51 protein-coding genes (1 of these 51 only partly in view) are annotated in these 57,159 nt (G+C 59.6%); 19 read left to right on the forward strand and 32 right to left on the reverse strand.

Features of this window, described 5'->3' with window-relative positions:
- The 3 genes from ABIT76_15340 to ABIT76_15350 all read right to left on the reverse strand — a co-directional run.
- Positions 1–338: ricin B lectin (locus tag ABIT76_15340; protein MEO7934522.1), on the reverse strand; the 338-nt coding region annotated here is incomplete at its 3' end.
- Positions 339–554: 216 nt separating this feature from the next.
- Positions 555–1,064 (reverse strand): YkgJ family cysteine cluster protein, encoded by a 510-nt coding sequence (locus tag ABIT76_15345; protein MEO7934523.1) that lies wholly within the window; start codon positions 1,062–1,064, stop codon positions 555–557.
- A 1-nt stretch (position 1,065) separates the two neighbouring features.
- Entirely contained in the window at positions 1,066–2,073 is a 1,008-nt protein-coding gene (locus ABIT76_15350) for a hypothetical protein (protein MEO7934524.1), read from the reverse strand.
- Positions 2,074–2,183: 110 nt separating this feature from the next.
- On the opposite strand from ABIT76_15350, the gene ABIT76_15355 reads away from it, so the two are divergent.
- Both ABIT76_15355 and ABIT76_15360 read left to right on the forward strand, forming a co-directional pair.
- Positions 2,184–4,757 (forward strand): DUF3857 domain-containing protein, encoded by a 2,574-nt coding sequence (locus ABIT76_15355; GenBank protein ID MEO7934525.1) that lies wholly within the window; start codon positions 2,184–2,186, stop codon positions 4,755–4,757.
- A 73-nt stretch (positions 4,758–4,830) separates the two neighbouring features.
- Complete coding sequence (locus ABIT76_15360; GenBank protein ID MEO7934526.1) at positions 4,831–5,334, forward strand: hypothetical protein; 504 nt, start codon at positions 4,831–4,833, stop codon at positions 5,332–5,334.
- 77 nt (positions 5,335–5,411) lie between these two features.
- On the opposite strand, the gene ABIT76_15365 is transcribed toward ABIT76_15360, so the two are convergent.
- From ABIT76_15365 to ABIT76_15410, 10 genes are all read right to left on the reverse strand, one after another.
- Positions 5,412–6,395, reverse strand: a complete 984-nt coding sequence (locus tag ABIT76_15365) for a sulfate ABC transporter substrate-binding protein (GenBank protein MEO7934527.1) — start codon at positions 6,393–6,395, stop codon at positions 5,412–5,414.
- Positions 6,396–6,427: 32 nt separating this feature from the next.
- Positions 6,428–7,993 carry a putative porin gene (locus tag ABIT76_15370; protein MEO7934528.1) on the reverse strand — a complete coding sequence of 522 codons (1,566 nt, stop codon included), beginning with the start codon at positions 7,991–7,993 and terminating at the stop codon, positions 6,428–6,430.
- Positions 7,994–8,125: 132 nt separating this feature from the next.
- Positions 8,126–8,821 (reverse strand): DUF4159 domain-containing protein, encoded by a 696-nt coding sequence (locus ABIT76_15375; GenBank protein MEO7934529.1) that lies wholly within the window; start codon positions 8,819–8,821, stop codon positions 8,126–8,128.
- Positions 8,818–9,516, reverse strand: a complete 699-nt coding sequence (locus tag ABIT76_15380; GenBank protein ID MEO7934530.1) for a hypothetical protein — start codon at positions 9,514–9,516, stop codon at positions 8,818–8,820. Before ABIT76_15380 ends, ABIT76_15375 begins: the two co-directional genes overlap by 4 nt.
- A 23-nt stretch (positions 9,517–9,539) precedes the next feature.
- On the reverse strand, positions 9,540–11,159 hold the full coding sequence (locus ABIT76_15385; protein MEO7934531.1) for a hypothetical protein: 1,620 nt from the start codon (positions 11,157–11,159) through the stop codon (positions 9,540–9,542).
- Positions 11,093–13,732, reverse strand: a complete 2,640-nt coding sequence (locus ABIT76_15390; GenBank protein MEO7934532.1) for a hypothetical protein — start codon at positions 13,730–13,732, stop codon at positions 11,093–11,095. Before ABIT76_15390 ends, ABIT76_15385 begins: the two co-directional genes overlap by 67 nt.
- A 3-nt stretch (positions 13,733–13,735) precedes the next feature.
- Positions 13,736–15,760, reverse strand: coding sequence for a VWA domain-containing protein (locus tag ABIT76_15395; protein MEO7934533.1), 2,025 nt, complete (start codon positions 15,758–15,760; stop codon positions 13,736–13,738).
- Positions 15,666–16,649: a DUF58 domain-containing protein gene (locus ABIT76_15400; protein MEO7934534.1), complete on the reverse strand. Its 984-nt coding sequence runs from the start codon at positions 16,647–16,649 to the stop codon at positions 15,666–15,668. The genes ABIT76_15395 and ABIT76_15400 overlap by 95 nt, the downstream gene beginning before the upstream one ends.
- 16 nt (positions 16,650–16,665) lie before the next feature.
- A complete protein-coding gene (locus tag ABIT76_15405) occupies positions 16,666–17,658 on the reverse strand; it encodes a MoxR family ATPase (GenBank protein MEO7934535.1) in 993 nt (330 codons plus the stop codon).
- 19 nt (positions 17,659–17,677) lie between these two features.
- Positions 17,678–20,263: a DUF3857 domain-containing protein gene (locus ABIT76_15410; GenBank protein ID MEO7934536.1), complete on the reverse strand. Its 2,586-nt coding sequence runs from the start codon at positions 20,261–20,263 to the stop codon at positions 17,678–17,680.
- A gap of 111 nt (positions 20,264–20,374) precedes the next feature.
- Here ABIT76_15410 and ABIT76_15415 point away from each other — a divergent pair, with 111 nt between their 5' ends.
- The 7 genes from ABIT76_15415 to ABIT76_15445 all read left to right on the forward strand — a co-directional run bounded on the left by ABIT76_15415 (position 20,375) and on the right by ABIT76_15445 (position 27,435).
- Positions 20,375–20,686, forward strand: a complete 312-nt coding sequence (locus ABIT76_15415) for a metalloregulator ArsR/SmtB family transcription factor (GenBank protein MEO7934537.1) — start codon at positions 20,375–20,377, stop codon at positions 20,684–20,686.
- A gap of 17 nt (positions 20,687–20,703) precedes the next feature.
- Positions 20,704–21,036 carry an arsenite efflux transporter metallochaperone ArsD gene (arsD, locus tag ABIT76_15420; GenBank protein MEO7934538.1) on the forward strand — a complete coding sequence of 111 codons (333 nt, stop codon included), beginning with the start codon at positions 20,704–20,706 and terminating at the stop codon, positions 21,034–21,036.
- A complete protein-coding gene (gene arsA, locus ABIT76_15425) occupies positions 21,033–22,832 on the forward strand; it encodes an arsenical pump-driving ATPase (protein ID MEO7934539.1) in 1,800 nt (599 codons plus the stop codon). The genes arsD and arsA overlap by 4 nt, the downstream gene beginning before the upstream one ends.
- Positions 22,829–23,380 carry a rhodanese-like domain-containing protein gene (locus ABIT76_15430; protein ID MEO7934540.1) on the forward strand — a complete coding sequence of 184 codons (552 nt, stop codon included), beginning with the start codon at positions 22,829–22,831 and terminating at the stop codon, positions 23,378–23,380. Before arsA ends, ABIT76_15430 begins: the two co-directional genes overlap by 4 nt.
- 84 nt (positions 23,381–23,464) lie before the next feature.
- On the forward strand, positions 23,465–25,138 hold the full coding sequence (locus ABIT76_15435) for an FAD-dependent oxidoreductase (GenBank protein MEO7934541.1): 1,674 nt from the start codon (positions 23,465–23,467) through the stop codon (positions 25,136–25,138).
- A gap of 162 nt (positions 25,139–25,300) precedes the next feature.
- Positions 25,301–26,083, forward strand: coding sequence for a DUF4405 domain-containing protein (locus ABIT76_15440; protein ID MEO7934542.1), 783 nt, complete (start codon positions 25,301–25,303; stop codon positions 26,081–26,083).
- Entirely contained in the window at positions 26,080–27,435 is a 1,356-nt protein-coding gene (locus tag ABIT76_15445; GenBank protein MEO7934543.1) for an Nramp family divalent metal transporter, read from the forward strand. Before ABIT76_15440 ends, ABIT76_15445 begins: the two co-directional genes overlap by 4 nt.
- Positions 27,436–27,635: 200 nt before the next feature.
- Here ABIT76_15445 and pstB read toward each other — a convergent pair whose 3' ends face one another.
- The 7 genes from pstB to ABIT76_15480 all read right to left on the reverse strand — a co-directional run bounded on the left by pstB (position 27,636) and on the right by ABIT76_15480 (position 35,797).
- The gene (gene pstB, locus ABIT76_15450) at positions 27,636–28,406 is read right to left on the reverse strand and encodes a phosphate ABC transporter ATP-binding protein PstB (GenBank protein ID MEO7934544.1); all 771 of its coding nucleotides are present in this window, start codon (positions 28,404–28,406) and stop codon (positions 27,636–27,638) included.
- A gap of 81 nt (positions 28,407–28,487) precedes the next feature.
- Positions 28,488–29,522 carry a phosphate ABC transporter permease PstA gene (pstA, locus tag ABIT76_15455; GenBank protein MEO7934545.1) on the reverse strand — a complete coding sequence of 345 codons (1,035 nt, stop codon included), beginning with the start codon at positions 29,520–29,522 and terminating at the stop codon, positions 28,488–28,490.
- Positions 29,523–29,525: 3 nt separating this feature from the next.
- Entirely contained in the window at positions 29,526–31,130 is a 1,605-nt protein-coding gene (gene pstC / locus ABIT76_15460) for a phosphate ABC transporter permease subunit PstC (protein MEO7934546.1), read from the reverse strand.
- A gap of 151 nt (positions 31,131–31,281) precedes the next feature.
- Positions 31,282–32,097, reverse strand: a complete 816-nt coding sequence (locus ABIT76_15465) for a phosphate ABC transporter substrate-binding protein (protein MEO7934547.1) — start codon at positions 32,095–32,097, stop codon at positions 31,282–31,284.
- A 77-nt stretch (positions 32,098–32,174) separates the two neighbouring features.
- Complete coding sequence (locus ABIT76_15470) at positions 32,175–33,725, reverse strand: putative porin (protein MEO7934548.1); 1,551 nt, start codon at positions 33,723–33,725, stop codon at positions 32,175–32,177.
- Positions 33,726–33,849: 124 nt separating this feature from the next.
- Entirely contained in the window at positions 33,850–34,542 is a 693-nt protein-coding gene (locus ABIT76_15475; protein MEO7934549.1) for a response regulator, read from the reverse strand.
- Between the two features lie 220 nt (positions 34,543–34,762).
- On the reverse strand, positions 34,763–35,797 hold the full coding sequence (locus ABIT76_15480; protein MEO7934550.1) for a lipid A deacylase LpxR family protein: 1,035 nt from the start codon (positions 35,795–35,797) through the stop codon (positions 34,763–34,765).
- A gap of 173 nt (positions 35,798–35,970) precedes the next feature.
- Here ABIT76_15480 and ABIT76_15485 point away from each other — a divergent pair, with 173 nt between their 5' ends.
- From ABIT76_15485 to ABIT76_15505, 5 genes are all read left to right on the forward strand, one after another.
- Positions 35,971–37,035 (forward strand): sialidase family protein, encoded by a 1,065-nt coding sequence (locus ABIT76_15485; GenBank protein ID MEO7934551.1) that lies wholly within the window; start codon positions 35,971–35,973, stop codon positions 37,033–37,035.
- Positions 37,036–37,117: 82 nt separating this feature from the next.
- Positions 37,118–38,194, forward strand: coding sequence for an alanine--glyoxylate aminotransferase family protein (locus tag ABIT76_15490; protein ID MEO7934552.1), 1,077 nt, complete (start codon positions 37,118–37,120; stop codon positions 38,192–38,194).
- A 24-nt stretch (positions 38,195–38,218) separates the two neighbouring features.
- Positions 38,219–38,686: a signal peptidase II gene (gene lspA / locus ABIT76_15495; protein ID MEO7934553.1), complete on the forward strand. Its 468-nt coding sequence runs from the start codon at positions 38,219–38,221 to the stop codon at positions 38,684–38,686.
- A gap of 40 nt (positions 38,687–38,726) precedes the next feature.
- Positions 38,727–39,161 (forward strand): hypothetical protein, encoded by a 435-nt coding sequence (locus ABIT76_15500; GenBank protein MEO7934554.1) that lies wholly within the window; start codon positions 38,727–38,729, stop codon positions 39,159–39,161.
- Positions 39,162–39,237: 76 nt separating this feature from the next.
- The gene (locus tag ABIT76_15505) at positions 39,238–40,566 is read left to right on the forward strand and encodes a CCA tRNA nucleotidyltransferase (GenBank protein ID MEO7934555.1); all 1,329 of its coding nucleotides are present in this window, start codon (positions 39,238–39,240) and stop codon (positions 40,564–40,566) included.
- Here ABIT76_15505 and ABIT76_15510 read toward each other — a convergent pair.
- On the reverse strand, positions 40,555–40,926 hold the full coding sequence (locus ABIT76_15510; protein MEO7934556.1) for a hypothetical protein: 372 nt from the start codon (positions 40,924–40,926) through the stop codon (positions 40,555–40,557). The two genes, ABIT76_15505 and ABIT76_15510, sit on opposite strands and share 12 nt — an antisense overlap.
- 13 nt (positions 40,927–40,939) lie before the next feature.
- Positions 40,940–41,536, reverse strand: a complete 597-nt coding sequence (gene wrbA / locus ABIT76_15515) for an NAD(P)H:quinone oxidoreductase (GenBank protein MEO7934557.1) — start codon at positions 41,534–41,536, stop codon at positions 40,940–40,942.
- Between the two features lie 57 nt (positions 41,537–41,593).
- Here wrbA and ABIT76_15520 point away from each other — a divergent pair, with 57 nt between their 5' ends.
- Entirely contained in the window at positions 41,594–42,550 is a 957-nt protein-coding gene (locus ABIT76_15520) for a LysR family transcriptional regulator (GenBank protein ID MEO7934558.1), read from the forward strand.
- Here the strand turns inward: ABIT76_15520 and ABIT76_15525 are convergent.
- From ABIT76_15525 to ABIT76_15545, 5 genes are all read right to left on the reverse strand, one after another.
- Positions 42,525–43,001, reverse strand: coding sequence for a DUF4864 domain-containing protein (locus ABIT76_15525; GenBank protein MEO7934559.1), 477 nt, complete (start codon positions 42,999–43,001; stop codon positions 42,525–42,527). The two genes, ABIT76_15520 and ABIT76_15525, sit on opposite strands and share 26 nt — an antisense overlap.
- Positions 42,998–43,309 carry a DUF971 domain-containing protein gene (locus ABIT76_15530; protein MEO7934560.1) on the reverse strand — a complete coding sequence of 104 codons (312 nt, stop codon included), beginning with the start codon at positions 43,307–43,309 and terminating at the stop codon, positions 42,998–43,000. The genes ABIT76_15525 and ABIT76_15530 overlap by 4 nt, the downstream gene beginning before the upstream one ends.
- A gap of 6 nt (positions 43,310–43,315) precedes the next feature.
- Complete coding sequence (locus tag ABIT76_15535; protein ID MEO7934561.1) at positions 43,316–44,503, reverse strand: deoxyguanosinetriphosphate triphosphohydrolase; 1,188 nt, start codon at positions 44,501–44,503, stop codon at positions 43,316–43,318.
- A gap of 13 nt (positions 44,504–44,516) precedes the next feature.
- Entirely contained in the window at positions 44,517–44,813 is a 297-nt protein-coding gene (locus ABIT76_15540; protein MEO7934562.1) for a hypothetical protein, read from the reverse strand.
- A 255-nt stretch (positions 44,814–45,068) separates the two neighbouring features.
- A complete protein-coding gene (locus ABIT76_15545; GenBank protein ID MEO7934563.1) occupies positions 45,069–46,361 on the reverse strand; it encodes an argininosuccinate synthase in 1,293 nt (430 codons plus the stop codon).
- A 5-nt stretch (positions 46,362–46,366) separates the two neighbouring features.
- Between ABIT76_15545 and ABIT76_15550 the strand changes: the two genes are divergently transcribed.
- The 3 genes from ABIT76_15550 (at position 46,367) to metG (ending at position 49,442) form a co-directional block, all read left to right on the forward strand.
- Positions 46,367–47,173, forward strand: a complete 807-nt coding sequence (locus ABIT76_15550) for a sulfite exporter TauE/SafE family protein (protein MEO7934564.1) — start codon at positions 46,367–46,369, stop codon at positions 47,171–47,173.
- A 279-nt stretch (positions 47,174–47,452) separates the two neighbouring features.
- Positions 47,453–47,785: a tetratricopeptide repeat protein gene (locus tag ABIT76_15555; GenBank protein ID MEO7934565.1), complete on the forward strand. Its 333-nt coding sequence runs from the start codon at positions 47,453–47,455 to the stop codon at positions 47,783–47,785.
- 16 nt (positions 47,786–47,801) lie between these two features.
- Positions 47,802–49,442, forward strand: a complete 1,641-nt coding sequence (metG, locus tag ABIT76_15560) for a methionine--tRNA ligase (protein ID MEO7934566.1) — start codon at positions 47,802–47,804, stop codon at positions 49,440–49,442.
- A 9-nt stretch (positions 49,443–49,451) separates the two neighbouring features.
- Here the strand turns inward: metG and ABIT76_15565 are convergent, their stop codons facing one another.
- From ABIT76_15565 to tgt, 5 genes are all read right to left on the reverse strand, one after another.
- Positions 49,452–50,948, reverse strand: coding sequence for a hypothetical protein (locus tag ABIT76_15565; protein MEO7934567.1), 1,497 nt, complete (start codon positions 50,946–50,948; stop codon positions 49,452–49,454).
- Between the two features lie 4 nt (positions 50,949–50,952).
- Positions 50,953–52,347: an MBOAT family O-acyltransferase gene (locus ABIT76_15570; GenBank protein MEO7934568.1), complete on the reverse strand. Its 1,395-nt coding sequence runs from the start codon at positions 52,345–52,347 to the stop codon at positions 50,953–50,955.
- Between the two features lie 77 nt (positions 52,348–52,424).
- Complete coding sequence (locus tag ABIT76_15575) at positions 52,425–53,096, reverse strand: PEP-CTERM sorting domain-containing protein (GenBank protein ID MEO7934569.1); 672 nt, start codon at positions 53,094–53,096, stop codon at positions 52,425–52,427.
- A 48-nt stretch (positions 53,097–53,144) separates the two neighbouring features.
- Positions 53,145–54,614: a lysine--tRNA ligase gene (gene lysS / locus ABIT76_15580; protein MEO7934570.1), complete on the reverse strand. Its 1,470-nt coding sequence runs from the start codon at positions 54,612–54,614 to the stop codon at positions 53,145–53,147.
- A 68-nt stretch (positions 54,615–54,682) separates the two neighbouring features.
- Positions 54,683–56,689 carry a tRNA guanosine(34) transglycosylase Tgt gene (gene tgt, locus ABIT76_15585; protein MEO7934571.1) on the reverse strand — a complete coding sequence of 669 codons (2,007 nt, stop codon included), beginning with the start codon at positions 56,687–56,689 and terminating at the stop codon, positions 54,683–54,685.
- A gap of 93 nt (positions 56,690–56,782) precedes the next feature.
- On the opposite strand from tgt, the gene ABIT76_15590 reads away from it, so the two are divergent.
- On the forward strand, positions 56,783–57,159 hold the 5' portion of the coding sequence (locus ABIT76_15590; protein MEO7934572.1) for a spermine synthase. The gene runs 367 nt beyond the window's last position; only the first 377 of its 744 coding nucleotides appear in the window; it begins with the start codon at positions 56,783–56,785; its stop codon lies beyond the right edge, outside the window.

Consider the following 57,159-nt stretch of genomic DNA (forward strand, 5'->3'; position numbering starts at 1 on the left):
ATGTCGTGCGATTTCTGGGCGTAGGCGGTGTCGCCGGTGAGATACCACATGAGCGCCAGATTATACACGGCCTGCATGTCACTCTTCCATTGGTTGAGATTTACGTCAGGGGTGCGGGAGACCGTCGCAAACGGGCCTTGCATGGTATAGGTGAGTTTGGATTGAGAACTGCTCGAGAGCTTCGCGTAGCCGTCCTTCCAAGGGTTCTGATTCAGGCTGGCCTTGAGAGTAGTCAGATCATCAAGGGAGAGCGGAACGCACGGATGGGTGTAGGCGTGGGAGGCGGAGACCATGCTGAAAAGCATGGCTACCGCAAGGATTGCGGAGGTTATTTTCATGTTTGGGGGGATATGTTGAGCTTGCCACACAACCCTGAGACAGGTCTTGCAATGGCTGTTCGCTCAAGCAGGGGGAACTACTTGGCGCCAACGTATTTGTTAAAAAATGCGAGACAACATCCTCAATATGTTCACGGTTAAACTGAATCACACTCCTGATTCGACGCAGGTGGACTGTGGTGAAGCAGTGCGATGTGGATTGCCCGTGCAACAACCCTACGACTGCGGAAGGCGGAAGTCGGCGTCCAAGACGGCATCCAAGTCTGCCATTTCGCGGGTGAGTTTTTGGTGGAGTTCCATCGCGATGGGGTCGAAGGCGGGTGTGGCGAGGATCTTTTCGACGCGTTTGGAGAGGGGGCGTTTCTCGCTGGTGCTGCCGGCTTCGGCGAGCCAGGTGGTGATGCGGAGGACGCGCGCTTGCACGTCGCGGATTTTTTCCAAGGCAGCGGCTTCGGTGATTTCCCCGGCAGCGACGCGCTGGAGCTGGCGGCACTCGAACAACCGGCAGCGCTCGGGGCGCGAGAGATAGATGGCGCACTGCGAGCCACACCAGGCGGGGCACGGTTGCTGGAAGAGATGATGGCCTTTTTTCCGCTGGATGTGGAGTCCAAGTTGAATGAAATCCTGCGGCACTTCGGCGGGTTGCAGGCGGACGTTGTGAAAGAGGACGCCGTTGCAGCAGAGGCCGCAGGCATTGCAAAGCCGGGACGCGGTGTCGGCGTCCACTTTAGAAGCGGCCGTTGATCGAGAGCGAGAGGAAGGTCTCGTTTTTCGGACGATCGACGATGGGGTTTTCGTCCATTTTGTAGCGGACGCTAAGTCCGGCGCTGAGGGCTTGGGCGAGGGCGACCGTCGATCCAGCGGAAACGGCGAAACCCTGGCCCGGCATGTTGCGGTCGGCGTTGAGCATCGCAGCGCGGAGTTCCAGTGCGGTGCCGGGAAGGACGACGTGTTGCACGAGGAAGTAGCCGGACTCGGAGAGCGGGTTGTTTCTGCCCCCGGCAAATCCGCTGCCGACGGTAAGCGTGGTATTGGAGTCCACTTTGTAAATGACGGCGTTCTCGACAAAAGCGCGGATGGCTTGGGTGCTGTCCACGGCGGTGGCGGTCTCGTAGCCAGGGTTGAGTTGCAGGGTTATCGGACTGTCGGACATGGCGTATTCCGAGGTGAGTCGAGTGGAACTCAACCCGGTTTCGTCGCCGTTGGCGGCGGTGTTTTTTTGCTGGCTGTAAGCAAACCCGACGGTGGTCTTTGGGTTGACTTTCATTTTGCCCTGCAAGGTGGCGGTCTCGTTGTGATCGGCGGCGAGCTGGTCGCTGAGGTTTTCCTGGGTCTGATAGGCGGCCTCGACTTCGATGCCTTCGCGCGGCTTCCAGTCGAGTGCGGGCCGGTTCAGCATATTCAGGTAGGCGGAGGCTTGGTCGGTCTGCCGCAAGAGCTGGATTTCCTGGGTGCGAAATCCGGCGCCCGCGCCATAGGCCAGCGAGAGCCAGGGGGTGATGGCCTGCACGACGACGAGGTGCATTTGCTGTTGCAAGGAATTGGTGACGCCCCCATCCATGGGCTGCGAGGCGGCGGTGGCGGGATCGACGGTGACGGAGACGTTGCCCTGGCGATAGGCCAGGGTCTGCGGTTTCTGCTCCTGCTCAATGGGAATAGCCTTTTCGACGCTTTGCCCGAAGCCGGTGGAGATGGCGAGGCAGGCCGCGCTAACAGAAAAGAAGGTCGCTTTCACAAATGCTGCGCCACCAAACCACATCCACCGGGCAGGCGCAATCTTCGGTTGATATTTCGTTGGCTGGACAAGGTTTGGATGTTAGTCATATCCCCTTTTTTCCGATCCTCATGCCACTCCTTTTTCGCCTGCTCTTCCTCATTTGCATGGGCGGCGTTCTTCCCGCACTGGGGAAGGAAATGGCCCAAGAGGCAGTGACGTTTTCCATCGCGCCCGCCGGGGCTTGGGTGCGCGCGGTCACTCCGCCGAAGTCTGCGGAAAAGCCGCCGCAGGGAGACGGGATCGATTATCTGCTGGTGGACAACCAGGAAAATGTGGAGCCGCGCCAGTCGTATTATCATGAGGCGCACGCAGTTTATTCGGAAAACGGGGTGCAGAATGGCTCGTCTATCTCGGTGTCCTTCGATCCGACGTATCAGAAGCTGACGCTTCACACGCTCACGGTCACCCGCAAAGGCCGCACGATGGACCGACTGGATCGCTCGAGGATCAAGCTCTATCAGCGCGAGGACGAGATGGATTATTTCCTCTACGACGGCACTTACACGGCGCAATGCCAGCTCGAGGACATCCGCGTGGGCGATGTAATCGAGTATGCCTACACCGTCGATGGCGCAAATCCGGTGTTGCAGGGGCACTACATGGATTTGTTTTCCACGAACTGGAGCAGCCCGGTGCATCGCGCCCTGGCCCGGGTGATTTATCCTTCGACGCGGAAGCTGAATTTCCAGATACGGAACAAAACCGTCGAGCCGGAAATCACGACGACCGCAGGTAAAACGGAGTGGGTCTGGGAGGAATCCGAGATTCCCGGGCGACAGGTCGATGGCTCGCTGCCGACTGGCTACTCTCCGCTCGGGGTGGTGCAGGCGACGGATTTTGCGAGTTGGAGCGAGGTGGTGGATTGGGCGCTGCCCCTTTACGAAGTGAAGCCGCCGCTGTCGTCGGAGTTGCTGGACGAGATCGACACGCTTCGCACCATCCCGGACAAGGATCGGCGCGTGCTCGCGGCGCTGCGTTTCGTGCAGGATGAGGTGCGTTATCTGGGCATTGAAATCGGACCCGGCTCACACCAACCGACGCATCCCTCGGAGGTGCTGCGGCGGCGTTTTGGCGATTGCAAAGACAAGACGCAACTCCTCGGCACGCTTCTGCGCGCGGTGGACATCGAGGCCTCGCCAGCGCTGGTCAGCACCGGGTTACAAAACGAAGTCCTCCACCGGCTGCCGTCGGCGGCGGTCTTTAATCACGTGATCCTCCGGGTGGTGACGCCGTCCGGCGTGCACTGGCTGGATGCCACGCGTTCGCAGCAGCGCGGGCCACTTTCGCAGATTTCGATTGGAGACTACGACTACGCCTTGGTGCTGCGGCTGGGCGAGACGGAGTTGACGAAATATTCTCCCCCACCCGCGTCGCTGCCGAAGACGAAAATCGTGGAAAAGTATCGCATCGGCACAGTCGGCTCAGAGTCGTTTCTCGATGTGACGAGCGAGTATCGCGGCCTGAATGCGGAACGCAGCCGGAGCTACCACCAGGAGCACGACCCAGCCGAGCTGGACAAGCAATATCTGAAGTATTACGCGAAACGTTTTCCTGGAATCCAAATAGCCAAGCCGCATGGCTACGCCGAAATGCCCGGTGAGGAAGGCTGCATTCTCACAGAGCATTATCGCATTCCAAAGATTTGGGAGTTAGGCGACACTCCGGGGAAGTATTCCTTTACGGTTCATCCGACGGACTTGGACGACGCGATGGGCGACGCGGTGAGTCCACAGCGAGACGATCCTCTGGCGATTGGCCATCCGGTGAACATCGCAGAGGAGATTCATCTGGAAATGTTTGAGGACTGGCCGCTCAACAGCAAGGACAGGCAGGTCTCAAACGCGTTTTTCCATTTTGAGCAGCACCCTAAACAACAGGGAAAACAGGTTAACATCGCCTACTCCTTTGAGTCGCTCACCGACCGTGTGGCGGTGGACGACTTGATCACATACAACGCCGCGCTCAGCCAGGCGAAAGACCACGTGGGCTACGTGTTGAGCTATACCGTCCCCACACCGCCGACGAATCGAACGACTCCCGATATAACCAAGATGAACTGGACACCGCTCCTGAGCGTCGGTTTCCTACTTATTGGCGTGTCTGTGGTACTCGCCAAACTCAACCGGGCAACGATTCGTCGCGGCCCACCGCCCCTGCCGTCGGACTACCTCCAGAATTATCACTCACTGGAAGGGCTCAGCGGATGGCTGATCGTTCTCGGGTTCGGAATCTGTGTCCGGCCCATCTATCTGCTCGTGGTTGGAGGCCAGGCGGTGTCGCAGGTGTCCAAGCTGGAAACTTGGAATCAACTAACCACGCCTGGGCTTGGCGCGTATCATCCGCTCTGGGCACCGTGGCTGCTGTTTGAGCTGACTTTCAATGGTATCGCGCTGGTCGCCAGCGTGTTTATCGCCATCTGGTTTTTTAAAAAAAGAGCCATCTTCCCGAGGAGCCTCATCATCTTCCTGAGTTACTGCATACTGGGCGCTTTGGTGGATTATTTGTTTGGCCTGAATATCCCTGCCGCCAAGACTTCGCTGCCAGAGTCTGCCAAAACTTTGGGTCAAAACGTCTTCGGAGCCGCGATTTGGATTCCTTACCTGCTCGTCTCGCAACGCGTGAAGGAGACGTTCCGCTTCTGAGCCATTTTTCCTCCTTGGCAGTGCCGCCGTTTTCGACAAACTGAACCCCTTTTTTCAACACCATCCAACTCCCATGAAAGCCCACGAGATCTACCAACGCATTTCCCCCACCCTGAACGAGCAATTGCTGACTGCTCTTTTTGCCAGCGACAAGCCGGCTTACAAGGCGACTTTGGTCGCACTCGGCAACCAGCGGAAATTGCGCCCGGTCTATTTGGAGCGCAAGCCGCGCGCGGAGCGTCACGCCTGGATGCAGACGGCGATGAGCCAGAAAGTGAGCGACGAAATTGCGCTGAATCTGCTCCAGTTCTGGCTGCTCACTTCGCAGCAACCGATGCTGACCGATTTCCTCGATGCGCTCGGCATCAAGCACGATGGAAAAGGCGCAGTCGAGGAAATGCCCGAGTCGCCGGACCGGGAAAAACTGGCGGGTGCGATTGAAATCTTGCTCGGCAAATACCCGCACGAAAATGTGGCCGTCTATCTGCACACTTTCCAGAGCATGAACGATCCGCTCTGGGCTCCGCTGGATGAAATTCTGGCCAGCGAACCGCGGCTGGCATTGCCGTCAAAGTAATCTAACTCGACTGAAAACGAAAAACCGGACGCAGGGTTTCCCCCACGTCCGGAATCGTTACCTAAATTAGTCAGACCTTACTTTTCGTAGATCTGATCGAAAGTCCCACCGTCGGCAAAGTGGGTTTTCTGAGCCTTCCCCCAGCCGCCGAAGTCGGCGATGGTGACGAGCTTGAGCTTGGCAAACTTGTCAGCGTATTTTGCTGCGGCGGCTTCGGAGGTTGGGCGGTAGAAGTTTTTACCGATCAGATCCTGCGCCTCGTCGGAGTAGAGATATTTCAAATACTCACGAGCCGGAGCCAGAGTGTCGTGCTTGCCAACATTTTTGATGACCAAGGCCACGGGCGGCTCGGCGAGGATGCTAAGTGATGGGGTGATAATCTCAAACTTGTCGCTGCCGAATTCCTTCAATGACAGATAGGCCTCGTTTTCCCAGGCGAGCAAAACGTCGCCAATCCCGCGCTGGACAAACGTGGTCGTCGAGCCGCGCGCGCCGGTGTCGAGCACGGGCACGTTTTTGTAGAGAGCCTTGATGAACTCCTTCACTTTGGCCTCGTCGCCGCCGGATTTTTCTTTCTCATAAGCCCAGGCCGCGAGGTAGTTCCAGCGCGCGCCACCAGAAGTTTTCGGGTTGGGCGTGATGACGGAAATTCCGGGTTTCACAAGGTCGTCCCAGTCTTTGATGCCCTTCGGATTACCTTTCCGAACGAGGAAAACAATCGTCGAGGTGTAGGGCGAGCTGTTGTGCGGCAGGGTGCGCTCCCACTCTTTATAGACGAGACCTTTTTCTGCGAGGATGTCGATGTCGTAGCCGAGCGCGAGGGTGACGACGTCGGCTTGGAGACCGTCGAGAACGGCGCGGGCCTGCTTGCCGGAACCGCCGTGCGACTGATCGATCTTGATGTCCTGGCCGGTGGTCGCCTTGTAATGCGCGGCGAAGAGTTTGTTGTAGTCCGCGTAGAGTTCGCGGGTGGGATCGTAGGAGACGTTCAGGAGTTTAACCTGCGCCTGCGCCACCCCGGTGAGGGCGAGTAGAAGGGTTAGGATAATGAATTTTTTCATGGGATGATTTTGAGTTGAGTTAGGTTGTTATCTTAGAACTTAAAGTTGAGATCGACTTGCACGGCGTTGTAGGTGTTGCGATTGGCGAGTCCGAACTGATCGGACAGGTTGTCGTCGAGGTTGTAGGTGACGAAGCCGGTGAGCGCGAGGGATACGGCGTCGGTGATGCCGTAGGTCGTGCCAAATTTGAAGCCGCGGGTGTTGAGTTTGCCGCCAGCGAAGTCGGAGTCGTTCAGGTTGGGATCGACTGAGGCGAGGCCGGTTTCGCGGTAATTTGCGAAGAGCGTCCAGGCGCCCTTGCCTTTGCCCGCACCGATTTCAAAGCCAGCCAGCCAGGCGAGCGCGTCCTGATCGGTAAAGCTCCGCTGCTGGGTTGTCGCAACGGGAGTCACCAGACCAGAGCCGGTCGGGATCTGCAAGCCGAAGCCATAGACATCATCATAACGTTTGTGGCCCGCGGTGTTGTAGGCGAAGTCCCAATAGAACCGGCCTTGGAGTGAGCCGATCGGGAATTTGATCTCGCCCGGGGCGGTGACGATGGCCAGATCACGCGTTTCCCCCGAGACGGAACCCGTGGAAACGGTAATCGCACCCGTGACGGGGTCCGTGGTGAAGTCGGCGATGCCGTCGTTGTTCGCATCGATGCGACCCACAGCTCCGGTGAATGGCGTGGTGTTGTTCGCCTGAATGGCGGTGGCGCTGCCATCACCGCCCACGTCGGCCGCGTTATAGATGATGAAGCCCGGAGCGAAGGTGATCGAGGTCTTGTTCTCAAAGGTGTAGCTGCCCACGAGCTGCGCGACGAATTGGTAGGCGTCGTTCTTGGCGTCGCCATTGACGGCGGCCTCGTTGTTGTTCGTGTCATAGACGAATTGACCCGCTACGAGGGAGAGCTTGAAGTTGCCCCAGTCGCTGCCCGAAGTGCCAGCCGTGTAGCTTACGATGCGCTTGCCGTCCTTGCCGTAGCCGGCGGTTTCCTGTCCTGCGGAACCGCTGGAGCTAAAGACTTTATCCAATGCGACGGACTCGGTCAGGCCGTAAGGGCTAATGTCTGGGTCCCAGACGAGGTCGGTGGTGTAGAAGGGATTTTTCTGCTTGCCTGCAACCAAGGTGCCCCAGTCGCCGATGTTCACGCCGAGGAAGAGACGATTGATGAAGATCGCGGAATCGGTGTATGCTGGCTGTACAGTTTCATTGGCTCCGTCTGCCGCCTGACCGGTCTCGATCTGGACGCCGCCGAAGAAGTTGTTCGTCAATTTGAAGTCGGCATTCAAGCGCAGGCGATAACGGAAAAAGCTGCGTTGCGTGACATGATCCGCACCCGCGGTCTGGGTTTGCTGGTCGTCATACTGATAACGAAAACGTCCGTCGCCATAGAGTTTGAGCTCGGTCACCGGACTGGAGATGTTCAGTTTTCCAGCGGAGGTGGTCTGATAATCTTTCACAAGATCCGCGCGCAAGTCCTCGGCTTCCTGATCATTGAGGATGCCTTTCTGGACGAGTTTGTCGATGAGTGGACCGCTGTCTTGTGCATGGATGGAGGCAATGCCGCCGGCCAGCAAGTTAATGGCGATGAGTGGGATGAGTTTACGTTTCATGAAGTTGAGGTTGTGTTTTGTTGATTAGGCAGAGAGTCGCTTTAGCAACTCTCCTGTTGTAATCATCACCAGTTTAGTAGTCTTTGCAAACAGAAAGTTTTCGCTTTTTATTTGATGCCTGTTTTGCTGCTCTTATTGCGTCCGCAGCATCGCGTAAACGTAGATGTTCACCAGCATCCGCATGCTGTCCCGGCGCGACGTCCGGGTCTCCTCCATTCCATCCCAGCCACATTGCAAACCGCTGAAACTGATCACGCCGACCAGACGTGAGTTCCATTCGATTCCGTAGAGTCCGCGACGCACCCATTCGTAAGTCACGTTCGTGTGCGGCGGTCCGCCTGGAATGTGGAAAAAAGCATCGTAAATCGGGTGATTATTCGGCAGCGATACCACGTGCGCCTCGGGAAGAATCACCGCGAGCGCGCGGACTTGATCGTCATAAAACCCGTCCACGGAGGGAGTCACATCGTGATTGATGCAGGCGTCGATCAGCAGAAAGCCGCCGCGCCGAATGTATTCGCCGATGTTGTGCTGCGCGGTGGCTGACCGGACGGTGTGAATCCCCTGCGTGAAAAGAAATGGGTAGGCACACATTTCCTCGAGGTTCTCGACATCGGCCGTCTCCCAGTTTGGGGCGATGTTCAGCGTCGTGTTCTCCCGAAAAAACCGCATCAGCAGCGGGTCGCCAGTGGAATGACGCATCCAATGCGGACTCGACGTTTTTAGCCGGGCCCAACCCACGCTGTCGCCTCGCAACTGATCCATGTCCGCCGCACGGCCACTCGTGAAAACCGTCAGCAAAACCAAAGTGAAAATCTTCCAGTTCATAATAATTTCATCCAGCGGCGAGTGAGTAATTCTGTGCCATAAATCACGAGTAGCAGCCCTAGAAACCATTTCTGATTCCAAAGTGGACTGGAATGTTTCTCCTCAGCCGCGATCACTGCGGACTGCTGTTGAAACACCGGATCGTCCTCGATTAATTTTCCGCCGGTGCTCTCCGCCAGCCGTCGCAAACCCTCCACATCGGCGGGCAGATTGGCAGTTTCCATCGTTTGCGGCTGCTTCGTCACCGCGAGGGAAATGCGGGCCTGGCCACCTGTGGCATCGACAGCGCGGATTTCCCAGCGACCGTCCAGATCGGGATTTAACTCGACTTGCCAGCCCGCCGACGCGCCGCTGGATCGCACGGGAAGCGGCTGCGGATCGCCATTTGGAGCCACCGCAATGACCTTTGGCAACGCCACGGCTGAAGCACCCTCCAGTCGGAAAGTTATCGGATGATTCACCGTCGCCGGTGCCGAGTCTTTCACCAGTCGCAGCCCCTGCCCGCTCGCAGGTGTGAGCGACAGAAAAAGCTGCTGCCAGAACTTCTCCACGGCTTTGCTCTCGTGCGGCAGCGACATTTTCCAGCGCCAGAGCAGATCGGTCGTGAGCGCCACGGTAAAGCCATCGCCAAATTGCTCACGCGCCAGCAGCACACGGTGCGTGCGCCCGTCGGCCTCGACATCTTTCGGGTGCACCGCAAGCACTTCCGCGCCAGCCTTCACGTGACGGACCGGCGCGTATTCGCTGAAGTGCGGGATGCTCGCGGGTCCTTGCCGGAAAACAGTTCGCCTATTCGCGAGCGCGCGCCGCCCGGCGGGAGCGTGTAAGGGAGTAATTTCGCCGCATCGCGATGGTACTCGCCATTGTTAAAACCCTGATAGGCCTGGCGCACATTCCTTATTTGCTCATCAAACCCGCGCGAGGCCGCGTCCTCCGGCGACGCGGTTTTCGCGGACTCGAAGATCACCGGCAGCATCTGCTCCACGGCCGTTCCAGCGTAACGCGCGGTCGCATTCGCATCGGGCGCGATGAACAGCACCCCGCCGCCACCCCGGGCGTATTCGAGAAGCGCCTGCTGCTGCGGCATGGAAAGTTGATCAGCAAAAACGTGGGCCAGCACGACGATTTGATATTTCTGCAAGTCCTCCGCGCGGCTGGGCAAGTCGCTCAACGTCGCCAGTTCACTGGAAGTCGAGGCCGACATTTTCAAGCCCAGTGCCGGGTTGATGATGCTCGTCACGCGAAAGCTGTCGTCGTCGCACAGGGCGGAAAGGAGGAAGCGATAACCCCATTGCAGCGCGCCCTGATAATACAAAATATCCACCTTGGCCGCGTTGACGACTTGAGTGGTGCCGCCGGCCATTTGCTGATTCGTCCCCGACCCGATGCGAAATTCGAGCGGAAGCGGACCCGGCTCGGCGGCGGTCACGGGCACCGACCACGGGAAGGTGTTCAGACCCGGATGAACCTTGAATTTTTGCGACGCGAGCAGAGTCGGGCCGCTCCAGAGTTCCGCCGGAATCTCGTGCTCGCGCGAGGTGGCGATTTGGAGAACGCTCTGCGCGGTAAACTTCGTCTGGCGCAACACTTTGGCCGGGAGGCGGATGTCGCTGATGCCCATGAATTCGCTCACTCGCAGGCGGTTTGTTCCGGGCACGAAATAGAGCGGCACCGCCCGGCGCTGGGCTTCGGCGGTCAGTTTTTGGGCGTCAGTTCCAGTCGTATCGAGGCCATCGGTCAGGCAGACGACCGCGCCCGGACCGGACTCCAGCGCCTGGGTCAGCGCCTGATAGAGATGCGTCTCGGGTCCGGGCTGCGAATCGTTTGTTGCCTTTTCCAGGCTGCCAGTTTCCTGCAGACCGCTGCTGAAACGATACCAGGCCGTCTTGGAAAACTTTTCCTGCGCCTCGGAAATGTGACGCGCCCAGATGCGGCTGGCGTTTTTCAGCCGCAACTCGCCACGTTGATCGGCGGTGTTCATGCTGTCGGAGCGATCCACCACGACCGCGAGCGTGCTGTGATCCGGCTGGATCGGTTCCGTGGAAATCACGCGGGTGGGATTCGCCAGACAGAGGAGCAAGGCCAGAACCAGAGCGATGCGAAATGCCGCCAATATCCAGCGGGCGGCCGGGCTCAACTGGCGCAAAGTATGACGATACAAACAGACGACGAGCACGCTGCCCGCCACGGCGATCACCCCGAAAATGCTCCAGGCCAGCCACGGGGAAAGACCGCCGAGCCAGCCGCCAAACTGCCATTCGAGTGCGATCTTCATGGCGTGGGCGTGGGCGTCGCCTCCGTCGGTATGGGCGTGGCTGAGTAGTCGCGGGAGAGCCATTCAAAGTAATCCGCCACCGCGCCCCGATAGGCGGCGGGAGCCAGAGCCGGATCGGCGGTGGTGAGCTGGTACTGACGCTGCATGGTCTGGAGGTGGGCTCGCAGGAGGGCGATGGCACCTTGCAGCGGCGTCTCGATAATGGGGTAAACCTTCTGAAAACGCCCAAACCCGGAAGTGATGTCGCGGGGGGCCGTTTTTATGGCCGCATGCAGGGCGGAACCCTGCGGGACTTCGTCCTCGACGGCGAGACTTTCCTGCTGGAGCTCGTTCATAAGCTGATCGGCAAATTCATCGAGTTGAGTCGTGCTGGCAGAGCCGCCGTTCCCACCCCCTCCCTGGCCTTGTCCCTGTCCCTCTGAGCCTTTTCCCTGACCTTCGGAACCCTGGCCTTGTCCTTCTGAATCTTTGCCGGTGCCAGGCTGATCCGAGTTTGGTTTCAATCCGTTTTCAGCCAGACGCTGCATGTTGGCTTGGGTGCGCTCCATTTGTTGAATCAACTTGGCGAGCTGTTCAGGCGAAAGTGGACCCGGAGCCCGGGTCTTCGCGGCGCGCTCCGCCAAGGCATCCAGCCGGGTGGCGGCGGTCTGGCCGGGAGCCTCGTCGCGCGGGTGTTTGCGCAACTCATCGAGCGCTTTTTGGAGATCCTTGTCGTTGAGCGCCTTCGCCAATTCCATCATGCGCGCCGCGGCTTCGGCGCTTCCGGTCTCCTGCTGCCGGGCGGCGGCTTCGGCGAGAGCGGCCCGCGTTTCAGCCGCTTTCTTCGCCGCTTGATCGACCTTTTCCTGCGCGCTCTCCTGCGATTTTTGACCGGCGGCACTACGGGCGTCATAGGCGGCGTCGTTGAGATTTTTCATCGCTTCGGCAAGTTGCTTTTTGGCCTCTTCCTGGCCCTGACGATTCATGGCTTCGAGCGCCAGCTTCAGCTCGCGGGCCGTCAGCGCCGCCGGTTCGCGAGCGGCGGGAACATCCGCAGCATCGAGCATTCGCAGCGCATTCATTGCCGCATCGCGCCCCTGGGTGAGATGGCCCACGATCTCGGCGGTGAACACTTTCCCATTGAGCAACGCCCCAACGCGCTGGCTGATCTGCGTCTCGCGCTCCGGAAATGTGCCGTCGATGGTGTTCGGATTTTTCTTCGCCTCAGGCGTCGCGGCTGGAGTCGGTTCGGCGTCCACTTGGGAAAGATCGCCCGCAAGACGGATTTGCTCCTTAACGAGAAGATCGAGTTCGCCCGCCTTGGTCTCGAAACGCTGCTTCAACTCCAGTTCCTGCTGCCGTTTGAAAGGATCCTCGGGCCCTTTCGGAGGCTTGCCGCGGCCTTTGGCGACGACTTTGACAAAAAACTTTTCCACCTCGGTGATCAACCCCAATGCCTTTCCCTGCGGCACCTGCGCAGGTTGGTTCTGCGTCGCGGTGATTTTTTTCGCCGCATCGGCCATAAAGGGACGCGTCTGAGTGATGAGATGGACGATTTCCGCAGGCGCACCAAGCTCGATGAGTTGCTGAATGACCTCGCCGGTCTTGGTGTCGAGTGCTGCCTGATCGGTGCCGACGCGGGTGTTTTCCTTGCGCCAGCCGGGATTTTCGTGGCCGAGATCGGTGTGGCCGAGGAGGAAATTTTCCTTAATCAGCCGGAGTTGAGCTACTTTTAGTGCCGCGATCAGCGCCTGTCCGGAGTTCCCATCGCCGCCGGGTATCTCGGCGATATCCTCGCGGAAGGGTTTCACTTGGATGAATTGCACCGGGGAATTCGTCGTAGGCAGCGCCCGGGGATCGATCCGCTGCGCCCGCAAATGATACGAGACGATGTCGAACGGCTGCACTTCGAGCTGATCGAGATAAATGGAGGCGTCGATGGCGTGGCTGCCTTTTTTGGAAAGTTCGGGAATGCCCACCGGCACTTTCAGCTTGGGCTCGCCGTTCACTTCCATCTCCAAAACAAGGTCGCGCAAACCGGTTGCGGAGTCGGCGACGGCTTGCAAAGGCACCTCCTCGATGGGCGACGCCTTGGTTTCCGCCTCGGGCGTTTTCCAAGTGATGCTGGCTTTCGGCAACGCGGCTGGCGGCGGCGTTTTCGGGGCCACCACGACGGGGCGCACCCAGGGCCGGGTCCAGCAAACGAGTGTGACGAAGTGCCCGAGAAGAAGGAGAAAAATCGCGGCGGCCAGCAGGAAAAGAGGCCAGCGATGCGGGCGCACCGGCGTGTGACTGAGAAATCCGTCGGTCTCCTCGCGCTGCACGCGGGCGATGGGACTCGTGTCGTGGCGGAGCGCGGCGGCGGTCTCGATCCGGTTTTTGGCGTTGAGCGTGGCGTCGAGTTTTTGGGCGGTCCGCGCGAGGCTGTGACTCCGCACGAGCCAGACGACGAAGGCAGCGATCACAGTCAGTCCGACTCCGCCAGCCCACCAAGCCGGCAGGTGCTGCCAGCGCTCGATTTTTGTCCAACTCGGATGCAGTTTCCACGATAGGGCGAGCGTCGTGGCCAGTCCGCCAGTCAGAATGCCCAGCGGCCAGCCGAGTCGCATCCAGCGGTATTGCTGGCGAAGCCATTGTTCGGTTTGGGGAGTGCTCATGAGTTACATTGAGGTGCGATTGGCGAGGGCGAGTTCGGCAAGCAGGGCGGCTCCGCAGAGGGCGAGCAGCCACCACCAGAGGCGCTGCTGGTTCTCGGCGATCTCGCTGCTCACGGGCAAAACGGTACTTTGAGTGGACTGCGGTTTCGCCGGTTCGGTGGATTGCATACTGGCGAGCTGGCCAATGTTCGGCCATGGAGCGAGATCAGATTCTTCAGCGGGAACATTCACCGCAAAGACGCGCCGCGTGGAGCCACTGACAAATTCATAGAGCCCCGGCACCTCGGCTCGCACGCTCCCATTTACCGGACGCGGCGGCTGCGAAACGGGCCCGTCGATGGCAGTCCAGGTCCCCTCACCCGCGATTGGAATGGAACTCCCGACCCGCCAGTCTGCGCGCGTGCCGCCGAACGAACCCAGCCAGCGCACGGTCTGGTGAACGAACGGCACAAACGATGGCTGCGTCGTCCAGTTGGTGGACTCGCGGTCCAATGAAAAACCAGCCAGAAAAATGCGGCGTCCGTGGTCGTTGCAGGAGGCCAGCGCCATCACGCCGTCAGACCAGTTCGCCACTGCGGACAACGCGTCGCCGCTGAGATTAAACCCGCGCTTGAACTCCACCTCCAGCAGCGGAACCAGACTGTCCCCGGCGAAGGCGGTGAGAATCGGATGCTCCGGGTCCCAGTCCTGCAAATGCCCCGGAATTTCCGTCTCGGGACGAGCCGTGACTTGGATGCCGCGGGCCTTCAGCCAAGCCGTCTGCTCGGGCGAGCCATCGAGAAAAATCCAGAGCGCACCACCGGCATCCGCGAAATGATTCAGCCGCGCCGGATCGCGAAAAGCGTCGCTGCCGCGCAAGATGACGACCGCCCCGGCGGGCCATTCTGCGGCGGGTAATTTGCCAGGAGCCATCGCGCCCGCACCGAGGCGTTTCGTGGAGTTGAGCGCGTGTTCGAGGAAGTCGGTGCCGCTGGTGGAATCGAGCAGAACGGGACTTGCATGGGGATCAGCGCGGGCCAGCCAGAAGGTGTTGTCGGCGGCCAGATCGTCGTCATCGAGCGCCACGTGCCATCCATCCACGGGCGATTTCGGCAAGGGAACGACGATTCTGTTTTCGCCTTTCTGGAGCGAGATTTTTTGGGTCGCGATCAACTGTTTTCCCGAGGAAATCGTGAGCCGCCGTGACTGCTCTTCCGGCTCGAAAAGTTTCACAGTCACCCGCAACTCGTCCCGGCCTGCCGCCGAACTTTTTTCCACCGCAGTGATCGCGGCCTGACTCGTGGACTCCCGCGGCATTGGCGAAAAGCGGAGTTGGATTCCATTCGGCAGCGGCTTTTTTAGGTCCGCGCCCATCCAACCGAGGCGCTGCTCGTCGGCCACCCAGATGAGTGTTTTCGATTCCGCTGGGTGCGCCTCCAATGCCTTCGCCGCCATCCGCAATGCCTCGGAATAATGCGTTTTCTCGAACCCGGGCTTGGCATCAATCAAGGCCGAACCCACAGCGCTGAGATTCTCCGTCACCGGCACGAGCCAGCTCGGATTCGGATGCATCAGGAGGACGCCCGCCTGATCGCCGGGATGGAGTTCGCCGAGTTGATCGAGCGCCCAGGCGCGGCCCTGACTCCAGCGCTCGCCCGCCTGCATGCTCATGGAATTATCCATGGCGATCACCATCACCCGTCCATGAGTCGTGCGCGCATCCTGCCAAAATGGCCGGGCAAACGCGGCCGCGAGCAGACCGAGAATGAGGCAGCGCAAAGCTAGCGTGAGCCAGCGCATGAGCCGGTGACGATTCGTATCGCGGACGGCGCTCGGGCCGAGAAAACGCAGCGTGGAAAAGCGCACAATAGCCTTGGGCCGGCTGCGCAGAAAATGCAGCGCGATGGGCAGCCCACCAAGAGTCCGCCCGCCAAAAATCCGGGAAAAAGCCAGTTCATCGGCGCGGCCTCCGTTGCGCCAGATAGCTGGCGAGCGCGTCGATCGGAGTACGGTCGGTGCGCAGCCGGCAGGTTTCGCCTCCGACACCACGAAACAGCTCGTCGAGGTCGGTGCAAAATGCACCGAAACGTTCCAGGTAACCTTTCCGAACCGACGGCGCATCGAGCTTCAACTCGGCCCCGGTTTCGGCGTCAGTAAATTTCCCGCCGGCAGTGAAATCGAAGTCCACTTCCTGCGGGTCGAGCACGTGCAGGCCGATGGTTTCGTGATGATCGTAGCGCAATCGTCGCAGGGCCGCGGCCAGCAGCGCAGGCTCCTCGTAGAAATCACTGGCGATCACCACCATCGAGCGTGCCGGGATGACTTCGGCGAGATCCTCGAGGGACTTGGCGAGGGCGGTTTTCCCACCCGTTTTGACGACTTCCAAGCGACCCACGAAGGACCGCCAGTGCGGCACGGAAGAACGGGCGCGCATGAAATCGCTCAGCTCCGTGCCCGCCAGCCCCAGGCCAAAAGCGTCGCCCTGGCGCTGGGCCAGAAGTCCGATCGCAGCGAGGACGATCCGGGCGTATTCCACTTTGCGCAGCAGGCCGGGCTGGGTGGAAAAATCCATTGAGCCGCTGGTGTCGAGCACTAGGAATACGCGCAACTGCGTTTCCTCCTCGTATTGCTTGATGTGCAGCCGATCCGTCCGGCCATAGAGCCGCCAGTCCACCCGGCGCAAATCGTCGCCGAGCTGGTAATCGCGATATTCCGCAAACTCGACCGACGAGCCTTTCTGCGGGCTGCGATGTTTCCCACTTAGGAAACCCTGCATCATATAACGCGCCTGCAATTCGAGCGTGGGCAACTCGGCCAGCAGCTTCAAATCCAATGGCGGCAACGACTGGAGCGGCACCTCATTCGGCAACGGCGGCGGCCTGCGCGTGCCCCGGACGGCAGCGCTAAAATGCGGCAGCGGTGGAGGTTGCGCGGGCATCGGAGTTGGAGCGTTTCTAGCGGACAGTTTGCAGCAGCTTGTCGATGATCGTGTCCACGGTCTGGCCATCGGCCTCGGCGCGATAATTTGTGATCAGGCGATGGCGCAGGACGAGCTTGGCGGCGCGCTGAATGTCCTCTTTGGCGACGTTGAAACGCCCGTCGAGCACGGCGAACCCTTTCCCCGCCAGCGCCAGATATTGCGACGCGCGCGGACCCGCGCCCCATTGCACGTAGCGTTTCACAAAATCGGGAACGCCGTTTTCCCCGGCGCGGGTGGCCTGCACGAGCGACACGGCATATTGTGCGACCGACGGCGCGACCGGCACCTGGCGGACGGCTTTTTGGAGAGCCAGCATCTCGGGTCCGGTCCAGACTTTTTGCAGAGTCGCTTCGGAGTCGCTGGTCGTTTCCAGCAGGATGCGCACCTCCTCGGCGTGCGACGGGTAGCCGACCTGGAGGTTAAACATAAACCGGTCGAGCTGGGCCTCGGGCAGCGGATATGTGCCCTCCTGCTCGATGGGATTTTGCGTGGCCAAAACGAAGAATGGCGCAGGCAGATCGTAGGTGCGACCGGCCACGGTCACGCGGCGTTCCTGCATCGCCTCGAGCAAAGCCGCCTGCGTTTTGGGCGGAGTTCGATTGATCTCATCGGCCAGCAGCAGGCTCGCAAAAATCGGTCCCGGAACGAACCGGAACTGACGCTGGCCGCCGTCTTTTTCCTCAAGAATTTCCGTGCCCGTGATGTCACTTGGCATGAGGTCGGGCGTGAATTGGATGCGCTGAAATGGCAGGTCGAGGATCTCGCCGAGGCAGCGTACGAGAAGCGTTTTGGCCAAGCCCGGAACGCCGATCATGAGGACGTGGCCTTGCACCGAGAGGGCGACGAAGAGGTCGCGAATGATTTCCTCCTGGCCGATGATGCGTTTGCCGAGTTGCTCGGTTAGCTGGCGATAACGCTCCGGGACGGTGCGCAGGATTTCGATGTCGGCTTCAGTGGCTTGGCTCATAATGGTGTGTGGGAAAATGTTAGTGCTGGGCGGCGTCCCACTCGCGGAGCGCTTGACGCAACGCCGCGTAATCGGCGGCGGGGACGAGGGGTTGATGGAGTTCGAGAAGGGCGGTGCGTTCGATGGTGTTCGCATCGACCTGTCGCCAGGTGATGCTGAGTTTTTCACCTGCCACTTCCTTTTGCCAGGCAGCCGGGAGCGCGGGCGGCTTCGCTGTATAACGCAGCAAAACGGTTTGTCTTAGAGACATCGGCTGGCCGTCGTTCAGGAGCAGCGGACGATCCCGTTGCGGCGGACTGAAAAGGGCGCGGTCGCTGAAGTTCGCCGGCGGGAGTGCAGCGGAGCCAGAGACGACTTTGGTTCGTATCTGGGCGGCGGCGCGCAGGTCGCTCACGTCGCCGATGACTGCATCGGAAAAGTCTGCGGCGGGCCAGAGTTCGGTGGCGATGTGATAAATATTAAACTGCCGTTGCTGCGGTGTGATGCCGCGAAACTGCCGACGCAATCCGTCTTCCGCAAAACCCGTCGCGACGCGCGTCCAGGTGCCCGACCAGCCACCGTTTTCCAGTTGAGTTAGATTCCAATCATCGTGCGTTTCGCTGCCACTTTTGTTCTGACTGGAGACGGTTTTGAACTCCGCCTTCGTCGGAGTGAAAACGAGTCCGGCGCGTCCGTAATCACCCGGCGGCACAAATCCGAAGGGTGCCGTGCTGTCGGTCGAGTCGAGCCAGAGATCGTCCGGCTGGTCGGTTCCGGGCGCTCCGGGAACGAGGCAAATGGCGTGGTTAAATTGCCAGCTTGGAAAATTCACATCGGTAAACGAGCCGCGATTCAGCAGGACGAAACGCGCGTCGATTCCCTGCGAACGCAGCATCGCGCCGAGGAGATTGGCCTTGTCCTTGCAGTCGCCGTAACGATTCGCCAGCACTCGCGCCGGGGTGCGCGGACGGAACCCTTGGACTCCGATCTCGACCGCGATGTAACGCAGGGCGGAAACAAACTCGAATGAGCGGTGAATCTTTTCCCGTCGCGAGGGAGCGTTCGTCACAATGGACGCGGCGGCCTTTTTTACGGTGTCGTCGATGGCGTCCGAGTCCTGCGCCAGGCGCCGATACCAGGCGGCAAATTCCTCCCACGACGGCAGCGAACTGATCCCGAGCGACACTTCCCAAAGCGGTGCGGGCGGGTCGCCGGGGAGATTCTCGGCGGCGGGCAAATGGTCGAGTTGCCAGCTAAAAATGCGGCGTCCATTTTCCACGCGTTCATTGGATTTCGACTCGAAATGATTCAGCGCCACGCGATAGGCGGGCTTCTCCGGCACGCGCACGTCGAGGCTGGTTTTAAGGATGGGCACGGCGCGTTGCAGTGGCAGATTTACGGAAACGTGCGGCAACGTCGCGTCCAGAATCTGACGCGTGCGCCAGCCGACTTCGACCACGCAACCAGCTCCGGTTTCGGGCAGATAAACCATCGGGGCCGCCGAGTCTCCGCTCTCATCAGGCGTGGTCGTGCCGGGGAGTTTGGCCGGGTTGAAAGCAATGGAACTCCCATCGGGATGAATCACTCGCGCGTATTCGAGTTTGGTCGTAATGGCGGGCGGAGCCTGCGGCAGAAAATAGTTCGCCCAGTCATCAGCGGCGTCCTCGCGGGCAATGAAAACGCGCATTTTCGTCAGTTGATCCGTGGTGCGATCCTCCTCAACGGTGAACCCGAGTTTTTGCTCGAGCACGATGGCGGAGTAACCTTCCGGATTCGGCACCGCCCGCGCCTCGGCGATGATTTTCTGGGTTTCCGCAGTCGCGGGCTGATGCTCCCATTCGGCGGTGGGGTCCTTGATTTTAACCTGAATGTCCTGCGCGCTCGGGGCGTCGTCACCGGAACTGACGGTGAAAGTGGTTTCTGGTGCAGCCTCCAGATTCACCCCAAACGGTGGCTCCAGGATTTTGCCCGTGGCCGGGTCCGCGAGCCGTGCGTGCTCGATTTGAGCCAGACTCGAATGGGTGTATTCCTGACTGGTTAATTCCGCCGCACGCGCCGCCGTCCAGGCGATGGACGCCTTGGGATTTTCCGCCAAGGCCTCGATCCAATGCGCCGGGAAACGCGGTTGATCCGATTCGCCGCCGCCTTTGGTCGCGGAAATCACGGTGCGTTTCGGGTTCTGCAAAAGCGGCAAAAAAGCCCCGCTCTCGCTCGTGGCGATGAAGACCGTTTGCCGCGCTGGAATCGCGTCGAGCGTTTCCTGAATATCCTTCGCGGTGAGTCGCGGTCCGCTCACCTGAAACGCCGGAACTCCGCCCTGCGACTTTCCAGAATGCCCGTAAAGCACCAGCCAGAATTCGTCCGACTCGGGAGTGTCGGCGGCAGCGCGCAGTTTTTCCAAAATCTGGTCACGGCTGACTTTGCCGGTCAGGAGTTCGATTCGATTCGCCGGAATGCCGCGTTCGGCGAGGAGGCGTTTCGTTTCGAGTGCAAGCCGCTGAAATTCCTCGGCGTTGGCGGAGTTGCCCGCGATGCCGGTGACGATCAATGCCTGTGACGCCGCCATCGAAACGCATGGCAGTGCGACGAGAAAAACTGCCAGCAATCGGGGGAACGACTTGATCACTGAATCGGATTACAGACTCCGCCTTCGGTACGCAAGCCGCGACTGGGGAAAATGCGTCGAAATGAAGTTCTTTGGCTTGACATATATTGATACTTTGCCAATTATACAATTATGCCAACCGTCAACGCTTCGGTTCCTCAAAAGACTTCGGCTGACTTCCAAAACGCTGCTCTTGTCTTCAAAGCTCTGAGCAACCCACATCGACTCCTGATCGTGGATGCTTTGGGACGCGGAGAACGTTCGGTCGCTGAATTAACCGCTCTCGTAAGCATCGATATGTCCACCGTTTCCAACCACCTCTCTGTTTTGCGCAATGTTGGCATCGTCACTGCCGACCGCCGCGGCACTCAGATTTTTTACTCACTTCGGAAACCGTGCCTGCTGAACATCTTTTGCTGCCTTGAGGAATTTCATGGGGAGTAACGCAAACAGCTAATACTATGAAAACCATCCAAGTCTATGACCCGCCCATGTGCTGCTCGACCGGCATTTGCGGCACCGACATTGATCCTGATCTCGTGAACTTCGCCGCGATGCTCGCGCAACTCGGCGCGCGCGGCCTCAAAATCGAACGCTACAATCTCGGCCAGCAGCCGATGGCTTTCGCGCAGAATCCCGCGGTCAAGTCGCTACTGGAGAAGGAAGGCACGGAGGCGCTGCCGGTCATCTTTCTCGATGGAGAGATTTACTTAAAGGGGCGCTATCCGACGAAGGAAGAGCGGCCGGCTTTGTTTCGCACGGCGCTCGGCGAGGAAGCTGAGGTGGCACCGTGAATCTGCCGAACTACCAGCCCGATCCCTCCCTTACCACGCGCTACCTCTTCTTCACCGGCAAGGGTGGAGTGGGCAAAACGTCGCTCTCCTGCGCAACGGCGCTCAAGCTCGCCGAGGCGGGTAAGCGCGTGCTGCTGGTGAGTACGGACCCGGCTTCCAATCTGGATGAAGTGCTGGAAACCAAGCTCACGAACGCGCCCACGCCCATCGCGGGTGCCCCGGGGCTCGACGCGCTGAACATCAACCCGGTCGAGGCGGCAGCGGCGTATCGCGAGCGCTTGATCGGCCCGATGCGCGGACTGCTGCCGGAGGCGGCGCTGCGCAGCATGGAGGAGCAGCTCTCGGGATCATGCACGGTCGAGATCGCAGCATTTGATGAGTTCTCGGGTTTGATCGGAAATCCGGAAGCTGTGAAGGGCTACGACCACGTCATCTTCGACACCGCGCCGACCGGCCACACGCTGCGGCTGATGAGTCTGGCGAAAGCGTGGGATCAATTCCTCGACACCAACACCAGCGGCACGTCCTGCCTTGGCCCGCTGGCGGGTTTGGAAAAGCAGCGCGTCATTTATGAAGGCACGGTCAAGACGCTAGCCGATGCGTCCGCGACGACGCTGCTGCTGGTCAGCCGTCCGCAACTCGCCGCTCTGCGCGAGGCGGAGCGAACCTCCAAGGAACTGCGCGCTCTCGGCGTGGGCAATCAGCGGCTCGTCATCAACGGCGTTTTTGAAACGAAGTGCCCGGACGATCTGACCTCACAAGCCATGCAACAGCGCGGGCTGGCCGCTTTGGCTGCTGCGCAGGAGTTCATCAGCAGCCTGCCGAGTTTCATCGTGCCGCTGAGGCCGATCAACATTCTCGGAATCGGCGGGCTGCGCGTGCTGCTGGATGGCCATGGCCAAGCAGCGGAGGTGACACCGCAGCGCAATGACTGGTCGCTGCCAGAGATGGGGAGCCTCCAAGACCTCGTGGCCGACATCGAAAAGCAAGGCAGCGGCGTCATCATGACGATGGGCAAAGGCGGCGTGGGCAAGACCACCGTGGCCGCTGCCATCGCGGTGATGCTCGCGCGGCGTGGGCATTCCGTGCATCTCAGCACCACCGATCCCGCCGCGCATGTGGCCCAGACTTTGGCGGGTCAGGTGGATGGGCTCACGCTCAGCAAGATCGACCCCGCGGCGGAGACGGCGGCCTACCAGGCTGAAGTCATGAATGCGCAAGGCGCCGCGATGGACGAGGCCGGACGATCCTTGCTGGAGGAAGATCTGCGCTCACCCTGCACCGAAGAAATCGCCGTGTTCCGCGCCTTCGCCCGCGAGGTCGGACAAGGCACGAACCGCTTCGTCGTGCTCGACACCGCACCGACCGGCCACACGTTGCTCCTGCTCGACGCCAGCGAGGCTTATCAGCGCGAACTGGAGCGCCAGGCGCGCAGCACCCAGCCGGAGGAAGTGCTGCGTCTGCTGGAACGTCTGCGCGATCCGGCGTTCACCCGCATCCTGCTCGTCACCCTGCCCGAAGCCACGCCGGTCCATGAAGCAGCCGCGTTGCAGGAAGATCTGCGCCGCGCGCGCATCGAACCGTTTGCGTGGATCATCAATCAAAGCCTGCTGCAAAGCGGCTCGTGCGATCCGCTGCTGCAACGCCGCGAAGAGGCCGAGCACCCCTACCTCCGCGAGGTGGTGGAAAAGCACGCCACCCGCACCGCGTGGCTCCCCTGGCAGCCGGAAGAACCCACCGGCCCGGAAGCCCTCGCCCGTCTGGCCGCATCCAGCCTCGAACCCGCACTAATATGAAAACCATCACACCAACCCAGCTCAACAAACGCCTCCAGGCCGGCGAAAAACTTCACCTCCTCGATGTCCGCACCCCGGCGGAACATGCCGAAGTCCATGTCCCCGGCGTGCATCTCGCGCCGCTGGACCGGCTCGATCCAGCGCAGCTCGCCGACGTGAACGGCTTTGCCAAGGACCAGCCAGTCTTCGTCCTTTGCCGCTCGGGCAGCCGCGCGAAACAGGCTGCGGAGAAGCTCGAAAAGAACGGCTTCACACACTGCGAAGTAGTCGAGGGCGGCACGCTGGCTTGGGCCGAAGCCGGGCTCCCGGTAAATCGCGGCACGACCAGCGTCATGTCGCTGGAGCGTCAGGTGCGCATCGCCGCCGGGGCCATCGTGCTGACCGGTGCGCTACTCGCGCAGTTCGTCAATCCGGCCTTCATCTGGCTCTCCGGCTTCGTCGGCGCGGGGCTGATGTTCGCCGGTATCACAGACACCTGCGCCATGGGCATGCTAATCTCGAAGCTGCCTTGGAACCAACGCGGCTGCGGCTCCTGCTGCGCAAGGTAACCACCATCTTGCTCGCATGTTTTACGCTAAATCTACGACCCGTAGCGCGACATCGACCCCGGCTTTCTCATTTCCTGAATTTTTATGAAATCCTCATCTCCCAAAACCATCATCATCATCGGCGGCGTCGCGGGCGGCGCATCGTGTGCCGCGCGCCTGCGCCGCATGGATGAATCCGCCGAGATCATCGTACTCGAACGCGGACCCTATGCCTCATTCGCCAACTGCGGACTGCCCTATCACATCGGCGGGATCATTGAGAAGGAAGACTCTCTGTTAGTCGCCAAGGGACCCGTCTTCAAGGAACGCTACGCCATCGATTTGCGCACGCGTCACGAAGCCGTGTCGATTGATCGCGGAGCCGGCGAAGTGGAAGTGCGTGATCTCGCGGGGGATCTAACTTATCGCCTGCGCTATGACGCGCTGGTCCTCGCGCCAGGCGCGGCCCCGCTGCGGCCGCCGTTGCCAGGGATCGATCTGCCCGGAATTTTCACCCTCCGCAGCATCCCCGACACGCGGCTCATCAATGGATGGATCGCGCAACACGCCGCGAAGACCTCTGTGATCGTCGGCGGCGGATTCATCGGTCTGGAGATGGCGGAGAATCTCAAACATCTGGGCTTGGAAGTAACCATCGTGGAAATGCTCCCGCAAGTCATGCCGCCCATCGATGTGGAAATGGTTACCCCGGTGCATGAATATCTAACGGCGAAGGGAATCAAGCTTGCCCTCGGTGCCGCCGTCGCCGGTTTTGCGGAAAAAGACGGCCGGCTCGAGGTTCTAACCAAGGACGGTCCGGCACATCCTGCGGACATCGTCATTCTCGCCATCGGCGTCCGCCCGGAAACGTCGCTTGCCAAAGCCGCGGGCCTGACGCTCGGCGAGCGCGGCGGCATCCGCGTGGACGAACAGATGCGCACGAGCGATCCTAACATCTTCGCCGTCGGCGATGCGGTGGAAGTGCGCGATCGCGTCACCGGCGCGTGGACGCTGCTCGCCCTTGCCGGCCCCGCGAACCGCCAGGGCCGCATCGCTGCCGATGCCATCTGCGGGCGCGACGTTGCTTTCCACGGCACCCAAGGCACCGCGATTTGCGGGATCTTCGACCTTGCCGTCGGCTCCACCGGTACGAGCGAAAAGGTGCTGCAACGCGCCGGCATTACGGATTACGAGAAAATCTATCTGCACGCCGGCAGCCACGCCGGCTACTACCCCGGTGCGGAGAAGATCCACCTCAAGCTGATTTTCCGCACTGCGGACGGCCTCATCCTCGGCGCGCAGGCCGTCGGCCTGGCGGGCGTGGACAAGCGTATCGATGTCATCGCGATGGCGATCCAGAAAGGCGCGACCGTTTACGATCTCGAAGAGGCGGAACTCTGTTATGCGCCGCAGTTCGGCTCCGCCAAGGACCCGGTCAACTTCGCCGGCATGATCGCCGCCAACCACCTGCGAGGCGACGATCCGATCATCCACTGGCAAGGTCCGCAACTAACGGATTTCGACCTGCTGGACGTGCGCGATCCGGATGAGTTCGCCGTAGGCCATGCGCCCGGCGCGAGAAACATCCCACTCAACTCGCTCCGTGCGTCGCTCGACGACTTGCCCAAAGACCGCCCGCTCGCCGTCTATTGCGCCGTCGGTGGCCGCGCCCACAACGCCGTGCGGCTCCTGCGCCAGCATGGGTACAACGCCTCGAATCTATCCGGCGGCTACACCACTTATTGCCACGTCACTGCGGCCACGAATTCCGTGCAGTAAACTTGGAAGATTTTCCAATTACAAAATAAAACCAACGAAACAAATCCTTGGCACTGGTCGAGCTAAATCCAGCCAACTAAAGCCACTGCTAATCGGCATCTCTTTGGCGCGGTGGCTTCCGGCATCATGCTCGCGGGCTATTTGTTTAACGCCATCCTCTAAATGAAACGAGGACTCCTTAATCTGCTTATTGACCTGCTGGCCGCAATCGCATTGCTGGTCATGATCGCAACAGGTTACATTCTGCGCTTCCCGTTGCCGCCAACCACGAATCGCACGCACGAGTTGTGGGGGTTGTCGCGACACGAGTGGGGGACGGTTCATTCATGGGCAAGTATCGGTTTGCTGGGGGTGTTGTTACTACACGTTATCCTGCATTGGGAGTGGATATTAACAACGATCCGCCGTCGTTTCGCAAGTACTAACAAGGCTGTGTCCAGGCAAAGGTTTCTCGCCGGGATCATCACGCTGGCGGTGCTTGTGATGGCGGGTGGATTGTTTGCCTGGCTAACGCGCCTTGGTGTTAGGGAATTGGATACTCCGTTGCATCCCTTGCGCGGGCGCACGGACGTGATGACTCTTCCCGCGGTCATTTTGCCGACTAACCTGACTGTGGTGCGGACAGTGGATTTTCAGAGGGACGTGCTCCCGGTATTTGAAGCCTCCTGCATCGGCTGTCATGGCCCGAAGAAGAAGCGTGCCAACTTTCGCGCGGACCGGCGGGAGAATTTCTTCGCGACCGCAAACGGGACGCCCCTCATCGTGCCGGGTGACGCCGCAAAGAGCCGGCTCATAGCCATCGTTTCCGGCGAAGTGAAGGATATGAAATCCGCCGAGGATCATCTCCTGCCGCCATCTGAAATCGAGCTTCTGAAGACCTGGATCAACGCGGGTGCGGACTGGCCAAGCAAACAACCTGCAAATCAATCCACGAAAAACCCATGAGCACGCCTTCGACACAATTTGCCGTTGCCTCGCTGAACCTCAGCGCTACGGTTGAAGATGTGAAGGGAGATAGCAGTGTTGCACATCGCCCTCCAGCGCGTGCGACCAAATTACGTTCCTCGCGATGGTTTGGTTCCGGACTCATCATGGCGGCCAGTGGCATCGGCGCGAGTGACATCATTACCGCCACAGTCGGAGGGGCAACCTATGGAGTAACGCTCTTGTGGGCGCTGGCGCTCGGGGCATTCTTCAAATTTGTCCTGAGCGAGGGGCTGGCCCGTTGGCAACTCGCCACCGGCACCACGCTGTTGGAGGGTTGGGCATGTTACCTTCCGCGCTGGGTGCTGGCTGTTTTCATGGGCTACCTCGTCCTATGGGCGATTGCGGTGAGCGGCGCACTCGTGAGCGGCTGCGGATTGGCGATTGAGAATATCACCCGCGGTGCGGTTCCACGATCTTGGGGTGCGCTCGCACAAGCGGTCGTTGCGTTCGGGTTTATTTACGCAGACCGAACCGGTGGATTTTCGCGGGTGATGAAGCCCCTCATTGTCGTCATGTTCATCAGCATCGTCGTATGCGCCGTGTTGACTTTTCGCGAACCGGTTTCCGCGCTCAAAGGATTTCTTGTTCCCCGGATTCCAGCCAATGGCGGTGCTTATGTGCTGTCCATTATCGGAGGCATCGGCGGATCGTTGACGCTGCTGAGCTACAACTATCTTTTGCGTGGTGACAATAAAGTCGACCCGGCCAACCTTCGGAGCGTGCGGATGGATCTCGCGGTGGCCTATCTGTTCACTGCGGTATTCGGCGTCTCGGTGATGCTCATCGCCAATCGGGTCTTCCACTCGGCGGGTGTGGCCATCACGGATCGGGAGGCCGTCTCACGCATGGCTGGGCTGCTCGCGGAAATCACGGGGCCGGCCGGCTTTTATATTTACTCGATTGGCTTCTGGGCTGCGGTGCTGGCTTCGTTGATCGGCGTGTGGCAAACCGTGCCAACCATCTTCGCGGATGGCTCCAGCCTGCTCCGGCGGATACCGCAATCGGCGCGTGACGCCGCGATGCAACCGTCGTCATGGCAATATCGAACGGGGCTGGCGTTCATGGCGCTGGTGTCCGTTCCGTTTGCGTTCCTCGGACGACCGCTGCTGGTGGTGGTGGCGTTTACCATCATTGGCAGTCTGTTCATCCCGTTTCTCGCCGCCACGCTTCTTTATCTGAACAACCGTGCCCCGTGGCCCGGGCCCATCCGACGCAACAACGCGGCAACGAACGCGGTGCTCGTGCTCGTATTGCTGCTGTTCGCAGTGACGGGCGGGCTGGAAATTTTCCGCGCTCTTTCGAGGCCATGAATTGATGTCCGGCCCCTTCTGCGTCGGCGGCGGATTCATCATCGTGCCCGCCTGCTCTACGTCACATGAGCGTCCACCTCGCTGCTCGTTATCTTCCTCATCTCGCTCTCCGGCGGCGCGGCGCACGTCGCGCACGGCCAGCAATTTCCCATGCCGGTCACCGCGCTCAACTGAGCTGCCACAGTTGAGTTAGGTTCGACTCAGCCGAAGCGGCCGGAGATATAATCTTCAGTCTGCTTCTGGGCGGGGTTGCGGAAAATTTTCTCGGTCTGGCTCATTTCAATGAGGCGGCCGAGATAGAAAAAGGCCGTGATGTCGGAGCAACGGCTGGCCTGCTGCATGTTGTGCGTGACGATGACTATGGTGTATTTCTCGCGCAAGGTGGCGATGAGTTCCTCGACCTTCATCGTGGCTATCGGATCGAGCGCGGCGCACGGTTCGTCCATCAGGAGAATCTCGGGTTCCACGGCAATGGCGCGGGCGATGCACAGACGCTGCATTTGGCCGCCGGAAAGTCCCAAGGCGCTGGAGTCGAGACGGTCTTTCACCTCATCCCAGAGGGCGGCGCCGCGCAGGCTTTTTTCCACAATCGGATCTAACTCGGATCGGTTGTTTTTGCCTTGGAGACGCAGGCCGTAAACGATGTTTTCGTAGATCGACTTGGGAAACGGATTCGATTTTTGAAAGACCATGCCGACGCGTTTGCGGAGTTCCAATACACTCACACTCGGATCGAAAATGTTCACGCCGTGGATGCGGATTTCGCCGCTGTCCACGCGGGCGATGGGCACGAGGTCGTTCATGCGGTTGAAGTTCCGCAGCAGGGTCGATTTTCCACAGCCAGACGGCCCGATGAAAGCGGTGACTTTTTTCTCCGGAATGCTGAGGCTGATCTCGTGCAGCGCCCGGCTTTTGCCGTAGGAAAAGCTCAGTTGATCGACTTCGATGATATTGGGTAACGGCTCGTTCATGATCGGTGCGATGGCAGAGGATGTGGTCCGGGTCGTTTCCATAGTTTTAGAGAAAGCAGGCATGGTGGCGAGGCTGGAATTTTACCATTTGTAAGCTTTGCGCAGCCGCGTGCGCAGAACCATGGAAGTCATGGCGATGGAGGCGACGACGAGGAGGAAAACGAAGGCCGAGCCGTATTGCATGCGCTCGGTAAATTCATTTTGCGGAATCTTCGAGCTGACCACGTAAATGTGATACGGCAGCGCCATCACGCCCCGAAAAAAGAAGTCGGTGACGTGCGCCAGTCCCTGCCAGGGAAGCTGGTCGGTTTTTACAAAAGCCGCCGTGAACATGATCGGAGCGGTCTCGCCGGCGACGCGGGCGATGCCGAGGATCGACGATGTGAGAATGCCGGGCAGCGCATAGGGCAACACATTGCTGCGGATCGTCTGCCATTTCGTGGCGCCAAGCGCGAGCGAACCTTCGCGAAAGCCTTGCGGCACGGCGCGGAGCGATTCCTCGGCGGCGGTGATAATCACGGGCATGACCATAAACGCCAGTGTGAACCAGCCGGCAATGAGCGAGACGTTCCACTTAAAGAAAATCACGAACATGGCAAAGCCGAAGAGCCCGAAGACGATGGACGGCACGCCCGCGAGATTGAGGATGGCGAGGCGCAGGGTTTCGACGATGCGACCAGAGCCGCCGTATTCGCTGAGATAAATCGCCGACGACACGCCGAGTACGAGTGCGATCACCATGGAGCCGACCACGAGCAAAACAGTGCCGACGATGCAGGGAAAAATGCCGCCCGCCGAATGCGCGACCGTGCTTTCATTGGGATCGTTGACGGTGCGAGTGGCCGTAAACTGGCGGTATTCCGTGTCGCCGAGTTGCATCGGTTTTCCTTCAAACTGGAAGACGTGGAGCGTTTCCGGCGACTCGGTGAGAAACGGGATGTCGATGAACGGCGGCGACAGTTTCACGACGGAGCCGATGCCTTTGAACGTGATCGTGAGCAGGATGTAAGCGGAAAAAATCAGGACGACATAGGTCGCGACGCGGAAGAGCCAGAAGACGATTTTTTCCACCGTGAGAATGGCGGAGCTTTTTTCCTGAAAGATGTGGGCGCTCATGATTTAGCCGATGGAGATTTTGAAGCGGCGGACGATGCGCTGTGCGAGGAAATTGATCCCGAGCGCGAGCAGGAAAAGCAGGATCGCGACCATGAACAAGGCGCGGTAATGGATCGAGCCGGACGGCACCTCGCCCATTTCCTGCGCGATGATACCTGTCATGGTGTGGACGGGCTGGAAAAACGCGCCGAGGCCCTCGGTAAAGTCGGGGATTTTGATGCGGTTGCCGGCGCAGAGGAGAACGACCATGGTTTCGCCGATGACGCGTCCGAAGCCGAGCAGGACGGCGGCGATGATGCCGGAAAGCGCGGCGGGAATGATGATTTTGACGAGCGTTTGCAGCTTCGACGCGCCGAGCGCGAAGGAGGCTTCCTTGAAGTGGACCGGGACGTTGTTGATCGCGTCCTCGGCCAGTGAAAAAATCGTCGGAACCGCCATCAGCCCGAGAAGAATGCCAGCGGTGGTGGCGTTGAGGCGCTCGGCAATCGGGAAGAATGAAATCCAACTCAGAAAGTGCCAGCCGGAGATGGCCCGGATGGTTTCGCCGAGGATGGCGACGCCGAAGAAACCGAGGACGACGGAGGGAAAGGCGGCGATAAATTCGATCGCGGGTTTGATGTAACTCGCCTCACGATTTCCTGCGATTTGGTTGACGTAGATCGCGGCGCTCACGCCGAGCGGCACGGCGAGCAGGAGCGCGATCACGGAAACGAAAAGTGAGCCGACAAAGAGCGGAATCACCCCATACCAATCCTGCCAAAAACTCGCGGTGAGCCATTCCGGATGCGTCAGAAAACTGGCGAGTCCATCGAGGTAGCCGACCGGTTTGTCGGGGTTCCAGGCGGTCAGCTCGGATTTGCCCTGATCGAGGTAATCGAGGAAAGCCAGCGTGTCGGTTTTGAAACGTGAGCGGACTTCCAATGGAATCATCTCGTAACCGGGATTGGGCGTGTTAATGAGTGCGATCAAAGTCGAACGCATTGCGCCGCAGAGTTCGGCGTATTGCGGTTCCGAATCGAGAATGACTTTGCGAGCGCTGGGGAAATCAATCACCGGAACGACGACTTTTTCGGCCTGGTCTCGCTTGCCCGCGTCGATGAGCATTTCCTTTTCCTCCAAGCGATCCTGGATCTCGGACGCGCTCTGCTTGATGGTCGCCGCAGCGTCGCCGTAATCGGAAACCAGCCCGCGCAAGGTCTCCGCGGCGTCACTAAATTTGCCGGAAAACTCATCCAGCGGAGCGAGCATCGCGTTGATCTCGTCGAGCGATTTCCCTTGTTTTTGCAGGTCCTTAAAAAGATTCAATCGGGCCGCATTGACCTGGCGTCCGAGCTTCGTGTGGGCGTCCATCCGGGAGCGCATGATGTCCACGTATTCGAGGCCGGCCTGGCGATAGACCTGCAAGTTGCGCCGGTTTTGCGAGATGAAGCCGAAGCCTTCCTTGAAAAGAAAAATGGTGATCAGCGCCAGCACGACGACGGCGACAAACGCGTTGCCGCCGAAGAAATATTTGATCGCCGAATCGAAATCGAGCCCGAGAAAACGAAAGCCCTGCGGCTTCGTCAAGGCATCGCGCATGGTCGATTTGTTGCTCGATGGAGTGCTCATGGAAATCTCGGGACGGTGCAGTTACACACTGGTCAAAACGACGGATTCAAGGCAAGGCAATCCGCCGTTTGGAAACTAATGGGGTTCGTTTCCGCAGAAAAAGCTCGCCGGGTATCGCACCGACGAGCTTTTTGCAGACGAGGATCGCGGCTTAGTTGATCTTGACGAATCCGACTTGTTTCACGATGGCCTGACCGGCAGGACTGAGGGTGAAATTGAGGAACGCGCCGGCCTCACCAGCGGGGGCGCCGTTGGTGTAGTAGAACGTCGGACGGCTGTAAGGCCAGACCTTGGATTTGACATTCGCTTCTGTAGGCTCGGCACCATCCACGGAGACGGCATGAACTCCCGCTTCGTGGCTGTAGGCAATGCCCACGTAGCCGATGCCGTTCGGGTTTTTGGCGACTTCGGCGACGATCTGCTCGTTGCCCGCCAGCTTCTGGGCGGAAGGAGCGTAGTCGCGTTTTTTCATCGCGAGTTCTTTCCAATCGGAGTAGGTGCCGGAAGAGGTGTTGCGGGTGTAAACGGAGATTTTACCAGCGGCACCGCCGACGGCGCTCCAGTCGGTAACGTCACCGGTGAAGATCTGCTCGACCTGCTGTTTGGTGAGTTTTTTAACGGGGCTGTTGGCGTTGACGACGACGGTGATGCCGTCGTAAGCCACGATGGTTGGCTTGAGGTTGAGTCCCTTGGAAGTCGCTGCGGAAATTTCCGCTGGCTTGGCGCGTCGGCTGGCCATGCCGATGTCGGCGGTGCCGTCGATGAGGGCGGCGAAACCGGTGGTGGAGCCTTCGGCGGCAATCTCAAACTTGGTGTCGGGATTGGCGGCCTTGAAGGCTTCGGCGAGTTGCGGAACGAGCTTGGAACCGAGGGTGTCGGAGCCTTTGATGACGACTTTCCCGGCGTGCGCCACGGAGGCGACGCTCAGGGAAGCGAGGATGGAGAGGACGAGTTTGGTGGTTTTCATTGGGTGTTTTTGAGTGGTTTCACGATGGGCCGGAGAACAGCTCCAGCCCATCGCACTTAACCTAGGGACTGAAATAGTTAGAACTTGAAGTTAACGTCGAACTGCACGGTGTTGACCGCGTTGCGATTGGCGAGGCCAAACTGGTCAGCCAGATTGTCATCGAGGTTGTAGGTCACGAAGCCCGTCAGCGCGATGGAAACGGCGTCGGAGATGCCGTAAGTCGTGCCGAACTTAAAGCCGCGGCTGTTCAACTTGCCGAGAGCGAAATCGGAGTCGTTCAAGTTAGGATCGACTGCAGCGAGACCGGTTTCGCGGTAGTTGGCGAAAATGGTCCAGGCTCCCTGTCCCTTGCCCGCGCCGATTTCCAGACCAGCCAGCCACGCCATGGCGTCCTGGTCGGTGAAGCTGCGCTGCTGGGTTGTGGCGATTGGCGTGCCGACTCCGGTGCTGCTCGGAAGGAGCAGGCCAAACCCGTAAACGTCGTCATAACGCTTGTGGCCAGAGGTGTTGTAAGCAAAATCCCAATAGAACCGGCCATTGAGCGAGCCGATCGGGAATTTGAATTCGCCGGGTGCGGTGACGATGGCGAGGTCGCGAGTTTCTCCCGAGACATTGCCCGTGGAAACGGTGACTGCGCCGGTGACTGGATCTTGCGTGAAGTCAGCGATGCCGTCGTTGTTCGCATCGATGCGGCCCGAAGCTCCGGTAAAGGCAGTTTCGTTGTTCGCCTGAATGTCGCCGCCGACGTCGGCTGCGTTGTAGATCATGAAGCCGGGCGCAAAGGTCACGGACGTTTTGCTGTTCACCTCATAGCTTGCGACGAGCTGGCCCACGAATTGGAAGCCATCGTTCTTCGCATCGCCATCGACAGCAGCCTCGTTGTTGTTGGTCTCGTAAACGAGCTGACCTGCAACGAGCGAGAGCTTGAATCCACCCCAACTGCTGCCAGCGGTGGCCCCGGTGAAGCTGGTGACGGTTTTGCCATCCTTGCTATAGCTGGAAGGACTGCCCGCACTGCCTTCGGACTTGAACGCCTTGTCGAAGGAGATCGACTCGGTCAGACCGTAAGGGCTGATGTCCGGGTCCCAGACGAGGTCGGTAGTGTAGAAAGGATTCTTTTGCTTGCCTGCAACGACGGTCGCCCAGTCGCCGATATTAAGACCGAGGAAAACGCGGTTGATGTAAATCCCGGAATCGCCGTAAGCGGGCTGCACGGTTTCGTTGGCCGAATCGGAAGCTTGGCCGGTCTCAACCTGGACGCCGCCGAAGAAGTTGTTGGTCAGGCGGAAGTCGGCATTCAAGCGCAAGCGATAACGGAAACGGCTGCGTTGCGTCACGTGCTCGGGACCAGCGGTCTGCGCCTGCTGGTCGTCATATTGATAACGGAGGCGGCCGTCGCCATAGAGCTTCAACTCGGTCACGGGACTGGAAATGTTCAATTTTCCGGCAGACGAGGATTGGAAATCCTTCACCATGTCGGCGCGGAGATCTTCAGCTTCCTGATCATTCAGGATGCCTTTTTGCACCAGCTTGTCGATCAACGGACCGCTGTCCTGGGCATGTAGTTCACTGTTAATGAAGGGAAGTGCTGCGGCAGCTGCCAGCAACAAACGTGGGATACGAATCATAGGTTTTAGTTGGTTAGGGTTTAGGCAAATCGCAGGGGTTGGCAGCGACTTGGACAAAGATTTAACGCAACCGTGAAATAGCGAAACACCGGAATTGTTACAATCACGTGACGGAAACTCGCTCTCACACTTCCGGCAAAATCTCGCCAATCCGATAGCCGAAACCCCGCACCGTCTCTAGATACGCCCCATATCGCCCCAACTTCTCGCGCAGCCGCCGCATGTGCGTGTCCACCGTCCGCGTGTCGATCGCCGCCTCATAACCCCAGACATCGGAGAGCAACCTGTCCCGGCTCTGCACCCGCCCCCGGCGCTCGATCAGGATCGAGATCAGCTTAAACTCCGTCGCTGTGCAATCCACCGGACGCCCCGCCACCAGCACCGTGTGCTTCGTGCGATCCACCGCGATTTCGCCCGCCACCAGCCGGTCGGGCACACTGCCGGGGGCATTTCTCCGCACTACCGCATTCACCCGCAGGACAAATTCCCGGGGACTAAACGGCTTCACCACATAATCATCCGCGCCCAACTCGAAACCGACGATCCGATCCACCTCCTCCGCCTTCGCCGTGAGCATGATCACCGGGATGCGCGCCAGCTTCGGATCACTCTTCAGCACCCGGCAAATCTCCAGGCCCGACACTCCCGGCAGCATCAGATCCAACACCACCAGCGCGGGCATTTCCTCCCGGATCAGCGGCAGCGCGGCCGCTCCGTCGGCCACTGTCAGCACCGTGTATTTCGCCTTTTGCAGATGAAACGCGATCAGGTCCGCCACATCCACTTCATCATCGACGACAATTATTTTTTCGCTCATTGGAGGTCAGTTGCCCCACCGTATAGACCGCCCTTTTTCAGGAGCAAGAGCAAAGAAAACTCCCTGTCTCACACGTCGCCACCGTCCCGCAGCCGACTTCCATTCGACTCCAACTCCCGCTTTTACGAGGGGAACGCCTGAGTCGAATGCGACTCCCCTCACCGCTTTCACCGGCTCTTTTGGCCCGGTTCCGTCACGCAAATGTTACATTCGCGGGCCGCTAGAAACTGACGTTGATCGACACCGTGCCGAAAACCTGGCCGCCGCCTTGCTCGGAAAATTCCTTCGTCCGATAGACCAATGCGTAGGCCAGCTTGGTGTTGCCATAGTTCACCGCGACTCCCGCGCTGAGGTCGCCGACCAGCCATTCGCGATCGACCGACTGACTGTTGGCGAAGGTGTTTCCATCGAGAAAAATGTTGTGCGCCACGACGCGTCCATCCGCCCGGGCAAACAGATAGAGACCCAAGTCAAACCGGGAACGCGTCGCGCTTTCACGTCCATCCACCGGAGTGGAAGTCGTCGCGCTCGGCCCAATCGCGGCGGTGCCAAAATCATCCGGCAAATTCACGCCCACACGCAATTCCCCACCGAGATTGGCGTAAGTCTGCACGTTGCCTAGGGCGAGCCCGGCGTGTGGAATGAGTTCCCAATTGATGCCTGCGCGTTTCTCGTGCTTAGGCCAGCGCCACTCGCGCTCGTACACGGCGATCAGACCCAGCTCGTTGGAAAGCTGATTGTCCCAGCCATTTGGATGAGCGAAACCGCGGGCGTCGTGCACCAGCCGCTGCGTCTCCTGAGCGTAGGACCACGAACCGACCACACCCACATTGAGCACGAGTGTGTTGCGAACCTCGGCGTCCTTCCAGGCGACTCCGACTCCGATGTAAAGCCAGCCCGCATAGGGACGATCATTCGGCTGTGGCTCGTAAGTCTCGGTATTGTCCGGCGTGTAAATGTTCTGGCCGAGACCGAAAAGGAGGTTCTTCTGGTAGGCCTTTTCGTTGATATAAGGCAGGGCATTGAAGAGCGGCAGAAACGGCGCCGCATAGGGCGAATCGCTGTAATTTTCGAGGTTGCCGGAACTCCATCCGACTTTCACTCCACTGGTGTAATAGCGATCCGTGCCCGCAAAAAGATCGTTCTCCATGTAGAGGCTGACCGTGCCTGGGGACACCTCCTTGTCTGCCGCGTGCAATGACAGGTGCAAGAGCGTGGTAAAAGCAGCAGTGGCGAGAAGGAGGGAACGATTCATGGGGACGGAGAGTCACAGGCCCACCAAACGAGCGCAAGGGCTAATGCCAGACGGAACGCGAACCGTTCGCGAGAAAAATGTGAGTCAAGTTGCAGTCCAATAGGCGCTTCCGCCCTTTGCGTGAAGCCATTTTTTGATTTCGTTTTGCAGCGGAGTTCGATAGGAATCTCGGAATGTTCACGTTGTTAGTCGGAACGAAAAAGGGGCTCTTCATTCTCAACAGCCCAGATCGGGGCAAATGGGCGATCCGTGGTCCGTTTCTGCCGGGGAAATCCATCTACCACGCCGTGCGCGATCCGCGCAGTGGACGCATTTTTGCCACGTCGAATGACGCTTGGTTCGGTTCCGAAATCGTGTGGTCGGATGACGAGGGCGCGACTTGGACGCCGGCGAAAAGCGGTCCGGCATTTACCGAGGAATCGGGCCAGAAGCTCGACCTCATCTGGCACATCGAGCCGGGTCCGGCGTCAGCTCCGGGCGTCGTTTATGCGGGCGTGGCTCCGGCGGCGCTCTTCCGCAGCGAGGACAACGGTGTGACGTGGACGGAATTGACTGGACTCACATCGCATCCCACGCGCGACCGCTGGCATCCCGGTGCGGGCGGGCTCTGCCTGCATTCGATCCAAGTCGAGCCGCAAAATCCACTGCACCTCTACGTCGGCATCTCGGCGGTGGGCGTTTTCCGCAGCGACGACGGCGGGCAGACTTGGACGACGAAAAACCGGGGCACGCGGGCCGATTTCATGCCCGACAAACTCCCGGAGTTTGGCCAGTGCGTGCACAAATTGCTTCTCTCGCCCGCCGATGGAACGACGCTCTTTCAGCAGAATCATTGCGGCGTTTATCGCAGCACAGACGGCGGCGATAGCTGGCAGGAAATCACAAGCGGACTTCCATCCGACTTCGGGTTTCCGCTGGCGGTGCATCCGCGCGAGGCCGGCACGATCTATGTGCTGCCGTTGCAGGGCGGCGAATTTCGGTGTCCGCCCGAGGCGAAATTGCGCGTCTTCCGCACCCGCGATGCCGGTGAAACCTGGGAGCCGCTGACGAATGGTCTGCCGCAGGAAAATGCGTTTCCCAATGTCCTGCGCGAGGGCATGGCGTCGGATTCCGGCACGCCGCTGGGGATCTATTTCGGGACGAACACAGGGAAACTCTATGCCTCCATCGACGAGGGTGACACCTGGCGCGTGATCGCCGACAACCTCGCACCGATCAATTCGGTGTCCGCCGGCTGAGTCGAGTTCCGTTCGACTCTGGAACTGCGGGTTATTTACGCTTGAGAGTTCGGGCTCGGCGTTTAACCTTGCGATCCTTTCTATGACGCCACACATCAAGCTCTACATCCCCGGTCCGGTCGAAGTCTCGGCCAAAACCTCCGCCGCTTTTACCCTGCCGATGATCGGCCATCGCAGCGCGGATTTTAAGGCGCTCTACGAGTCCATTTACACGCAACTCCAGACGCTTTTCTACACGAAACAGCCGGTCCTGCTCTCGACCTCCTCGGCTTGGGGCGTGATGGAAGGGGCGATCCGCAACCTCGTTTCCAAGCGCGTGCTGAACTGCATGAACGGCGCATTTTCCGACAAATGGCTCGATGTCTCGAAGCGTTGCGGCAAGGAGGCCGACGGGCTGCAAGTCCCCTGGGGCCAGCCGATTCTGCCGGAGCTGCTCGATGAAAAACTCGCGAACGGCGCCTACGATGTCGTGACGGTGATTCACAATGAAACGTCCACCGGCGTGATGAGTCCGCTGAAGGATCTCTGCGCTGTGGTGAAGAAATACCCCGATGTTTTGTTAGTCGTGGACACGGTTTCGTCGTTCTCCGTCGTGCCGATTCCGATGGATGAATGGGGCATCGACGTGTTGCTCACCGGCAGCCAGAAAGCGCTCGCCTTGCCGCCGGGTTTGGCTTTGTTTGCGGTCAGCGAAAAGGCCTATGCGAAAGCGGCGACGATGAAGGATCGCGGCTACTATTTTGACTTCGTCGAGTTTAAGAAAAACGCCGCCGAGTTCATGACTCCGAGCACTCCCACGATCGGGCACATCTACGCGTTGCGCTCGAAGCTGGAGGACATCTTCGCCGAGGGAGTCGAGGCGCGTTATGCCCGCCATGCGACTCTGAATGCCATGGTCCACGACTGGATCGCGGCGAACGGCTTTGAGTTCTTTGCGCCGGAAGGCTACCGCTCGAAGTCGCTCACGTGCGTGAAGAATAATCGCGAGCTAGACATCGCCGCGTGGATCAAACGCACCCGCACGAAACACAGCTTTGTCTTCGACGGCGGCTACGGCAAAATCAAGGGCACGACCTTCCGCATTTCTAACATGGGCGACGAAACCACGGAGTCGATTCAGGCGGTGCTCGACGGCTTGAGCGATACGCTGGAAGGTTAGAAAACAACCTAACTCCGCTCTAACATGAAGTATATTTTCGGATTGTTAGTGCCGTTCTATGCGCTCGACCAGCTCACCAAGCTCTGGGTGAGCCGCAGGCTGGAGTTTGGCGGCGAGGAAACGATCATCCCGGGTTTCTTCCAGCTCGTCCATTGGGGAAACACCGGCGCCGCCTTCAGCATGATGCAGGGCCAGGGCTGGTTTTTCATCGTTCTGGCGACTGCCGCCATCGCGACGATGTCCTGGATGGCCTGGAAAGGTCATGTGCGCGACACGCTTTCCAAAGTTGCCTTTGCGCTGCTCGCATCGGGCATTCTCGGCAACCTCACCGACCGTCTCGTGCACGGGCACGTGATCGATTTCCTACTCTTCTATCTGCACGTTCCTTTTGCGAATCCGTGGCCGGCATTCAATGTCGCCGACAGTTGCATCTGCGTCGCCGCCGGGCTGCTGATCTGGCAATCGATTCGCTCAGAAAAGATTTCCAAATAAAAAGTGAACAGATTATATTGAAGACCGTCTCAACATCATTATGAAACTCATCACCAAACTCACCCTCCTGCTCACCTTAACCGCCGCCCCGCTTGCGCTCATTCATGCGCAGGACGCGTCCCCGGTTCCAGCTGAATCCTCCCCGTCCACCAAAGTCGCCCAAGCTCCCAAGGCTGTTCCTTTCCGCGGCACCGTCAGCGCTGTTGACGCTGGTGCGAAGACGTTCACCATCTCCAGCAAAGACGGCAGCAAGGTCCGCAACTTTAGCCTGTCTGCCGCTGCGAAAGTGACCAAGGATGGCAAGGACATCACTCTCGCCGACGTGAAGGCCGGTGATTATGCCCGCGGTTCAGGCGTCAAAGTTGACGAGAACAAGACCGAGGTCAACTCCGTCAAATTCGGCCCTAAGTCCGCTGAGGAAATCGCTGCCGACCAGAAGAAAAAGGAAGCTCGCGAAGCCAAGAAAAAAGAATAATCCGAGTTAGACTCAACTCATCAGGCACCGTGGAGAAACCCTTCACGGTGCCTTTTCTTTTCTGCTAACCTTCCCCATGTCCTCACGCCCAGAAGCCGCCGCCCGGCGCATCGCCGCTCGCCTGCACGAGGCTGGTCACATCGCGTGGCTGGCGGGTGGGTCTGTGCGCGACCAGTTGCGCGGAGTCGCGCCGCACGACTTCGACATCGCCACGAACGCGCGGCCGGAGGAAGTGCAGCGATTGTTCCCGAGAAACGTGGCCGTCGGCGCGCAGTTTGGCGTGATCGTGGTGCTCTATGGCGACCTTTCGTTTGAGGTTGCCACCTTTCGCTCCGACGAGGCTTACGTCGATGGACGGCGGCCGAGTTCCATTCGATTCACCACGGCTCGCGAGGATGCGGCGCGGCGCGATTTTACGATCAATGCCATGTTCTACGATCCGGTCGCCGATGAAGTCGTCGATTACGTAGAAGGCCGCACCGATCTGGAAAAGAAAATCATCCGTGCGGTCGGTGATGCGGGCGCACGGTTTGCGGAAGATAAACTGCGTATGTTGCGGGCGATCCGTTTTGCCACCACGCTCGACTTCGAGATCGAAGCTAGTACCTGGGCGGCGCTCCAGTCGAATGCGAGTCAAATCAGCGTGGTGAGTGCCGAGCGCATTCGCGATGAATTGCTGAAAATCTTCCGTTCGCCGCATCGTGTGCGCGGTCTGGATTTGCTCGACCAGAGCGGATTGTTAGGAGTCATTCTTCCCGAAGTCGCCGCACTGCATGGCTGCGAGCAACCGCCGCAATTTCATCCCGAGGGCGACGTCTTTGTCCACACGCGGCTGATGTTAGAAATGCTCGCGCCCGAGGTGCCGGATTCGATTTTTCTCTCAGTGCTTCTCCACGACATTGGGAAGCCGCCGACGTTTTCCTTCGACCCGGAGGAGGGCCGTATTCGCTTCAACGGCCACGACGCCGTGGGCGCGCGCATGACTCTGGAAGTGATGCAACGGCTGCGTTTTTCCAATGAGGAAACCGAGCGCGTCGTTGCCGCGGTGGCGAATCACATGGTCTTCAAGGACGTGACCAAAATGCGCGTGTCGAAGTTAAAACGCTTCATGGCGCGGCCCGATTTCGACCGCGAGATCGAGTTGCATCGCGTCGATTGCGGGAGCAGCCACGGCGATTTGACTAACATTGAATTCTTGCGCGAAAAAGCGGAGGAATTTGCCAGCGAGCCGCTCATTCCCCCACCCCTTATCACTGGGCGCGACCTGATTTCACTCGGACTCCGGCCCGGACCGGAGTTCAAATCGATTCTGGAAATGGTGGAGACGGCGCAGTTAGAAAACCGCATTTCCACTCGTGAGGAAGCGCTGCAACTCGTCCGTGAACAGTTCGACTTAGACTGTTAGCAATCCGGCAAACGACGCCCAGTAACGGCGCAGAAGAAAGAGCGCCAACACCGAGACCACAATCGCCATCGGCAATCCTGCGGGCGCCATGAAGACGTGGAAGAGAACGATGTTAACAATCACCGGACCTAACAAAGTGAGCCCGAGTGGAATGCAGCGGCCCGACAACAGGAGCAAGCCTCCTAACACTTCCAGCGTGACGATGACGTTTAGGTAATGCGTCGTAAACAGCGCGCCCATGAAGGCGGCGGCCTGCCCCGTCGGCGGCGGCATCGGGATGAAGTGCAGGAAGATGTTCAATCCGAAGACGGTGAAGATGAGCCCGAGCAAAACACGGGCGATGATGGTGGTGATTTTCATTTGAGTTAGAAGGTTATCTGCGGAGTTTGGACGCGATCTCAGCGACGTGTTTTCCCTGGAAGCGGGCCATGGCGAGTTCCTTCACGGAAGGCTGGCGCGAGCCGTCGGGGCCAGCGATGGTTCCCGCGCCGTAGGGGCTGCCGCCCTTTAGTTCGCTAATGTCCGTGAGTTCGGGGCAGGAATAAGGCAGGCCGACGTAAACCATGCCGTGATGCAGCAATGTCGGGATGAAGGTTAGGATGGTGGATTCGTTGCCGCCGCCGGTGCCGGTGCTGGTGAAGACGCTGCCGACTTTGCCCACGAGCGCGCCAGACATCCAGAGGCTTCCGGTTTGATCGAGGAAATTGCGCATCTGCGCGGCCATGTTTCCGAAGCGGGTCGGTGTGCCGAAAATGATCGCGTCGTAGTCGCCGAGTTCCTTGGGCGAGGCGACGGGCGCGCCCTGGTCGAGCTTGGCGCCGTGTTGCTGGACAGCTTCCTCGGACATGATTTCCGGGACGCGTTTGATGGTGACTTCGACATCGCTGACAGAGCGCGCGCCCTCGGCGATGGCACCGGCCATGGTTTCGATGTGGCCATACATGGAGTAGTAAAGGACGAGTAGTTTCATGAGCGCAGCCTAAGTCCGGTTTTCACGCGGTGGAAATATCATCTTTCTTGGCTACTCATGCCTTTAGGGTATGCTCGGGCGATGGAACTGCGCCACCTTCGCTATTTTGTCGCCGTGGCCGAGGAGGAAAATGTGACTCGTGCCGCCGCGAAGCTGTACGTCTCGCAGCCCGCGCTGAGCCGTCAGATTCGCGACTTGGAGAATGAACTGGATCTGCTCCTTTTCCAGCGCGGCGCGAAGACGGTGCGACTGACAGCGGCGGGCCGGATCTTTCTCATTGAGGCCAAGGCCGTGCTGGAGCGGGCCGAGGCGGCGATTCGGAATGTTCACGAGGCAGCGGGCGGTTTGAATGGAGAAATCCACGTTGGCTATTCGCCCTCGCTGACGGTGCAAATTCTCCCGCGCGCGCTGCGAGTCTTTCAGGAGAAATTTCCCGCCGTCCGAGTCACGCTGCACGATCTTTCCAACGGCGAAATGATGACAGGTCTGCGCGACGGCCAGTTGCATCTCGCGCTGACCGCCCAGCGCGAGCGAGCCGCCGGACTGGAGTCGCGCTTGATCGAAAGTTACGAATTGAATGTCGCCGTGCCCCCGTCGCATCCGCTGGCGCAAGCGGGTGTGATCACTCTTCACCAGCTCGCCGCCGAACGCATCATCGGCTACACGCGCAAAAATTACCCCGGCTACTATGCGCATCTGGGGCAGCTTTTTGGCACCATCGGAAAGAAACCTAACATCGTCGAGGAGCACGAGAGCGTGAGCAGCCTGATGGCCGCCGTGGAGGCTTCGCGCGGAGTATCGCTGGTGCCGAGTTGCATCGCCTGCATGGCCGGGCCGCGCCTGACTTTGCTAACCATCGATCCGCCGCAGCCGGAGATTGCCGTGAGTGCGATCCATCTCGAGGGCGTCCTGCCAGCGGTCGTGAAAAACTTCATCGCCGCCGCCCAGAGCGAGCCTTCTGAAAAGCTAGTGGTGCGCGAATCGCGGCTTACGTCCGCGGCTCGCCGCCGGTGAAATCAGACTGGCCTGTTCGCAGCATTTGCACGCCCTCGATCTTCCATTTCCCCTGCTCTTTTACAAACGTGTAGATCATCGGCACAGACTCGCGGCCATTGCTCACATAGATCATCGCCGAGGCCCGCACATTTGCCGCAAACTGGGTCTGGCCGAAATTCAGCCGGCCCGAACGCGTAAGATGCGGATATGTTTTCCTAACCATTTCGCTGAATTGATCGAGCGGAAATTTCTGCCGGATGCCGCTGGCCGCGTAAGTGTAGGCCGTGGGAAAATCGTTCCGCCGAAACGCGGAAATCTGACTCTCCGCCAGACTGTAAAGTTCCCGCGGGTTTTCCGGCGGGACTAACACAGCAATCACTTTCTCGGAACGCAATATCCAGATCGATAGAAACCCGGCAGCCACTCCGAGCGCGGCGCCGGAGAGCCAGGAACGCGGACGCCAGTTCATGGCGCAGCCTCCGCCAGACGCCGGAGATATTGATAGGAGTAAATGCCAGTCGCATGGCCGTCGGCCCAAGTGGGCTGCCAGCCGTAGCCGCCGACGTTTTGATGGCTGCGCAGGCTGAAACTATTCGGCTGATAAATCACCTCGGGCTGGAGCACATGGCCGAGAACATCGGGTTCGCCGCCGCAGGTCGCGCAGGGGCAGGCGCGACGGAGATATTCCAGCGCCAGATAGCTTTCCGTGCCGTCGGACCAGGCAAAGGCCACCTCGCCGCCGATGGGCTGGATGTTGGTTAATTCAAGTCGCGCCATGTTAGATTATTCCGTAAGTCGACTCGAGTGGATTTCGCGTCCGCCACGCAGCGCGCGCAGCATTCCTTCCTGGAGAAACAACTTCTGGTGCTCCTCCATCAGGTAGCGATCCGTCATGCCGGAAAGATAGTCGCAGATGGTGCGATGCAGGCCCTCTTTTTTCACGCGGGCAGCCGCCGCTTTTCCTAACAAAGCCGGGCACGACACGTAGGCGTTGAAAACATTGCGCAGCATGGTGCAGGCGCGTTTGTTAACATCGGCCACCTTCGGATGGTAGTAGAGATTGTGGTAAAGAAATTTCCGCAACTGCTGCGTCGCCTTGCGCATGATTGGACTGTAACTCACCAGCGGCTTCTTCTGATTTCTAACATCGTCCAGCGAGGTTAGTTTCGCCTTCTCGATCAGCTCGGAACTCATCAAAATCACGTCCTCCACCAGCCGATCGATCAAGCAGCGGATCACGAACGTCCGAAACTCCGCGCCCTTCAGCTTCGGATAATCCTTCTGCACGAGGGCGCTCGTGTCGCTCCAGAGCGTGATCTTTTCCAGTTGATCCACGGCCAGCAGATCGAAGTCCATGCCGTCGTCGAGATCGTGGCTGTAATAGGTGATCTCGTCGGCGATGTTAGCAATCTGCGCCTCCAGCGACGACGAGGTGCCGGGCTTTGCTCCAGAACGAAATGCCTCGTGTTTGCGCAGACCTTGCAGCACCTCGGAGGTTAGATTGAGACCGGGGAAACGCGGGTATTTGTTTTCCAATAACTCGACCACGCGCAGGCTTTGCTGATTGTGCTCAAACCCGCCGTGCTCGTGCATCAGTTCGTCGAGCATTTCCTCGCCGGAATGCCCAAATGGCGCGTGCCCGAGGTCGTGAGCGAGCGCGATGACCTCGGCGAGATCCTCATTCAACGAGAGCGCGCGGGCTATCGTCCGGCTAATCGAAGCGACCTCGATGGTGTGCGTCATGCGCGTGCGCAGATGGTCGCCAGTGCCGTTGAGGAAGACTTGTGTCTTGTATTCGAGCCGGCGAAAAGCGCGTGAGTGGATGATTCGGGCCCGATCTCGTTGAAACTCGGTGCGAAATGGGTGCGACGCTTCCGGGTAATGCCGGCCTGCGGACAGTGCCGACTTCTGGGCATACGGCGCGAGGGTGGCCAGCTCGATCTCCTGATATTTCTCGCGGGTGCGCAGCATGTTGGGCCGCAGTTTACTCGTCTTCGGGCTGGGTGAGAATCTGTTTTCTCAAGCGCCGCTGTGCCTCGCGACCGGCCTTGCGCACGACGAGCAAATCGTAGGCGGCGAGGAGAAAAATCAGGATCGTCAGCCACATGCAGGCGAACCAGAAAATGAAAAACCAGACCACATGCGTCATCAGCCACGGCGCGAGAAACGTCGAGCCGACGAAGAGCATGACCAGCGCAACAACGACAAAAATCGAGAGCGCATGACGTCGCTGCGTCTGGTCGCGCACAAGCCCGAGGCACACTTGGAGGAGGAAACGCACCCGGCTAACTTTGCCGCGAGTCGGGCTCGAATCAAGAACCGTGTGAGTCGGGTTTGGCTCCGATCTTTGTGGATCTCGTTCCCAAACTCCGTTTGGGAATGCCTTGTCCCCGAAACTGTGTTTCGTCGGGGAACTTCGCAGCAGGGAAACTGGAGTTTCCGGAGCAAGTGCGTTCCCAAACTGGAGTTTGGGAACGAGGAAGCCCCAATCAACCCGCGAGGCGCGTGTGCTCCCCTAAAGAAAGACTAGCAGGCGCTAACCTTTATTATGCACCTGCGCGGCCACCTTCAGCCGCAACGCATTCAGTCGGATGAAACCCGTGGCGTCGCTCTGGTTGTAAGCCTGGGTCGGGTCGGCTTCCATCGTGGCGATGTGCGGATTGTAAAGGCTCACCGGGGATTTGCGGCCGGCGGTGATGATGTTGCCTTTGTAAAGTTTCAGCCGCGCCGTGCCGGTGACGTTTTTCTGGCTCTCAGTGATCAGCGCCTGGATTAATTCGCGCTCCGGCGCATACCAGAAGCCGTTGTAGATCAGCTCCGCATATTTCGGCTGGAGACCGTCGCGAATCCGCATGACTTCGCGATCCATCGTGAGCGTTTCCACCTGACGATGCGCTGCGTAGAGAATGCTGCCGCCAGGAGTCTCGTAAACGCCGCGGCTCTTCATGCCGACAAAGCGGTTTTCCACCAAATCGACGCGTCCGACGCCATTGCGGCCGCCGAGTTTGTTCAGCACGCGCATGATCCAGAGCGGGCTGAGAAGCACGTGGCCCTCGCCGGTTTTGATCGGAGTTTGATCGTAATGGAGGCCGGCCAGAATCTCTTCAATGGCGTCGCCGCCCAGCGAAACGCAATTTCCCGCGAGGAAGCCGAGTTCGATTACTTCGGGCGCATCGGGAGCGTCTTCTGGAGCCACGCTGAGCTTATACATGTCGCGCATTTCACTGGCACTCGCATCAAACCACGGATCCTCGAGAATGCCGCTCTCGAAGGAAATATGCAGGAGGTTGCGATCCATCGAGTAGGATTTCTTCGCGCTGGCCGTGATCGGAATCTGATGTTTCTCCGCATAGGCAATCATCTCCGCGCGACCGGGAAATTCCTCCCGAAAACGCTCCTGACGCCACGGGGCGATGACCTCGATCTCCGGTGCCAGCGCGGCGGCGGTGAGCTCGAAACGCACCTGATCGTTGCCCTTCCCCGTCGCGCCGTGCGCCACGGCCTGAGCGTTTTCGGCGCGGCAGATTTCCACCATGCGCTTGGCAATGAGCGGACGCGCAATGCTCGTGCCGAGGTAGTATTGGTTCTCGTAAAGCGCCCCGCCCTGCACCATCGGGAAAATGAAATCGCTGGCAAACTCCGCCTGCAGATTGTCGATGTAACATTTCGACGCGCCGGTGTTCAACGCCTTGGCTTCGAGGCCGTCGAGCTCTTCCTCCTGCCCGATGTCGGCGCAGAAAGCGATGACTTCGGCGCTGTATTTTTCGCGGAGCCAGGTGAGGAGGACGGAGGTGTCGAGACCGCCGGAATAGGCGCAAACAATTTTCATAAGGGGTGCTTTCCTACGTTGCGCGGAGGGAGTCGTCGAGTCAGTTTCGCATCGGACTTCCATTTATTTTGCCGCACCTCACCCCGCTCCAATGGATTTGCACCGCGCTCGCCGCACTCTGCATCGGGATGTCGAAGAGCGGCCTCTCGGGCATCAGCCTTGCCACGATTCTCCTGATGGCCCGGGTCTTTCCCCCGCGCGAATCCACCGGGATCATCCTGCCCATGCTCATCGCCGCCGACTTCCTCGCCTGCAGGGCGTTTCGACTCCACGCGCAATGGCGTCACGTCTGGCGGCTGCTCCCGGCGACCGTCGTGGGCGTGGTCCTCGGCTACTTCGCTATGCGGGCGATTCCCGAGGGAAACTACCGCCAGCTCATCGGCTGGATCATTCTCGTAATGGCGTTGCTGCAAGGGCTGAAAATGCGTTACCGCGAGCTTCCCCTGCCCGCGCTGCATCGCGCGCCGTTTGCGATAACGATGGGAGTCACCACCGGCGTCACGACGATGCTGGCCAATGCCGCCGGCCCCGTCGCCGCGCTCTACATGACGGCGGTGGACCTCCCGAAAATGCAATTCATCGCCACCTCGGCGTTCCTCTTTCTCATCGTGAACCTCATCAAAGTCCCCTTCAGCGCGAGCCAGGGGTTGATCACGGCGGACACGCTCCTTTTCAATGCGACTTGCATTCCATTCATCGCCATCGGCGTCTTCGGCGGCCGCTGGATCATTCACCGCCTCTCGCAGCGCGTTTTTGAAACGTGGGTGTTGGTTTTCTCCATCGCCGCAGCGCTGCGGTTGATCTGGATTTAAGTTCCATTCGACTGAGAAACGCCCAACAGCCGCTCGGAAAGAAACGTCTCAGGCCCAAACATGGCCGTCTCTCATCCAAACATAGCGGTCTTTTCCCAAAACATAGTCATCTCTCACTCAAACATGGTCGTCTCTGATTCAAACACAGCTTTTGCCAGCTTAAACATAGCTGCCTCCCACTCAGACATAGCGTTCCTCGATTCAGACATAGCCTCGTCGCGGCGCAGGACTTCCAAATAATCCATCGTCAGCCTCGCGGTGCTCCGCTAATTTCCCCCGATGGACTCTCTGGACGAACTCTTTGACGACGCGAGCGGCGACATCGCGCTTGGCGAACTCGACGCGGCGGCGGAGAAATACCGGCGCTGCGTGGAGCTGGACCCGGCTTTTTTCGACGGCTGGCACGCGCTCGGCATGACTCTGATGAAACTCGGACGTTACCCGGAGGCGATCGAGGCGGGGCTGAAGGCGACTGAGTTAAAGCCCAATGACCTGCTCGGGTGGTCGAGTCTGTCGATGTTTTACGTGCGCAACGGCCAGATCAAAGAAGCCGAGGCCGCCGGTGCGAAAGCGAAGATTTTGTCTTGGGGCGGCAAGATCGCGCGTGAATAATCAGCGGCCCATTCCCATGCAACCCGAATCATTTTTCATCACCACCGCCATTGATTACACGAACGGCGCACCGCACATCGGCCACGCCTACGAGAAGGTGCTCGCCGACGTGATCGCGCGGTATCAACGGATGGCCGGGCGCGAGGTTTTCTTCCTCACCGGGGTCGATCAGCACGGGCAAAAGGTCCAGCAATCAGCCGAGAAACAAGGCGTCGCGCCGCAGGAATTCGTCGATGGCGTGACCGCGAAATTCCGTGCCCTCTGGGACAAACTCGACGTGCGCTACGACGCCTGGGCCGCGACGACGGACGACCTCCATAAAGAATGCGTTCGCGCCAATCTCCAGATGCTTTGGGACGACAAAGACCCCGCCACGGGTGAGTCGCGCTGGATTTACAAAAAGAGCGAAGGCGGCTACTACAGCGTCCGCCAGGAGCAATTTCTCACCGATAAAGAGCGTGGCGAAGACGGCGAATTTGGCCCGGAGTGGCAGCCCGTTGAGTTTCGCGAAGAGGAAAATTTCTACTTCCGCCTGAAGGACCACAAACAATGGCTCCTCAACTTCATCGACAAACGCAGCGCCGATGGAAAACCCTTCGTCGTGCCCGACTTTCGCGTCGGCGAACTCCGCAACGCCGTGGAAAAACTCGATGGCGACCTCTGTATTTCGCGTCCCGTCGCGCGGCTCCAGTGGGGCATTCCCTTCCCTGAGAGCTTCGGCGCGGGCTTTGTCACCTACGTCTGGTTCGATGCGTTGGTAAACTACATCAGCTTCGTCCCCGGCCACGATCCCAAAGCGAAGGCTGGCTCCGACTCCGAGTTCGCCCGCTGGTGGCCCGCGCTCCACGTCATCGGCAAGGACATCATGATCCCCGCGCACGGCGTTTATTGGCCCATCATGCTGAAAGCGCTAGGCTACAAAGACGAAGAAATGCCCACCCTCCTCGTCCACGGCTGGTGGAACATCTCCGGCGCCAAGATGAGCAAAAGCCTCGGCAACGTCATCGACCCCGATGTCCTCGCCGACAAATACGGAGCCGAAGCCGTGCGCTATTATCTGATGAGCGACATCGCGACTGGCAAGGACTCGGATTTTTCTGAGGAACGTCTCATACAGCGATACAATTCCGACCTAGCTAACAGCCTGGGCAACCTGCTCAACCGCACGCTCAACATGGTGGCGAAGTATCGGGAAGGGAAACTCAAACTAAATAGCGATGTCCCGAATGACATCATGTCAGGAGTAGTTCGCTATCGTCTTCGCATGGAATCTTCTGGTTCAGATTCACCAGTAAACGTCGACCTAACGGATCAGCCGCTCTACCAGGTAAACAACTGCCTCGCTTGCGTCATCGAAATGACAAATTGGTGCAATCAATTTATTGATTCAAAGGCGCCATGGAAACTCGCCAAAGACCCAGCTCAAGCGGACCAACTCGACGCCGTTCTTTACACTCTCGCTGAATCGCTCCGCATCATCGCCATCCTTATTTCTCCCGTGCTTCCGAAGGCGGCGGCGGCGATCTTTATGCAACTCAACCGGGACGGCCCGATGACTCTCGCTGAGGCGACTTGGGGCAAACTTCCCGACGGTCATATCCTTGGAACTCCCACTCCGATCTTCCCTCGCATTCAGCCGCCGGAAACGGCGAGTTGAGTCAGGTTGTTATTTGGCCAGCGGCTGGCGCACTTCGCCGATTTCGATGGTGAGCCCGCGGTCCAGATTGGTCCAACTGATCACCCAAGTGTCGGACGGTTTCTTTCGCGAGAAGCGATATTTCAGCAGGCCGTAGTCGTCGTAGAAGCCCTGCCGGGGACGGGCGCTCTTGGCCTGCAGGCTGACTTTGTTTCTCGTTCGGCTGAGGGACAAGGCGACTTCTAGGTCACTCACCGGCGCGGGCAATTTGAGTTCGAGCGAAGCCTCTTTTTCCGTGACGGTGAAATGTTTGCCGTCACCGGTCGCAGTCATGCCCCGGAGTTTTTTCAGCTCCACCTTGAGCGGTTCGGAGGCTGCTTTCCAAGGCGGTGGCCCGAGGTCGAGCCGATCAAAACCCGCCTGCCGCCCCGCCACTCCGAGCAGGTGATATTCGGGGATTTCCAAGACGACGAGCGGCGGCTTCGGGCCCGCGAGTGACTCGTAATATTTGAGCCCAGCCCCGGAACTGAAGAGCGAACCTTTCGCCGGACGGTCGAGCCGGCGGACTTCCATTCCAGCGGCGTTGGCGAAAAATTCCGCAGAGTTAAACCCCGTGAAACTCGTGCCCAGCCAGCCAGCCTCCGTCGGAGCCGTGCGCAGTCGGGTGAAAGTCGGATCGTCCACCGAATCGGAGAAACGATTATCCGTGGGACTGTCCTGCCAAAAGCCAAATTTCCGGGCGGCTGATCCGGTGCGAAAATCGCGTTTCGCCCAATCCACCCGGTAAATCGGCTGGCCGTCGGCGACGGTTTTCATCTCGGGCCAGGTCTGCCGGAGGTAGCCTGCGAGTCCCTCCGACGCCGCCTGCGCACCACGGAAAGTCCAATGGTGGTCGCCTTTAAAATAGACCTGCGCACCCCGCGCGGCGGCGGCGCGCATGGCGTCGGTGGAGTTGAAAACGAGGAGGCCCTTTTGCCGGAGTTTCCCGGTCATCTCGGGAAGGAAGGCGAGGCGCTCGTGCTCCTTCTCGATCCAACCGGGGGTTTGGTCCGCGTAAAGCGTCGCGGCGTTGGGGATGAGTAAAATCACCAGTCGCATTCCCATGGCGCGGTAACGCAGGTCAAACTCGGCCAGCTTGTCGGCAACAGTCGCGGCTTGTTTCTGATAAAAAGTGGCGGACCGCGCCTCGACGGTTTCGGGGGAAAACAGCCAGTCATTTTTGCCCACGATCACGCCACTCGGGTTGCGTCCGGCCCAGGTGAAGGCGAGTTCGCGGTAGCGTGCGCCGGTGCCGTGGACGAGCCAGGAGCGGTTGCGCAGCCAGGCTTCGCAGTCGGTGGTCCATTCGCCTTTCCAGAGCAGCTTCGGGCGAAACTCGGGTCGCGGCATGTTGGGTTCGACGCCGGTGCCAGGCGGCTTTTTACCCATCCAGGAAAGGGCGGCATCGCTGATTCCCACGGCGAGGATGACGGCGAAAAAGAGGAAAAGGCAGATTCTTTGGATGGCGTGCGTGTGGGAATGCGACATGGCCTTAGAACTGAAAATAGAGGAAAGGATTCAACTCCTGCGAGGCGAGTTCGTGCAGGGCGAGGAGGAAGAGCAGGAGCATCGCGAGGGTGAGCCACGGGCGTCTTTTGCGCTCGGCAAACTGGTTGGAGTTCTTTGCAAAGAGAGCGATCAGCCAGCCGGTGCCGAAGAAAAACCAAAACCACGGCTGATGCAAACTGGCGATTTGCTCGTGCCACAAAGCCGGGCCGTGCGGCAGCAAATCGCGCACGAAATCCTTCATCTGGGCCACCGTTCCGACTCGGAAAGGAATCCAACTCAGCAGGATCAGGAGCAGGACGAAGAGGCGGTTTAACCACGCTGGGACGCGGTCTTGCAGGAGGGAGCGGCCTCCATTCCACCGCTCAATGGCGAGCCAGATGCCGTGATACGCGCCCCAGACGACGAAGGTCCAGTTGGCCCCGTGCCAGAGGCCGCCTAGGAGCATGACGATGATGAGGTTGATGCAGGTGCGGCGCAATCCCTGGCGGCTGCCGCCGAGGGGGAAATAGAGGTAGTCGCGCAGCCAGTTCGACAAGGTGATGTGCCAGCGACGCCAGAAATTGGTGATGCTCGTAGCTTGGTAAGGCGAGTCGAAGTTGACCGGAAATTTGAACCCAATCATGTAGCCGAGCCCGATCGCCATGTCGGAGTAACCGGAGAAATCGAAGTATATCTGCAACGCGTAAGAGGCGAGTCCGATCCAAGTCCCGGCGGCTCCGGCAGCGCCCGTGTCGAAGACGGCGTCGGCTGCGATGGCGACGTTGTTGGCGATGAGGACTTTTTTGCAAAAGCCGGTCATGAAAAGGAATGCGCCGCGCTCCAGCAGCTCGAGTCCGAGCACGGGCGACTTGAGTTCGTGGATGATGTTGACGTAGCGAACAATCGGCCCGGCGACGTGGGTGAAGAGCGCCAGATAACACGCAAAGTCGGTCCAGCGGTGCGCGGGCTCGACGGTTTTCCGATGGACATCGACGAGGTAGGAGATCGCCTGAAAGGTGTAAAACGATATGCCGACCGGGAGCACCATTGTTTCCCATCCCATGGTTTTCCAGCCGAGGCCGGACATGAGCGCGTTCCAATTGGCGACGCCGAAGTTGGCGTATTTGAAGTAAGCGAGAACGGCGAGGTTGAGCGTGACGGCGAGCGTCAGTGGGATGCGACTCGACTCATTTTTCCTGCGGGCGATCCACGAGCCGGCGTGATAATTGAAAATGCTCGACGCGATGAAGAGCAGCATAAAATCCGCCCGCCACCAGCCGTAAAACGCGAAGCTGGTGATGACCAGGCAAAGGTTTCGCGCCTGCCCGCGAAACAGCCGCGACGCCACGATGATGAGCGGCAGAAAGAAAAAGAGAAAGGCGTAGGACGTGAACAGCATCGGCGGGTGGCGCAAAAACTAAATCAAAGCGTCCCGCTTTGACCAGCCATCTCACTCCAAGTCGAGTTGGATTCGACTCAGGCCCGTTTGCGCCGGTAAAGGACGCCGCCACCGCAGAGAGCCAGGGCCGCCAGGCCGATGGTCGAGGGCTCGGGCACAGCGGTGTAGGCAAAGTTGTCGGTTTCAAAAGCCGCATTCGGCGAAGAGAAGACTGCCGAGGTGATCACGTCGCTGCCGGTGGTATTGAAATTGGCGTAACCCGTGGCGCTGCCCGTCGTGAGCCCAGGGGTGTTCGTGCCGGGAACAAAGGTGCCGAGCGACGTGGAGCCATTGAAAAGTTGCACCGAGTTATACGTGTCGGGAGTCGTCCAGGAGAACCCGAAATAACTCACCGCCGTGCCGAAGGTGACCGTCACCGGACCAGGACGACCGGTGCCTCCGACCGCCACGTAAACGCTCGTGTCCCCACCCGGCGTGGTATATTGGCCGCCTACGGAACCCTGCACAAAAGTGCCCGCCGTGCTGCCCGATCCGGCTGTGACTCCCGTCATCGTGATGTTGCTGGAAACGTAGGTCGTTCCCTGCGAGAGGATGACGACGTCGTTGAAATCCACGGTCGTTGCACCGGCGACACTCGTCTGCTGGCCCTGATTCGTCACGGCGGTTCCGGCATTCGAGAAAACGACTCCGGCGGAAACACAGGCGAGCGGAAGGCCGAGAAGCTGGATCAGGAGGGAAGAGGTTTTCAAGGTGCGGAGGTTATGCCGATGAACGGTGGCGGGTGTCAAAGGATTTCTTCAGGACGCCCGCGGCTTCAGATGTGGGAAAAGGATGACATCGCGGATCGATTCGGCGCCCGTCAGCATCATCGCCAGGCGGTCGATGCCGAGTCCGATGCCACCGGCGGGCGGCATGCCGTGTTCCAGCGCGAGGAGAAATTCCTCGTCGATGCTCTGGATTTCCTCGCCGGCCTGCTCCTCCAGCCGCGCGCGTTGGGCGATGGGGTCATTCAATTCACTGTAACCGGGGGCGATTTCCTGGCCATTGATGATCAACTCAAAAACGTCCACGACGCTGCCGTCGGCGGCGTTTTGCTTGGCCAGCGGCACGAGCTGGCTCGGCACGTGCGTGACGAAAAGCGGGTTGAGCGATTTCTCCTCGATGAGCTTCTCGAAGAACTGCTGGGTCATCTCAAAATCTTCCATCGCGGGACTGACCTCGAAGCCGAGTTCGTGGGCGCGGGCGCGTTTCGCCTCGGCGCTGAGCGCGCTCCAACCCGGATCGCGCGCCTCGATGAGTTCGTGATAGCGGGCGCGTTTCCACGGGCGCGTGAGGTCGATGGTCTTGGTGATTTCGCCCTCGGAGTTTTTGTGTTCTAGAACCAGCGTGCCGCAAACCGTCTCCGCCAGGTGGCAGATGAGCGACTCCATGAGTTCGGCCATCAGCTCGAAATCGGCATAGGCCCAATACGCCTCCAGCATGGTGAATTCCGGGTTGTGCCGACGCGAAACGCCCTCGTTGCGGAAATTGCGATTCAACTCAAACACCTTATCGAAGCCGCCCACGAGTAGCCGCTTCAGATACAACTCCGGGGCGATTCGCAAAAACAAATCCACTCCCATCGCATTGTGATGCGTCTTAAATGGCTGTGCCGCCGCGCCGCCCGCGATGGTCTGCATCATGGGCGTTTCGACTTCGAGGAAGCCGCGATCCTGGAGGAAACGGCGGATGCCCGAGACGATCTGGATGCGTTTCAAAAAGACCTCGCGCGACTCCGCGTTGGCGATCAAATCGAGGTAGCGCTGACGATATTTCGTCTCGACATCGGTCACGCCGTGCCATTTCTCGGGCAGCGGACGAAGCGACTTCGCGAGCACGGTGAAGGCTTTGACATGGATGCTTTTCTCGCCGGTGCGCGTGACGAAGCAAAAGCCCTCGACGCCGATGAAATCGCCCATGTCGAGCAACTTGAAAATCTCCGTGAGCTCGGGTCCGAGTTCCTTCGTGCTGACGTAAAGCTGGATGCGTTCGCCGCTCGACGACAGATCGAGAAAGTGGCTTTTCCCCATGTCGCGATGCGCCGTGAGCCGTCCCGCGAGCCGCACTTCGAGCCCTGGCTGCTCAGGAGTCTGCGCGACAAATTTTTCCCGCGCCTCGGCAATCGTGTGAGTCGTATCAAACCGCGCCCCGAAGGGATCGACACCGAGTTCGCGGAGTTTGGCCAGCTTCTCGCGGCGGATGGTGAGGAGTTCGCTGAGTTCTTCCATAGAGGGGAATCAGGAAATCAGGAAATCAGGAAAGGGAAAGCCGGGAATGAAAAAAGCTGGGTGATGAGTTAAGTGTCGGCGTGGAACTGCGGGTGCTGGAGGATGAGTTCGCGGAGGGTGGACACGGTCTCGGGCGGCGTGTCGGTGGGGAATGGGGTGTCGGAGCGTTGCCATTTTTCCAGCCAGTCGAGTCCCAATGGAATGAAGTCGGCTGCTGCGGAGGGGGTGAAGGCGACGGTGGTTTCCAGGCGAGTTCCAGTCGATTGGCCGGCGGCGATGTGGAAGCCGGCGGCGAGCAGGGCGGCCCGGGCGGCGGTGGAATAGCTGTAGGTGAAGAGGGCGCACGGATGCTGTCCGCAGACGGCGAAGAGGCGACGGAAGGCGTCGATGCTCCAGGCTCCGGGGTTGGTTTTTCCGGAGAAGAGGTCGTAATAGATGAGGTCGGGAGGCGGACCGGAGAGGTTTTCGAGGAAGTCACCCGTGATGAGTGTCCAAGTGAGGCCGGGGTGGGTGCGCGATTGCCATTTCCCCTTTTCGAGGAGGGCGATGGGGCCGCCGTGGCGCAGATAATGAAAGAGGTCGCGGTGGCTGAGGGCGAGTCGCAGGGCGTCGAGGTCGTTTTCAAAGCTGACGATGTGCAACGGGCGCACGGGGTGAAGCTGGCTTTCGTAGCATTCGATGGCGGCCATGGCGTTGGCGCCGGCTCCGAGCCCGATGTCCCAGAGAGTCAGGGGCGTTTCTGAGTGGAGTTGCAGTTGATTGGCGAGGCCGGATTGGCGAACGTAGAGTTCCCGCGCCTCCTCGATCGGCGGCAGGCGGCCATGCATGATTTCTCCGGACTCGCTGTGGCGGATGCTGGCTCCGCTTTGTTCATCGAGATGGACCTCAAACGCGCCAAGCTGGAGGACGGGCCGCTTCGGTTTCCGACGAACGGGAGCGACGGGATTGTCGAGGTCGGTGACGTGCAGAAAGGCGCGTTTCTCTTGATAGAGCGTGAAGAAGCGGTCCTCGAGAATGCTCTGCCGGATGTCGCGCATGAGCTGATGGTAGAAATGGAAATTATGCTGCCCGATGAGTTGCCAGCCGAGGACTTCGCCCGTTTTCGTGAGGTGATGCAGGTAGGCGCGGGAGAAGCGCGCGCAGGTGGGGCACGGGCAATCGGGGTCGAGGGCTTCCTGGGAAAATTTGTAAACGCCGCGCCGCAGTTGCAGGAAGCCGCGCGAGGTAAAGGCCCCGCCGCGCTGGGCGACTTGGGTGGGAATAATGCAATCAAACATGTCCACGCCGCGATGGACGGCTTCCAAAATATCGAGCGGGGTGCCGACGCCCATCAGGTAGCGTGGACGGTCGGCAGGGAGGAGTCCGGCGGTGAATTCGCACATGTCCTCGCGCTCGCCGCGCGTTTCCCCGACGGCCAGGCCGCCAATGGCGAATCCATCGAAGGGGAGTTCGCAAAGACCGGCGGCGCTTTCTTTTCTCAAGTGCGGAAAGAGCGCGCCCTGGATGATGCCAAACATGGATTGCGGGGAGTCGCCGCGGGCGGCCAGGCTGCGCTCGGCCCAGCGTTGGGTGATGCCGAGGGCGGCGCGCGCGGCGGCCTCATCGGCGGTGGAAGGGATGCATTGGTCGAGGGCCATCATGATGTCGCTGCCGATGGCGACCTGCGTTTCAATGCTCCGTTCGGGGCTGAGGAGGATGGTGCGTCCGTCGAGATACGACTTAAACTCCGCCCCGTCCTCGCTCATGGAGCGGGAGTGCGGCAGGGAGAAAATCTGGAAGCCGCCGCTGTCGGTGAGGACGGATTTTTTCCAATTCATGAACCCGTGAATGCCGCCCGAGCGCCGGAAAACCTCGGCTCCAGGTCGCAGCAGAAGGTGGTAGGTGTTGGCCAGAAGAATCTTCGAGCCGGAGTCTTCCAGCGTCTGCGGGAGCTGGGCTTTCACCGTGGCCTGCGTGCCGACGGGCATGAAAAGCGGCGTGAGGACTTCGTTGTGGAGGGTCTGAAACCGGGCCGCGCGCGCTGCCGAGCCGGTGGCTTGGGCCTGGAGTTGGAAGTGGAGGCGCGATTCGGTCATGGGAAAGGCGGGGACTGTAAAACGAGCCGGGTGCCAGTGCGATGGGGAAGTTTGGTTGCCTTTCGCCGCCGGGTCACCCACGCTGCCGCGGACATGATTCCCACGAACCAACTCGGCGAGACGCGCACCCCGGACGGCAGCCGTTTCAGCCTGCACGAACACGACGGCGAGTTCTTTCTGAAGCTCAACGGACGCCAGCTTATGAGCACGACTTCGACGGTTTCGGAGCTGCTCCTGGCCGATCTCGCCTGCCCGCTGCTCGGCGCGAAGACCAACGCCCGCGTCCTCATCGGCGGGCTCGGGCTGGGCTACAGCCTCAAGCGCGTGCTGGAATTAGTCGGGCCCGGCGCCACCGTGCATGTGGCCGAGTTGCTGCCCGATGTGGTGCAGTGGAACCGTGAATTTCTTCAAAAAATCAATGGCCCACTGCTCGACGACCCGCGCGTGAGCGTGATCGTGGCGGATGTTTT

The sequence above is a fragment of the Chthoniobacterales bacterium genome, assembly GCA_039930045.1.
Lineage (GTDB): Bacteria > Verrucomicrobiota > Verrucomicrobiia > Chthoniobacterales > DASVRZ01 > DASVRZ01.

What these genes read in the sequence shown, in the direction of transcription:
- ABIT76_15565 (MEO7934567.1), bottom strand. Translation starts at nt 50,948, where the DNA reads ATGTCGCATTCCCACACGCACGCCATCCAAAGAATCTGCCTTTTCCTC.
- metG (MEO7934566.1), top strand. Translation starts at nt 47,802, where the DNA reads ATGCAACCCGAATCATTTTTCATCACCACCGCCATTGATTACACGAAC.
- ABIT76_15430 (MEO7934540.1), top strand. Translation starts at nt 22,829, where the DNA reads ATGAAAACCATCACACCAACCCAGCTCAACAAACGCCTCCAGGCCGGC.
- ABIT76_15570 (MEO7934568.1), bottom strand. Translation starts at nt 52,347, where the DNA reads ATGCTGTTCACGTCCTACGCCTTTCTCTTTTTCTTTCTGCCGCTCATC.
- ABIT76_15510 (MEO7934556.1), bottom strand. Translation starts at nt 40,926, where the DNA reads ATGAAAATCACCACCATCATCGCCCGTGTTTTGCTCGGGCTCATCTTC.
- ABIT76_15535 (MEO7934561.1), bottom strand. Translation starts at nt 44,503, where the DNA reads ATGCTGCGCACCCGCGAGAAATATCAGGAGATCGAGCTGGCCACCCTC.
- ABIT76_15440 (MEO7934542.1), top strand. Translation starts at nt 25,301, where the DNA reads ATGAAACGAGGACTCCTTAATCTGCTTATTGACCTGCTGGCCGCAATC.
- ABIT76_15500 (MEO7934554.1), top strand. Translation starts at nt 38,727, where the DNA reads ATGAAACTCATCACCAAACTCACCCTCCTGCTCACCTTAACCGCCGCC.
- ABIT76_15475 (MEO7934549.1), bottom strand. Translation starts at nt 34,542, where the DNA reads ATGAGCGAAAAAATAATTGTCGTCGATGATGAAGTGGATGTGGCGGAC.
- tgt (MEO7934571.1), bottom strand. Translation starts at nt 56,689, where the DNA reads ATGACCGAATCGCGCCTCCACTTCCAACTCCAGGCCCAAGCCACCGGC.
- arsD (MEO7934538.1), top strand. Translation starts at nt 20,704, where the DNA reads ATGAAAACCATCCAAGTCTATGACCCGCCCATGTGCTGCTCGACCGGC.
- ABIT76_15415 (MEO7934537.1), top strand. Translation starts at nt 20,375, where the DNA reads ATGCCAACCGTCAACGCTTCGGTTCCTCAAAAGACTTCGGCTGACTTC.
- ABIT76_15365 (MEO7934527.1), bottom strand. Translation starts at nt 6,395, where the DNA reads ATGAAAAAATTCATTATCCTAACCCTTCTACTCGCCCTCACCGGGGTG.
- ABIT76_15490 (MEO7934552.1), top strand. Translation starts at nt 37,118, where the DNA reads ATGACGCCACACATCAAGCTCTACATCCCCGGTCCGGTCGAAGTCTCG.
- ABIT76_15435 (MEO7934541.1), top strand. Translation starts at nt 23,465, where the DNA reads ATGAAATCCTCATCTCCCAAAACCATCATCATCATCGGCGGCGTCGCG.
- ABIT76_15385 (MEO7934531.1), bottom strand. Translation starts at nt 11,159, where the DNA reads ATGGCTCTCCCGCGACTACTCAGCCACGCCCATACCGACGGAGGCGAC.
- wrbA (MEO7934557.1), bottom strand. Translation starts at nt 41,536, where the DNA reads ATGAAACTACTCGTCCTTTACTACTCCATGTATGGCCACATCGAAACC.
- ABIT76_15375 (MEO7934529.1), bottom strand. Translation starts at nt 8,821, where the DNA reads ATGAACTGGAAGATTTTCACTTTGGTTTTGCTGACGGTTTTCACGAGT.
- ABIT76_15355 (MEO7934525.1), top strand. Translation starts at nt 2,184, where the DNA reads ATGCCACTCCTTTTTCGCCTGCTCTTCCTCATTTGCATGGGCGGCGTT.
- ABIT76_15485 (MEO7934551.1), top strand. Translation starts at nt 35,971, where the DNA reads ATGTTCACGTTGTTAGTCGGAACGAAAAAGGGGCTCTTCATTCTCAAC.
- pstA (MEO7934545.1), bottom strand. Translation starts at nt 29,522, where the DNA reads ATGAGCGCCCACATCTTTCAGGAAAAAAGCTCCGCCATTCTCACGGTG.
- ABIT76_15445 (MEO7934543.1), top strand. Translation starts at nt 26,080, where the DNA reads ATGAGCACGCCTTCGACACAATTTGCCGTTGCCTCGCTGAACCTCAGC.
- ABIT76_15400 (MEO7934534.1), bottom strand. Translation starts at nt 16,649, where the DNA reads ATGCCCGCGCAACCTCCACCGCTGCCGCATTTTAGCGCTGCCGTCCGG.
- ABIT76_15470 (MEO7934548.1), bottom strand. Translation starts at nt 33,725, where the DNA reads ATGATTCGTATCCCACGTTTGTTGCTGGCAGCTGCCGCAGCACTTCCC.
- ABIT76_15555 (MEO7934565.1), top strand. Translation starts at nt 47,453, where the DNA reads ATGGACTCTCTGGACGAACTCTTTGACGACGCGAGCGGCGACATCGCG.
- pstC (MEO7934546.1), bottom strand. Translation starts at nt 31,130, where the DNA reads ATGAGCACTCCATCGAGCAACAAATCGACCATGCGCGATGCCTTGACG.
- ABIT76_15545 (MEO7934563.1), bottom strand. Translation starts at nt 46,361, where the DNA reads ATGAAAATTGTTTGCGCCTATTCCGGCGGTCTCGACACCTCCGTCCTC.
- ABIT76_15530 (MEO7934560.1), bottom strand. Translation starts at nt 43,309, where the DNA reads ATGGCGCGACTTGAATTAACCAACATCCAGCCCATCGGCGGCGAGGTG.
- ABIT76_15505 (MEO7934555.1), top strand. Translation starts at nt 39,238, where the DNA reads ATGTCCTCACGCCCAGAAGCCGCCGCCCGGCGCATCGCCGCTCGCCTG.
- lysS (MEO7934570.1), bottom strand. Translation starts at nt 54,614, where the DNA reads ATGGAAGAACTCAGCGAACTCCTCACCATCCGCCGCGAGAAGCTGGCC.
- ABIT76_15480 (MEO7934550.1), bottom strand. Translation starts at nt 35,797, where the DNA reads ATGAATCGTTCCCTCCTTCTCGCCACTGCTGCTTTTACCACGCTCTTG.
- ABIT76_15520 (MEO7934558.1), top strand. Translation starts at nt 41,594, where the DNA reads ATGCCTTTAGGGTATGCTCGGGCGATGGAACTGCGCCACCTTCGCTAT.
- ABIT76_15360 (MEO7934526.1), top strand. Translation starts at nt 4,831, where the DNA reads ATGAAAGCCCACGAGATCTACCAACGCATTTCCCCCACCCTGAACGAG.
- ABIT76_15525 (MEO7934559.1), bottom strand. Translation starts at nt 43,001, where the DNA reads ATGAACTGGCGTCCGCGTTCCTGGCTCTCCGGCGCCGCGCTCGGAGTG.
- ABIT76_15390 (MEO7934532.1), bottom strand. Translation starts at nt 13,732, where the DNA reads ATGAGCACTCCCCAAACCGAACAATGGCTTCGCCAGCAATACCGCTGG.
- ABIT76_15370 (MEO7934528.1), bottom strand. Translation starts at nt 7,993, where the DNA reads ATGAAACGTAAACTCATCCCACTCATCGCCATTAACTTGCTGGCCGGC.
- pstB (MEO7934544.1), bottom strand. Translation starts at nt 28,406, where the DNA reads ATGAACGAGCCGTTACCCAATATCATCGAAGTCGATCAACTGAGCTTT.
- lspA (MEO7934553.1), top strand. Translation starts at nt 38,219, where the DNA reads ATGAAGTATATTTTCGGATTGTTAGTGCCGTTCTATGCGCTCGACCAG.
- ABIT76_15465 (MEO7934547.1), bottom strand. Translation starts at nt 32,097, where the DNA reads ATGAAAACCACCAAACTCGTCCTCTCCATCCTCGCTTCCCTGAGCGTC.
- ABIT76_15405 (MEO7934535.1), bottom strand. Translation starts at nt 17,658, where the DNA reads ATGAGCCAAGCCACTGAAGCCGACATCGAAATCCTGCGCACCGTCCCG.